Consider the following 56,731-nt stretch of genomic DNA (forward strand, 5'->3'; position numbering starts at 1 on the left):
CAAATCACCTTTAGTATAAGCATCATATGCTCGTTTATAAATATTAATTGAAAGTTCATTTGCTATTTGACAGTCCATGGCTATAACAGAACTAGAAATACATGTAATGAATCCAAGCATATATAATTTATATAAGAGCTGTTTTTTTAAAAAAATAGTATTCATTTTCACTCCAATAGATATTATTTTTCTTGACTATTAATTTAAGAAATAATTCTTAGGGCGGCGGCATTTCAGTTTGTTTGCCGTTAGTAGCATAACTACTCTGTGTCATAGTAGTTGTCTGTGAAGGTTTATATTGAAAATTTGATTTTGCAAAGATAGCGCAGATAATAATAACTGCACCAACAATCATCCCCACAATTCCAGGGGAGTAAGTAGCAAGTGTGGCTTTAGCGACTGTTGTTTCAGATGCATTCATCGTTCCGCTAAAATTTATTGCTTTCTCATAGGCGAAAAAGGAAATAGCGAGTCCTGTAAATGAAATTGCCGCTCCTATAAGTACTGCTAGCAAACGAATTAATATTGTGGTAACTAGTCCTATACCTGAAAAGGTAAATACCAAATCGTTGTCCTTGGTCTCGATAATATCGACTATTTGCACTAGCAGTACACCAACACCAGCTAACAGTGCCATAATTGTTAAAAGTAGTCCAAGTCCAACACCAAACCACATGACCTTTTGCCAACTAGATTTTGGCGTATCGGGAAAATCAGAATCTGCCATATTTACCCCCTATTTAGTGTGTCACCACTTGATTTAAAATACTGCAACAAACTGTTTTTTTATATGTTTATAGTCTATTAATAGGATTTTCTTCAGGATTTTCAAACCATTTAAAATATGCTTCTGTTCCCTTAATTCCTTCATTGATTAAAGCAAGCTTCTTCTCTTTTTTAAGTTTAAAGTCCGTTGTTTTTACATCTAATGTATTGATATATATAGTTCTCTGCCAATCATCACTGTGTAGATGCTGATTTTCTTGGGCATTCATTACTGCTGATATGAGAGCTCCAGCATAATCAAAAAAACTACTGATTTTGTTAGCTTCACCCTTTTCACCGTATCTGAATAACCCAATCTCCTTCTGAGTGTCTAATCTTATTCCTAAGGTCTGTTTATTGTATGTATATGGGCTTCTGTCTGGTTGATCGAGAAGAAAGCTGGCATTTTCGCGATTATAATAATCAACACTTCTAGCCGCCTCACTTTCTGAGGCCATATCAATATATTTTTCTCGATCAAATAATTTAACTGGATAGTTGAGTAACACCCCCCCATCAACATATACATTCTCTGGGGAACCATAATTAACGGCTGTGAAAAATAAAGGAATTGACATACTTATACGCAGAGCATCCACTAATGCCATATCTTCATGTCTTTCAACTGAAAATACTTCAAGATAACCTGTTGAAAGATTTGTTCCGATTACATGAAGTTCGGGTCTGCCCGCATTTTTTAAGTCTTTAAAGGTGGCCTTACGATTGCCAAGTTTTTTTCCGACTAGGTCTCCGATCCATGTTAAGAAATAATCACCTTTATTCCATCCATATTCACTCATTAATCTCTTGATATCACTAGTTATCAGGAATGAATTATCCATGAACTTTTCAAAGTCAGTCGATGATAAAATCTCTTTCTGTTCTTGATTGGTATATCCCAGTGCAAATAATAATGCATTGATCGCACCAGCACTTGTTCCGCCTACTCTTCTTATTTCTTTCAACAGTCCCCGTTGTTCCAAGATTTGCATCGCTCCAACATATGCAATTCCTTTAACTCCACCACCTTCAAAACATAAATTTCTGAATTGTACTGTCATGATTGATTACCTCCTGTAATCAAAATTCAAAATTATTTTAATTAATAAATACAAGATGTTGTGAAGAATAATTATCATCTTATAAAAAATAATAACTCATTTAGGCTTTTAGATACAAGAGTATCTTAGATACTTGACCACGCTATATCTAAAAATAGATTCAATTAATTTTAGTTGTAGTATCTGACTTCATCGAATAGGTTCGTAATTAGCGCGCATAAACCCTTCTAACCTCACAAATCTAAGTCTAATTGTTCATTTGGTTTTATCTTTTCTAGCTCCAAAAATTTCTTAGCAAACTTTGGAGCAAGTAAAGACTGGACAATTAATATTGATAAAATAAAAGCAGGAAGGAAATACAACAAGGTTCTTTCTATGAAAGTCACTTTAGGAATTGTATAACCCAATATTTCATTTACTTTAAAAATTTCTGCAATAAAGAAGGGACTCATGAGACCAATGTTCAAAGTGAAATATATGAAAAAAGCAGCACGCTCCATCCATTTAATCTTTGAGTCCGAGTAGCCAGCTTTTATTCTAAAGCTATCATTTTCCCTTGTTAAAAATGAACTTCCTCTCTTATATAGCCGGATCGCTCTCTCTTTTTCTTTACATGTCAAAATATAAGATAGAGCATCCAAGTTACTGTTCTTAAAGTTGAGAAACCTGCTTAGCTTTAATACATTAATATGGTGTTGAATCCCATCCTTATATTCACTAAGTGTTGAATCGTTAAGAAAAGCGGTTTTCTCTGCTAATTCTCTATCAAATTTATTTTTATGATGCTCTGAATAGTCTTTAATACTCGAAATAAACCCAGACTTTCCCGTAAAGTACAACCCTATAAATACGAGAATAAGAATGAGAACAGTCCATATAAAAAATATGCTTGTTCCATCTTCAATCAATTTTGCTATAAGACTATTAACATCAACATTCACAGCCATTATTTTTTACCTATAAATTTTATTGTCTGATTGATCAGCATCACTCTTATCATTTCCCTTATACCCCCCAAAAAAATATCGAACATAAACCGTATAGCCTTTAGGAGTTTCTTCTAAAAGAATTGAATGGCGAACAAGAAGTTCAATATAAGTTCGTTCCTACCTTTTCGTAGAATCCATTTTAATATTTAAGTTACTGATCAGATTCAGTTTTTTTATCTGCTTTGCTACTTGATAAGTCTTTTACAGATTTCAAAAACTCTGTATTAGCCTTGATATTTTCATGCATCAAGTTTTCACCACCAGTATAACTATCATGATGAATACTATTTCCAAAATATTTATATGCCAAATCGAATCTAATTTTATTCCGCATTTCTTCCGGCAAAGACTCAATATATCGAGGAAAACCAGATAATTCTTTTGCAGTTCTATATGATTCATCAGCTAAACGTCGATTCATAAAAGAGCGTTTTAACAAAAAAGCAGCCAGTGTTGTCGACAATATCAACACTGATATCTTTTGAATATAAAATGATATATCAGCAACATGTTTTTTATCAGAAAAACCAATAGAAAAAACTCCAAAATCTATATCTGAAATATAAACATTAAAGCCAAAAAAGTACAAAAACATAACAACAATCAAAGAATAAAACAAATACTCATATATATTAGATATTTTATTAAACCTATAATAATCTTCATCATACAAGTCTTTAATAGTCTTATTTCTTAAATCATCTAGCAAAACATTAGATTCTGAAAGATTCGCTTTGAATCTACTAAAATTAGGATACCATTCATTAGAAATCGCTATAGCTCTATCAAAATCTTCCATTGCAACTATATATTCTACAATTATTGCTAAGCTATTTTCTAAATCTTTTATTTTCAATTTAAAATTAGAATCTGAAACATTAGGCAATTCTTCAATTTTTCGCCCTGAATTATTTAACTCAGTATTAAGCCAGCTACTACTAATTTTATCTAAAACTTTTTTATTTTCAGCTAAAGTAGAAACTATGACGTCTAGACATAATGAAGACTCTTCAAAATCAGAATCAAAATCATGGCTATCAACTTGCAACGCAACTCTACGCTTATTGAAAAAATTCAATAAGTTCTGCGCCAAAATTAAATTCTTATAATGTGGATTCTTTTTTGAAAGCTCATCATTTTCTAAAGTAATATTGTCTTTTACATCATCTCTAGAAATTATTTCTTCCATTCCCCACCCCAAAAATTATTATAAAATCTTGACGCCATTATAGTATCTAAGCTACTCTTTTAAGTACAGAGTAAACTTTACTCTCACCACAGCAAAATCTGTGGCAGGCGTAGGAACCTGAAAATATCATTGAACTAAGACGCAAAAGTCCGTCATGGGCTATTTTTTTGCGTAAAATTCAGCTTTGCTGTTCTATGGCAGGCTGGACAGGGCAGCCTTTGGCTGGCCGCTTCTTAGTTCGCGGTATTTCCTACCCCTGTTCAGTCTGTCTCCATTACCGTAGGAAAGTATTGGATTCAGGTTTTAATAAACTTGAACTAGGAATTAGCAAATGAAACCATTCGCTTCTAAGCATTCTCATACTCAAAATAATCTCAAAGAACATACCCCTGTTTATGACATGGTGGCATTCCGTCGAAAATCCCGACAACTCAAACTCCGCAAACGCTTCAAAAGCCTTATTGAAGGTGGCCTTGTTTCACTCATTGTGGGCTTGACCATTACCCTATTGTTTTTAGGTCATTAATCTAAATTTTACTTATCTATTTATGCCAACTTTATAAACTTAATAGGTAAAAGCTAAGTTTATTCAGTACATAAATTAAAATTTATTACATCTAAAGTTTTGGAAATTATAGGGTTTATCGGAAATATAGAGCGTCATCGACTGTCGTCAGACTCTATATTTCTCACTCTAAATTGAAGACAATACGCCCATGATCAATAGACAGGGGGAGCAATGCACTCAACGTTAGACATAGACAGCCATAAGAAAATGTCGGCTGAAGAAATATTGGAACAGATTGAATTTCCATTGGAAAACTTAGAAAGCTTTTTATACGCAATGACAAAAATGAAAGTGGATGACCACCTAACAGAAAAGGAATTTTCGGCGATCATCAACACGATCCATCATCAAGTGTGCAACATATCCAGAGCCGTTCAGACTAAGTAATAAAAAACCCAGCTTATGCTGGGTTTCTTAAATTATTTATTTTCATTAGCAAATATTTCTCTCCATTTAATTAAACTAAAGTGAGAATTTTTATGAAACTTTAAACCAAATTTTTCAAAACTTTTATGATGAAAACTATTAAATATTTTTGTATTTTCTAAACTAGAAAGTAAAGTTGTTCGAAATGGTGCGATAAAAAATAAAACTACTTGTTCCGAAAGGTTCATTGAATTGCTAATAACTTTAAGAAAAAATTTTCGATCTTCCTTTTTCAAATTTGAACTCTTAATCAAAGTAAATAAGCTCACATAAATTTGAAAATAATCTAACAATGGATAAAAATTATCTCCCGAATTTAATTCTTTAGAAATTAAATGAAATTTTGCTCTAATCATAGGCGGATTTAAGTCTTCTAATTTGTCACCTTTCCATTCATTTCTTAATAATTTTACAAACTCCAAATGAAAGAGTCTAAAGACATCAATTCCCGTAAATTCTTTATCATTGTTTTTTATATATAATAATTTAAGCTTTTCATTCCTTAAATTTAATAAGGCATAAAATTGAGAAGTAAAAAAAGCTAGTTTTGTTTCATTAATTTGGGCATCATGAGTTTTTTTAGCTAAGCTTAATTGTTCTTCCATTGATTTTTTTGCTTGTAAAAGCTGTAAATTAGTTGACTCTTTCGCCTGTGCAACTTGTTCAGCAGTAGCGTCTCTAGCCTGTTTAAGCTGTTCTGACATCGCTTCTCTTGTATCTTTATTTGCTTGTCTCTGCAAATAGGTAGAATAAATAACAATGAGTAATGTTGCAGATGTAAAAAGTGTATTCAAACTTCCATAGATATCTCCCATGGAACCAAAATCTTCTAGATTATCTTTTGTTGAACCTATTCCGATCATTAACCATTTGAAAAATAATGGAAACAGTCCCCACCCTATCAATAAGATAATAAATACAACAATAGCTAAAACAACTTTTTGGGTATTAGTTAGTCCCATTTTTATTACTCAATTACATTTATTTTCAATTATTTAAACTGATTCGCATAAGTCTCAACAAGTGAAACTAAGCCCCCACGCATTTCTTCACGCGTCTGTCTGTATAGCTGCACCAGCTTCTGTTCTTGTTCTGACAGCTCACTTCCCTTCACTTCTGTTGTCCCCCACAGAATAAATGGAATATTAAAGCCACGCTCTTCAAGACGATCTAACTGGTTCATATCCAGCGGTGCACTATGCTTTTCATAACGCACCACAGAATTCTTTTTCACCTGCAATATTTCAGCAAATTTTATCTAAATTTTGAAGCGTAAATCCAATAATAAATATACAAATAATAAGCATTAAAAAACCCCAAGCCTTTAATACCAGCTTGGGGTCTTTGAATCTTGGTCCCGAGGGTCGGGATCGAAGAAGTATTTCAAAACAGTGTATTACAATCATTTTAGGCGGATGAAAGGCGGAAAAAGGTCGATTTATCGTGATTTATTTTTTTGGTGAAGTTTTTATTAGCGATCGACAAAAGTGACAGGAATTCAAAATTTCAAATGACAAAAAAAACAGGTAACAAAAGTAACAGATTCAGAAAATAACAATTAAGAATTTGATTTATAAGTATTATTAATAGATTTTAAAAGGTAACATTTAGGTAACTTCTAAGTAACAAATTACCTAGTTTTTAGGTAACAGGTAGTTACTAATATTATTTATATTTATCAATGATTTAATTAACTTATTACCTTTATTGTTCCCTAATGTTACCTTCCTTAGTAACAGTATTTACTCATTAATTTCAAGTGGTTATATAGTGTTTTTTACTACTGTTACCTTTTTTTGGTTTTCTGATTTTGCTTCTCATATCACCATTAATCATGCTTAAAAATACAGCTTCTTTTTTCTGTAGAATTTAACGGTAAACCTGCAGAAATTTGTTGATTGTTTTGGGCTTAGAATTTCTGTGATCATCACCAGTAGTGGCATAGCTGAGAGGTCAAGATCTGTGGTTCAAAAAATTGTAGAATTATCGACACATTTACTGCCCAGGTGAGGTGGGGGGTCAACCGCCCGGCTGGATTCAAGATCATCTATTTTCTGAATTTTGGCCAAAAAAATGCCCTCGTGATGAGGGCAATTGGATTTATCTGGCTATTGGGTCTCTTATGTCCCATTCTTTACCATTTTTTATGACTTTATTCCCACGTACGATCCTCAACTCAGTACCATCATAATCAAAGACCTTTACTACTCTGCCTTTGTCGTCGATCTCTGCTAATAAATCGCATTGATTGCTTAACATATTACGGTAAACACTTATAAGCTTGAGTGACATTGTATGTCCCTAGTTTGCTTCCTTACCTTTAATATAATTTACTTCAAAGTAATTTTTAAATCGAACAATTGAATCACCAGCCCATTCATTGATTACATTTGCAATGCGTACCTGTTCTGGAACAATTTCGTTATACCAATATGCTTCTCGTGCATCACTAATTGAACCAAACCCACCAGCATTGGATGGGATGATTCCAAGTAACTGTGGCGGTGTTCTGAATGATGCCAATATGTCATCCCGTGTAATGCCTTTGATATTATGGAATTCATCTTTAGCAGCAAGTTCACTGATTGGGATCAACTGAAGTCCATCTTTTTTCCCACCAGGTGCGTGTAGAAATAGATTTCTAAAGTTACCTGGTCCACGTGAATCTTTCATTGCCTGTTTCAATGAATCAACGTCATCGTCATCAATATTAGAATCAGTCATGTACAGAATGAAACCAGCATGAGAGCCATTGTTATAATATTTGCGACGGAACAATGTAGCTGATTCATTTAGCCAGGCAGATTGCAAAGCAGATAAGTACTCTGGGGTGCCATAGATCTCCTGGTCTACATCCAATGTTTTTATCTGACATACAGAACCTTTGGCAAACTCATGTTCTTTATATCCACTTACTAGCATTAAATGCTGGTCGGAGTCTTTCATTCTCCGCATATATTTACCCATCAAGCCACTATACTTGATTGGATCATTTAGCCGGTTATCAATTCGCTGTAGATACCCATTACCAAAGACCAGATTATCAATAACAATTCGTTCAAAATCAGCTGATTTAAATAATGGATGTGATCTAAAAGAAGAAACTAATTGATTCTTTTTAAAGATAATTGCAGTTGAAAGGTATGGTGTTGATCGAAATGATTTAGCCAAACCATTCATGCTGACTGGTGGTTCATAATAGCGACCATTTAACCAAGTCTCGTAATATTGAGAAAAGTCATGTTTATCGAGAACCGGTTCAGGATCTCCAAACGAAAAAGCCTGGACTTTACTGTCAGACATTAAGAAATCTCCATTGTGGATTTTTTGGTTTTACCGTCGTTATTGAGTGATAGAGGTTCATTAAAGAAGGCGTGGAAAAGAGCGAAAGCCAAATCTGCATGGCCAATGTTTTCGGCACGTGATGCCTGGAAAGTCATTTGTTTTTGTGAAGCTGTAAGTGTTTTTTGAATAGCCATTAATGAATGTGCAATTTCGGTATATCCAGCATCGAACTCGAACCGGCCCTTATTAATAACGTCCATCCCTTTCATAACCAGCTGGGTTTTAACATCGATGGAATAAGTAAAAGTTGTTAAGTTGGGGAAGAATTCTTGAACCAATTGCGCCACACCAGTCCCCATTCCAGACTTGTCCAATCCGATATAGGTGACTCGATATTTTTGGCAAATACGTTTGATGAATTCGGCTTGGCTTGCAAAATCCATTCCTTTGAATTGATGATGTTCTAATAATCTAAATTTGTTATATCCAGGTTCAGGTGGTGCAACGACAACTAAACCGGCACTGTCTCCACTCTCTGCTGGATCATAACCAACCCAAACCGGTTTATTTCCGAATGGCCGCAATGCTAGAGGTTTAAAATCATTAGCCCATAACTCCCATGAATCCACCATACATGGCTGAATCACTCGCAATGGGAAAACACTTTGGCCATCATCAACAAACTCACACATGTATAAGTTTGCAAATTCTTCAGTGCTGTTTTCAGCTATCAATTCATCAATATCGAATAAATCACAGCCTTGTCGTTCTGCATCAACAATATTGACGATGTGACGCCACATTTTGTCTGGACAAAGAACGCCATTTCTTAAATTGTCATGGCTTAAATCGATCTCGACTTTTTGGTCCTTCGTCCGACCTTTGTTATAAGCTTCGCCTGTCCAAAATTGATAACCTTCATGCGATTTACTAGACGGAGTTGAAAAATAGGTCCGTTTGTACTGCTTCTGGGAAGCCATTGCTGAAGCAACTTTCTTCAGCTTAGCGAAGCCATGTACCCAAAAAAATTCATCAAAATACAGATCACCATGATAACTTTGTGCTGTATTAGAATTCGTACTTAGGAAAATAAGCTGAACAGTTTCGTTTGTTGGTAATGTTAAAGTGATCGGATCCCCTTGCAGATCCAATCCGATTGACTTGAGAACAAAGTCTTTTATGTATGTTCTGAAACCATGTGCTTGTGCTTTAGATGCTGATAAGAAAATCTGATTTCGGCCAGTGGTTACAGCTTTAATTAATGCTTCTCGGGCAAAATAAAATGTCGCACCAATCTGACGTGATTTTAATAATGCTCTATTTCGTTGTTCACGTGCTCGATACCAAACTTTCTGATATTCGAATAATCCTTCGTCAAAATCTTCTAAAAGTTTATCGACCTGTTCTTCAGTCAGAACATTTTTTTGTGACGGCTTCCGTGGACCAGCATTTCTATTTTTTAGATTAGGATTTAGATCAGTTTCGTTGCCACCGTTATTATATTTATTGATCTTGGCCATACGTTCCAGTTGGCGCATAAGCAGATCAATTTCTTTAAAATCATGTGGGGTTTTTTTCTCTAAGATGATCAACTTTACAAGTTGAGCTTCTAAGGCTTGGGCCACCCTTCCTTCTGGTGCCTGTTCCTCCCACTTGTCTCGAGCTTTCCAGGCATGGACATTTTTATCATTTTCTTTTAAGTATTCTGCAATCGAGCTGACTCGCCACCCCATCCAGTATAAAAACTTTGCTAAGAGGCGGTTATCAAATGTAATTGGCGTGGTTTCAGATAATGTATTCATTGGCTCATTAAGCCAATGCTGAACCGCTAATTCATGCGATTGAACTTGTAAAACGGACTTTTACAAGTTCATTTGATTGATTGTTTTTCGCTTAATTCCGATTCTGCTTAGTACATAAATTTCTAAATTTTAATACTAGGCAGGATTCATCCCTAATGAGTAAGAAATCCAAATTTTTCCGTGTTGCTGTTGCAGGAGCAACAACAGATGGCCGAGTGATTGAACCAGAATGGATTCAACAAATGGCCAAAAATTATAATCTTTCGGTGTATACATCACAGGGTAATATTGAGCATATCCGTAGTGTGTTGCCGGATAGTCCATTCGGTAATTATGCAAAAATTTTAGCATTGAAAGCCCAAGAGGACATGATAGGCGACCAAAAGAAATGGGCGCTTTACGCTCAATGTGAAGCCTATGAAAACTTGCTTGAGCTGCACAAAAAGAACCAAAAGCTATATTGCTCAATTGAAGTAAATCCAAGTTTTGCTGACACCAATGAAGCGTATTTGATGGGCCTTGCCTTCACTGATACACCAGCTTCCTTGGGTACACAAGTTATGGAATTCGCTTCTAAAAATCCTGAAGCAAATCCATTCATTAATAAAAAACAGCAAAAGGACAATTTGTTCACAGCATCACAGGAAATTGATCTTCAATTTGAGGAAGAATCTTCTGTGGCCAATCTGTTTTCAACGGTTATGGACTGGCTAACTCCAAAACAACAAGAACAGGACAATAAAAATAATAGCCAGTTCAGTGAAGTTGCCAAGTCAGTTGAAAAAATTGCTGAAACCTTTGGAAGTACTTTGCAAGATCTTAACAATCTCAAAAACCAGCACACCAAACTTCAAAATGATTTCAATGAGTTGAAATCAAAATTAGGTGGTGAGCATCACTCCCAAACTCCACCAGCGCCAGAAAGTACTGGTAATTTTTCTGAAAAAATCGAGTGCTAATTACAATGAACGAAAATACACGTAAAAAATTCAATTTTACAATTAATAAAATTGCCGAGCTGAATGGCGTTTCAAATGCTTCATCAAAATTTGCAGTGTTGCCTTCTGTAGCTCAGAAAATGGCCGATTCTATCCAATTATCTTCAGATTTCTTGAAGAAGATTAACGTCCATCCTGTTGATGAATTGGAAGGTGAAGTAATTGGTTTAACGCAAGGTTCTACTATTGCAGGCCGTACTAATACCAAATCAGGTACAGCACGAAAAGCCGTGGATCCGACTGGTCTGGAGTCTAATACATACAAATGTGAAAAGACTGATTTTGATGTTGCTTTACGTTATGAAAAAATGGATGCTTGGGCAAAATTCCCTAACTTCTATGAAAAGTGGAAAGCTTTTGTGGACCATGCCATTGCATTAGATATGATCATGATCGGCTGGAATGGAAAATCAGTAGCAGCCACCACAGATCGAAATGCAAATCCTCTTTTACAAGACGTAAATATCGGCTGGTTAGAAAAAATCCGTACCAAAGCACCTGAACGTTATATGAAGGAAGTTGTTGCCGGTTCTGGGAAAATCGTTGTTGGTCCAGCTGGCGACTACAATAACTTGGATGCATTAGTTGTAGACGTAGTAAACAACCTCATTAGTGAAGTACATCAAGATGCAACGGATCTAGTGGTTATCGCTGGTCGTGAATTATTGAATGACAAAAATTTCGCAATTGTTAATGAATCAAAAGACAATACAGATGCGATTGCTGGCCAAGTGTTATTGAGTCAAAAACAAATTGGTGGTTTACCTGCTGCACGTGTTCCATTTTTCCCAGAAAATGCCTTATTGGTTACTTCCTTCGATAACCTATCAATCTATTTCCAGGAACAAGGAAAGCGTCGCAAAATCTATGATAATGCTTCATTAGATCAAGTTGAAGAATTCCAATCTTCTAATGATGCGTATGTCATTGAAGCCTATGAAAAAGTAGGATTCGTCGAAAATATCGAAATTAAAAAATAAGGTGATTTATGTCTAGTCCAGCACGACGACATCGCCTTCAGGTATTGGCCGCAAAAGGTGCGGCCAATACACAAGATGAATTCGGCGGTGTACGTGATGATGCCAGCGTGTATATGTTGCAGTTGGCAGAATTAAAAAATGACCAAAATCTTCTGCGAAATGTCAAATCTGAAATTGAACGTGGAGAACATAAGGCAACTTTAATCCCGAAATATATGCCTTATGTGAATGGTGTTTTATCTGTAGAAGATCGTGTTCCAAATCTTCAGGACCATGTTGTCACTACAATTATGCTTTGGTGTTTTGATGCCAAACAATTTGAAGATGGCCTTCGCATTGCTGAATATGCCTTAAAACATGGCCTTTCAATGCCCGATACCTTTAGCCGAGATACAGCTTCAATTGTTGCTGAAGAAATTGGGAATGCAGCCAAATCTGCTTTTGACAGTGGAGAAATCTTTGATCTATCCATTTTAGAAAAGGCAAATAACATCACTGCAACTTTCAGTATGCATGATCAGATCCGTGCAAAACTCTATGTTGCAATCGGCCGATCTTTCCTACAAATGGAACATGCTCAACCAGCTGTGGATTTCCTAAAACTTGCCATTAAACACAATGACAAATGTGGCGGTAAACAGGATCTTCAACGAGCAGAACGTCTCCTTAAAAAGCAATTAGAAGAAAACCCACCACAGCCATTATTCAATGCTGATGGTTCCCCTGTTGTCGATGATTATGGCAATCAGGTTTATGAGGGTGTTTCTTCTTAACGAGTGCCCAGCACCCACTGAGGGGCAGATCTGAACAAAAGCAAACTTATGTTTTAAGTTATTGTCCCAGATCTCCACCCCTCAACTAACTGAGAAAAATAATGTCAGGATTAATTGCGAACGGTAGCCCAACGAATCAAGATCAAATTATCAGTAGTGATAATTTTTTCCCTTCAGTATCGAGTAACAAGATCCGTGAAGTACTTCGATTAGATTCAAGCGTTACCAATCAACGTTTAATCCCAGCAATCGAAGCAGCGATTATTCATGTAAATGAACAATTAGACTCACTAATCAGCAAAGCCCCATCACTATCTGAAATCACAACAAAAACCGTAAACGGCAAGCCTACCAGCGTAGTTTTATATTTTCGAGCTATTGCAGCTGCAGCTGGGGCAGAACTTAATGAGAAATACCGTTCCTACGATACAACAAGTAATGGATCTCAAAAAGCTGAGGATCTCACGATCACTGTTGATGACTTCAAACGTGACTTACGTTTTGCAATTCGAGATCTTAAAAAAATTAAGCGGTTAAGTGTGGAGTTACTTTAAGTGAAGGAAATCTATGCCAATCAAAATGACACATTAGCTGCAATTTGCTGGCGTGAGTATGGCCGTAGTTCCGGTGTAGTTGAAATATTACTTAATGAAAATCCACATTTATCAGAATTTGGTCCTTTTATTCCAATGGGGACCAAAATATTAATACCGGACATACCAACACAACAAAATAAAGTCCAAAGCGTCCAGCTTTGGGATTGAGAGAATTTATGCCAGAACCAACAACCACAACATCAATGAGCGTCATTAGTTTAAGTGCAATGTCTATTCTGCCATTTATCAATGGCAATGCATTGCTAGGGGCTGTACTTGGTGCAGCGTTTATCGCAAGTACTGAAAAAGACATATCTGCTTTTAAGCGGTTTATGACGCTGATTCTTGCCACGGGTATTGGTTATATCTGTACCCCTTTCATCACTGAAAAAACATGGATCACTTCTGACGCTTTAGCTGGGCTTGTCGCATCTGTGTTTTGTCTTTTTATTCTTACAAAAGCTGTTGATTGGATTAAACAGGCCAATCTTTCAGACATTTTTAAACTCTTTAGAGGAGGAAAAACATGATCGAATTTGTTTTTCAAATTATTGCTCTTTTAGCGTATTTGTTCTGTGGATTCCGCATCGTTTGCTTCAACCACAACGGAAATTACAGACGTAAGTACGCAATATTAGCAACCGTACTGATTGCGTCATTTTTTGGTCAATCAATTCATATTCTTTTCTTTAAAGATCCCGTTGCTTTATGGGATGCCATTTTTGCAATTCTTCTGGCTGTGATTATTTATCGCAGTCAGGGAAATGTGGCCAAGTTATGGAGTAAAGCATGATTTTGAAATTTGGTTCAAAGGGTGATGCCGTTGCAACTTTGCAAAAACAATTGGTCAATCTAGGTTACAAAGGTAAAAATGGTAAACCCTTATCGATTGATGGAAATTTTGGTGGTAGCACAGAACATGCTGTTATCCAATTCCAGAAAGCACAAGGCTTGGTTGATGATGGCAAAGTGGGTGATAAAACACGTGCAGCTTTAGCTGGTGACGATACTTCTAAATTTTTAAAAGCTGAAGATTATAAAAAAGCTGCCCTTCGTCTGAAGGTACCAGAATTATATATTCGTGTGCTGGGTGCAGTTGAAAGTCACGGTGTAGGCTTTTTGAATAACGGTAAAGCAAAAATTCTTTATGAACGTCATCGAATGTATTTCTACTTATGCCAAGCTAAAAGTAAGACATTTGCAAATGACCAAATGAAGAAGGTTCCTAGTTTAGTCAATTTTATTGCAGGCGGTTACAAAGGCAAAGAAGCAGAATATACCCGTTTAAGCTTAGCTATGAATATTCATAAAGATTCAGCTCTTATGTCTACCAGTTGGGGCCAGTTCCAAATTATGGGCGAAAACTGGAAAGATTTAGGTTATAAATCAGTCCAAGAGTTTGTGGATCAACAACAAATTAGTGAATCTCATCAAATGGAAGCATTCCTTCGATTTATTGAATGGAAGCCTGGGCTGTTAGAAGCATTACGTAAAGCAGATTGGCCAACTGTCTTTACGCTTTATAACGGTTCTAATTATAAAAAATTAGGGTACCAAGCTAAATTCCAAAAAGAATGGGATCACTTGGAACCTATTTATGGTGAGAAAAACGCAGCATGAAAAAGCCCCAAGCTTTACGTGAATATATTCTGAATGCCCTTCCTGATCTTCCACAAGATCAGGATCGTTTATTAATATTTGCAAATGAAGGCAAGCTGAGAAGCACCCTTGCACCAGGCTTCAGTTTTGAAATGTCTTATACCCTGGATCTGATTATCACTGATTACTCCGGAGATCCTGAAATCTTCGGAATCGTTATTTTCTCCTGGCTTATGGATAATCAACCAGAATTATTGGCCAACATTAAAAATACTGAAGGGATCCATTTTGAAGCTGAGCTGATTGATAATGGTAAATATGATTTAAATTTCAAAATCCCATTGTCAGAACGTGTGATTGTTAAGAAAAATCAGGAAGGTAAATTCGAGCTTTCATACCCTGTTGAACCCACATACACCGAATTTGAAAAGCCGGTTGATTTTGAACTGATTGATAAAGATGGCAGTATTCTGGCGAAATGGAAGACTGCAGCATCCGATGGCAGATCACTTGATATGCCCTTCCCTGGTAAAAATCCATGAATAATGTTCAGGATCTTGCTGAATATTTCCAACCTTTGTTGGAAAGATTATCTACTGGCCAGCGTGCAAAACTGGCCAAAAATATTGGTAGAGATCTTCGTAAGAATCAACAAAAAAGGATAACAACACAACGTAATCCGGATGGATCTGCTTATGTACCTAGACGTATTCGGATCCGGGAACAGAAAGGCAAAATCAAAAGAAAAATGTTCTCTAAGATTAAGGCCAACGCCCATTTAAAATTGCTGAGTAACAGCGAAGCAATAGCCATTGGATTTATAGGCCGTGTCAATCGAATTGCTAATGTTCACCAGTATGGTCTAAAAGATCGTGCCACAAAAAATGCCCCAGAAACTGTTTATTCAAAACGTGAATTACTTGGCTTCAGCCATGAGGATATTAAACTTACCGAAGAATCATTTATTAAGCATTTGAAAGTTTAAGTGGCTAAGTCCTTCATCAAGTAAAAGTCAGTTTTACAAGTTTGTAGAACTGCAAATCTCAAATCATTACAGCAAAGTGTTGGCATGAATGCTGACATTAATCGTCGTCTTGAAAATATTGTTCGTTTCGGAACAATCAAGACCTTAAATCCGACTAAACCAATTCCACGTGTCACCGTCAATTTAGGCGATATTGAGACACCAGAAATCCGTTGTCTAAATATCCGTTCAGGAGACGATACAACCTGGGACATGCCATCCATAGATGAAGAATGTGTGGTGATTTCACCATGTGGCGATATTGGTCCCACTAGCTTCGTTCTATATGGTTTTTATAACGAAACCAATCCATCCCCTTCAGATAACTTAAACAAAAAAATCAGAATGTTTGCTGATGGTTGTGTCATTGCTTATGACATTTCAGCCCATCATCTTTCCGCAATTTTACCTTCAGGTGGTAAAGCAACGATTACAGCGGATGGTGGCGTGACAGTTAATGGCGACACAACAATAAATGGAAATCTACAAATAAACGGCAGCACGGCAATGACAGGTAATAACACTGTTGGCGGTAGCCAATTAGTGCAAGGAAGTAGCCATTCCACAGGCAGCTTCAGCACAGAAGTTGATGTAAAAGCTGGTGACATTAGCCTTAGAACACATAAAACAACCGGCGTTAAAGCTGGAGGTGATATTTCAGGAGATCCAACTCCATGATGTCTAGAGAAACCGGGAAAGCATTACAAACCGAGATAGATATTATTTATCAATCAGTTAAAGACATTTTAACTACCCCTATTGGGTCAAGAATAATGCGTGAAGAATACGGATCGCTAATTTTCCAATTAATTGATGGTCCATTAGACGAGATTCTTCAACTTCAACTATATGCGGCAACAGCGACAGCCATTATGCAATGGGAAAACCGCATTTTTTTAAGATCCATTTCACTAACCAGAAATGATGATGGCTCAACTTTCTTGGATTTAGATGCTTACCTACACAACATCAATAAAAACGCATCTCTCAAAATCCCATTATCTATAGGGTCCATATTATGAGTATTGATTTCGCTCAATTAAAAAAACCATCAATTATTGAAGAATTTAGTTTCGAGCAAATTTTATCTGAGCGTAAACAAGGCTTACTAAATTTATATGCTGATGATCTGGAAACACAATTAACAATTCATGCAACTTTACAGCGTGAAAGCGAACCTTTAACAAAGTTACTTGAAGAAAGTGCATATAGAGAAATGATTCTTCGGAGTCGTATTAATAATGCGGCATTGAGTGTTTTGCTCGCTTTTGCAGAAAAAACCGATTTGGATGCAGTAGTTGCAAATTATGGGGTAACTAGAAAACTAATCACTCCAGCTGATCAATTCAGCGATGCTGTATATGAGAGTGATGATGCCTTACGTTATAGAGCAAGCCTTGCATTTGATTCATTATCCGTTGCAGGGCCCACGTCTGCTTATGAGTTTCATGCGCTTACTGCAGATGGTCGTGTAGCTGATGCCAAAGCGTCAAGTCCAGCACCATCCGAAGCACTAGTTACGATTCTGCAACGTGACACGGTCAATGGTGAAGCGACTCAAGATCTACTTGCCTCTGTAAATCATTATTTGTCTGATGAAACTCGACGTCCCGTTGCTGATCGTTTAACAGTTCAATCCGTAGAAGCAATTGATTTCGAGTTGATTGCAACGATTTATACCAAGAACTTCCCTGAAGCTGATCCTTTAATTCTAGCTGCCCGAACTGCCGTACAAACTTATTTTGAAGAAAATCGACGAATTGGTCGAACGATTTACTTATCTAAAATTTTTAACTTGTTGCATGTAGCCGGTGTTGTGCATGTCGAGATTGATAACCCGATAAGTGATGTCATGATTTCTGATGTTCAAGTCGCTAACTGCACCCAAATTTTAATTAATTCAGGGGCAGCGTGATGAAGCAATTATTACCACCCAATAGCACAAAATTAGAATTAAACGTTTCAAAGGTGCTAGAAAACACAACCAATTTAACCATTGATATAAAAAAACTGATTAAGCCTTCAGATATCCCAAGCCAGTTTTTACCCCACCTTGCTTGGCAAAACAGTGTCGATCGTTGGAATAGAAACTGGCCAGAAGATTTTAAACGTAAACAGATCAAAATTGCTTTCGATCTACACAAATGCAAAGGCACGATTTCTGCGTTGCGATCAGTTGTAGAAAGCTTTGGATTCGAATTTGAAATATTGGAATGGTGGCAAAAGTCGCCTGAAGGCACACCAGGTACATTTGAATTTAGTGTTGAACTCAATGAAGCGAATTTTGACGAAACTGAATACAACACGTTTATCGACTTAATCAATGATAACAAGCCCTTAACGCGACATTTCACTGCGATTAATTTTAAAAAAAATATTCCAGTGCCTGTGCGGATTGGCTCAACTTTTTACGATGGCCAGCACACCACAATTTATCCCGAATTGCCTGAATTGATTGTCCCTCTTAATTCATTGGCAGCCCATTTCGATTATCAAATTACAGCCGTATTTCCACAGGTATAACCCATGAGTAGTTCAGAATTTTTTACAGTTGTCACCAATCAAGGCTTGGCTGAAATTGCCAAAGCGATCAATGAAGATCGAAAAGTAGGCTTCAAATTTATGTCGTTTGGTGATGGGAATGGGGCTACTCCTTTGCCATCACCAAGCAAAGAAGCTTTAGTAAATGAAGTTCAACGTGTTGAAGTCAATAGTGTTGAAATTCATCCTGAAAATGCAAATTGGGTTATCGTAGAAGCGATTTTACCCGCCCACATTGGCGGATTTTTAATTCGAGAATGTGGATTACATGATGAATCTGGAAAATTAATTGCATACGGTAATTATCCCACTACTCATAAACCTATTTCGAGTTCTGGTGCAGCTCGAATTCTAACAATCCACTTGATTTTACAAGTGAGTAATACCGATGCTGTTGAACTGATCGTAGACCCCAACATTATTCTAGCGACTCGAAAGTATGTAGATGATGCACTGGCCAAAGTTGATACGGTGACATTAAAGCATTTTGGTGCAGTTTTAGATGGTGTGACCAATGATGCTTTGCCCTTATACCAAGCACTTTCAAGCAATAATTTGATTGAAGTTAGGGCACCGCTATTTGCTCAAATTCAAGATCCAAATCATGCAAAAGTCATTTTAGAAAACTTACATAAACTTATTATTTACGTGCCTTCAGTAATCAAGCTGCCACCACATTTGATCGAATTTAATGCTGACTACATTACAAAATTAACCAGCAGTCATTCCTTATTACAAATACATGGCTTTGATCCAGCACCCGTAAAAATTACGAATGTGATTAGTGCTTCAGGTGGATATGGAGAATGGGATGTAGTCTATGAAATGGAAGATGCCAGTAATATTCAACCGAATAACTATATAAAAATCGACAACGTAATTGGTGGGAAAACTTGGTTCGAACGCGCCACAGATCGACTCAAACCTTATCCAGGTGAATTGGCTGTAGGTGTAAATAAACTTGGGATTGTCACATCATCGGGAATAACAGTTACATTCCCGAGTGCAAAGGAAAATATCAGCAAATACTTAGAAATTGGGATGCTATTAACAGTAAAGGGGCAAACTCGTATTATCAGTACGATTGACGATAATGCCAAAACATTGACTGTAAATACCGCATTTGAATCGAATGCAACTTCAGAAGAAGATAATGCTGGATTTGACAAGGATTTAACCAATTATCAATGGTGGTACTACACATATCAATCAAATGGCAGTATTTCAATTGCAGCAGATAGTATGTGTACTGGTATAGGAACAAACTTCACAGCTTATAATATTGGAGATTTGATCCTTTTTGATGGATGTGTTGCTGAGATTCTTACGATTAACAGTGATACTAGCATGCAATTAAGTTCTAGCATTGTTGTAAATAACGTCAAATTTACACGCTTAAAATGTCCAATGATCAAGCATGAAGGGACATGGCTTGTTACTGCTAAAAATGGCAATCAAATCACAGTAAAACAGCATTGTTGGCATGGATATAAAGCTGCAGTTTTAACAAATGGCGTTATTACGCAGCCTGAATTGCCGGGGATTGCTCCTCCCGTCCAAGGCTGGATCGGAGCTGAAGCGAAACTTTTAAAAACAGTCTTAAAACAGAATAAATTGACGGGGAATGGCTTAGAAAGTACACAAGGTGCATCAATCACAAAAATTGATAATCTCGTGATTAGTTCAATAGCAAATAACACAGGCACAGCAATTGATCTAAAAGGTTTAGGATCTGCTTATGATGCAATTCAAAGTCAAGTTGTACTAGGTTCAAACACAGCAGTCTCAAGATTCAACTATGCAGTGGATTGCTTTGCCGGGTCAGTACTGCATGCACCTGGTGCACATTTCAGTGGCCAAAGAGGATCAGCCGTTCAAAGTATCGATGGTGGACAAACCTATTTACGTGGATCTGTCATCTCAGGTCCAGGTGGCATTGGAGCAATGGTTTCAGGTGGCTACTCTCGTATGTCGACTGCACGTATTATCGGCGCAAAGCTTCAGGCAATTCGTACTGATGTTGGTGGCTTCGTTTATTCAGATTCTGGCTTTATTTTTGGTTGTGGAAGCCACGGTATTATGAATGTCAACTTGTCTGGTATGCAGTGGTGTGATGGATACTCAATCTGTAATCAATATGATGGAATTAACTTACAAAATGGAGCAAGTGGCCGTTACACCCGGACATTCTTAGCATGCAACGGCAATCGCAGTATGTCGATCACATCATCAAATGGTGAAGCTGGGCAAATTTGGTCAACAGGTTGTAAGGGTACAAATACAGGCGTAATCGTTAACAATAGCCGTTTTGCACTTACCAATGCCGCAATTACTGGAAATGGCGGTATCGGTATTTATGCTTTAAGTGCAGCAAATGTTTCAGCAAAAAATGTCTATATCAGCAAGAATAAAAACAATGGTATTCGGGCAGTGCAAAAGAGTGTTGTCGATATTATCGGAGGATTCTGTGCAAACAATGCTGCAGCAATCCAAATCAACTCAACCAACGCTAGTGTACTTGTCACGGGCAATGAGTCGATTATTGAAGGCACCCAAATTATCAGCTCTCAATATACCAATAACATCATTATGGGGCCAGGTTCGGTTTATAAAATCGATTATCAAAATACAGCAGCAACATACACATTTGGTTGTATTCATATCTATGGAACAACATTGCCGACAGCTCGTGGCATGGTCTATTTCCGCAAAGGCATCCAACCTGCTTCCAATAAAGAGTGGGGAAATGATGCACTAATTGTTGGTACAGGCGTAAAAACTGAAGCGGATGCGGTAGCCGATAAACTTATGGTTTCAGCAGCCGATGATGGATGTCTATATCTCGTTTGGGGTGGGACTGGAGCCATTCAATTCTCTTATAACTTATTAGGAAGACTCTAATGAATTGCAGCTTTGAACCAATCACCAGTAATCTCTTTAGAATTATTGGTGGTGAACATGATGGCCTAGAAATCTCGGTAAAAACAAATGAAACACCTGAAAGTGCTTATAATCTGCTTTCTGAAATGCCTGTTACCCATTTCCCTCAGTTACATGACTTTCAATTCAAAACCATGTTGAAAACAACAGGATTATACGATGTATTAATGTCGAATTTAGAAAAGATCAAAGATGTGGATATGACGTTTGGCTGTTTAGTAGAAACAGTTTTGACAATTTCATCATTAAAAAAATATATTTTTGAAGATACAACAAAATTTTTACAGCAGATCATTACAATCACACAAGATCCTGTTTTATTAGCTTTAGATGAAAACAAAATTCATGAATTATGGAATCAAGCTTTAGCGATTGTGGTCTAAACTTCTAAGGATTTTACTTGTAATCTCATCAAGTAAAATACCCTTTTACAAGTTCAGAAACTTAATATTTTCCTGAACTCATGCAAGCCTGTTTGTTGAATTAAAAACTCATTAAACAGGCTTTTTTTATGGCAGAAAATTATCACCACGGCATACGGGTTTTTGAATTGAGTGATGGGAACCGACCTATTCGGACCATTGCAACTGCAATTCAAGGATTCGTTGCTACTGCAGAAGATGCGGATCCATTGGTATTTCCGGAAAACGTACCAGTTTTATTAACCAATACCCAAACTGCAGTCGCTAAAGCAGGGACAAAAGGAACACTTCGCAAAGCCCTTCAAGCAATGGCAAACCAGGCTAATTCTGTTTGTGTGGTTGTACGTGTAGCTTCAGCTGTTGATGAAGCTACACAAACTGCCAACGTAATTGGAACAGTTACAGCTGAAGGAAAATATACCGGCTTAAAAGCCTTATTGATGGCTAAATCAAAGCTTGGTGTTCAACCACGTATCATTGGTGCACCAGGACTCGATACTCAAGAAGTAACAACTGAACTTGTTGTTATTGCACAAAAATTACGAGCATTTGCTTATGCATATTGTTGGGGATGCAAAACCAAAGAAGAAGCTGTGGCATATCGTGAAGCGTTTGGTGCACGTGAACTTATGCTTATTTGGCCGAACTTTGTGGCATTCAATACAACCACAGCTCAAACCGAAACAGTACCAGCTGTTGCAGTAGCAATGGGCCTACGTGCAAAGATTGATAACGATATTGGCTGGCACAAAACATTATCCAATGTTGCAGTAAATGGCGTGACTGGTATCGATGCTGATGTGACATGGGACCTTCAGGATCCAGCAACGGATGCCGGTTATCTCAACAGTAATGAAATTACCACGCTTATTCAGCATGAAGGATTTCGCTTCTGGGGATCACGCACGTGCTCAGGTAACCCATTATTCCCATTTGAAAACTATACCCGTACAGCTCAAGTACTTGCTGATACTGTTGCAGAATCTCACATTTGGGCCGTGGACCTTCCCCTTCATGGCTCTTTGGCCACAGATATTATCGAAGGCTTAAAGGCCAAAATTCGTGAACTGACGCGAAATAAATATTTGATTGGTGGTGATGCCTGGTTCGATCCTGAAGCCAATTCAAAAGACACCTTAAAAGCAGGGAAACTAGCCACAGATTATGACTACACCCCTGTCCCACCGTTAGAAGATCTAACTTTCCGCCAACGTATCACGGATCGTTATCTTGCTGACTTCGCTTCACAAGTAGGAGTTTAATGCATGGCTTTACCAAGCAAGCTAAAAAACATGAACTATTTCAATGAAGGGAATAGTTATTTAGGAAAAATTAAAACTGTCGTTCTCCCTAAATTGGGCCGTAAGACTGAAGATTACCGTGGTGGCGGTATGAACGGTACAGTTAAAACAGACTTAGGCATGTCAGATGATGGCCTAGTGCTTGAGTCGACCTTTGGCGGTTTAGATCTCATTACATTACGTCAATTTGGGATGGAGAAGATTGACGGTGTCTATATACGTTTTGCCGGTGCATATCAGCGCGACGACACTGGTGAAGTAGATGCTGTAGAAGTTGTTGTTCGTGGTCGTCATGAGGAAATTGATGGTGGAGATGCAGCACCAGGTGAAGATACTGAACACAAAGTCACTACCAATTGCGTTTACTACAAACTGACTATTAATGGCGTTGTTGAAGTCGAAATTGACCTACTTGGCTTCAAAGAAGTCATTGGTGGTGTGGATCGTCTCGAAAAACAACGTAATGCTATCGGCTTATAAGTTTCCTTCCCTTCTGTGGTCCAGTGCTGCAGAAGGTATTTTTATTTAATTTTTAGGATATATTCAAATGTCTCAACTTGAACAAGTAGTAAACCAAGACCTTATTAAAAACCCAAATGAAGAAGTGGTGACTTTAGAAGAACCAATTCGAATAGGTGAAAATCTTATTACCCAGGTGACGATTCGAAAGCCAGGTGTAAAAGCCTTATCGGGTACTTCATTAAAAGATATTTATAACCACGATGTGGATGCACTTTGCCGTGTACTTCCCCGTGTAACAACACCGGCATTAACACCACAACAAATTGTCATGATGGATCCAGTCGACTTTGCACAACTAGGAGGGCATTTAGTCACTTTTTTGTACCCAAAAGAAATGCAGAAGATGCTGAAAGAACAGACGATGTAAGTCTAGTGGACGATGTGGATGAGGCAATAGCAAATATTGCCGTCATCTTCCATTGGCCACCTAGTACCTATGATGACATGGATATTGCTGAATTAACGAAATGGCATCAACTGGCACTAAAACGTAATCAACCACCTAAATAAATAGAATCCACCTATTATGGCCAGACTAAAATTAGAAGTCCTTTTCAACGGTATTGATAAATTATCGGGACCCATCGCAAACATCGTAGGTGGATCCAAATCAATGGCTGCAATCTTAAAAAGAACGACTTCAGAATTAAAAGAACTCAATGCACAGCAAAGAAAAATTGAGAACTATCGATCACTTCAAGCTGCCATTGGCAAAACTTCCGCAGCATTAAAAAAATACCGTGATGAATACAAATTACTGAAGGATCAAAGTAAAACTGGAAGCCTTACAGAAGATCAAGTGAAGCGTATGAAATCACTTGAACAGGCAATCCGACGTACTTCGGCAACATTCAAACAACAGGGTGCAGAATTATCCAGTGTTACACGGGATCTAAACGTTGCTGGTATCAATGTAAATCGTCTGGCTGAAGATGAAACCAGGCTTCGGCAGCGTACCCATCAAGCCACAATGGAGCTGAACCAACAACAACAAGCATTACAACGTCTGAACCGAGCACAACAGCAATATCACCGCTATAGTTCAATTGCACGAAATGGAGCAGCTGCAGGTATGACCGCTGGTTTTGGCGGAGTTGGTTTACTTTACGCCATGCGCCAGCCCATTAATGAAAGCAAACGTGTAGACGTTGAAAGTAATCGTATTGCTGCACTTGGCATGGGTGAAGATGTAACACGCAAAGCGATTAAATACGCTGAAGCAATGGACACATTTGGGACTTCTATCCTGGATAACATGACATTGTTACGTGACGGACTCACTATTTTCTCAGACCTACATCATGCGGAAATGGTGGCGCCTACCCTGGCAAAAATGAAATTTTCAAATCAGGCAATGTTTGGCCATGAAAAAGGCGAAGAAAATGAACGTGCTTTCATGGACATGCTCAAAGTTATTGAACTCCGTGGTGGCTTAAAAAGTGAAAAAGCCTTTCAGGATCAGGCCAACAAGATTCAACAAGTCATCACCGCCACTGGTGGACGTGTACAGGGTAATGAATGGCTGAATGCGATCAAAACAGGTGGTATTGCGGTTAAAGGTCTTACAGATGAAGCCTTGTATTACAAAATGGAATCCATTGTCCAGGAATGGGGTGGAAACCGCTTTGGTACAGCTGCCATGTCTGCATATCAGAATATTTACCAGGGCCGAACCACAAAACGTGCAGCTAACAATATGCTTAAACTTGGATTGGTCGAAGATCCAAGTAAATTAAAACATGATAAAGCTGGACAAATTTCCTATCTGGATGTGGGAGCCATTAAAGGTGCCGATATTTTCAAAAAGGACCAATTCGCATGGATGGAGCAAATTCTTCTCCCTACGCTGGCCAAGAATGGGATCACAGAAAAAAGTGATGTATTAGATGCCATCGGCAGTATCTTCACCAATCGAACGGCATCAAATTTATTCGGTGATATGTACCTTCAGCGTGACATCATCAATAAAAGTGCAAAAATGAATGCCGGTGCCGATAACATCGACCAGTTATACGGCAAAGCGTCCAATACAACCGCTGGTAAAGAATACGAAGCCAAAGCCAAATTACATGACGCTTATTTAAAATTTGGCCGTACCATTCTCCCGATCTACACCAAAGCAATTGAAATGGCCACCAATGCAACTCAATCGTTTACTGCTTGGATGGATAAAAACCCAACTGCAGCAAAAGCCCTGGGGACTGGTCTGATTATTGTGGCCACTAGTTTAGTCGCCATAGGTGGTGCACTTCTTGTTTTATCACCTTTACTTCTTGGAATGGCAAGTCTGCGCCTAGTCATGACCTCTCTGACAATGGGCGGATCTGTTTTTGCTTCTGTATTCTCTAAAATTCCAGCTGTATTTGGTCTGCTTAAAATGGCCTTTATGGGTGTTGGCCAAGCTTTCTTATTTCTTGGCCGTTTAATGTTGGCCAATCCGATTGGCTTGGCTATTACTGCAATTGCCCTTGGTGCGTACCTTATTTATAAAAATTGGGAACCAATCAAAGGATTCTTTTCTGGACTGTGGGGACAAGTAAAAACTGCATTTAGTGGCGGTATATCAGGTGTTTCAGCCTTAATTATTAACTGGTCCCCTATCGGCCTTTTCTATTCCGCATTTGCAAAGGTAATGTCCTGGTTCGGCATCGATCTACCAGCAAAGTTTACCGGCTTTGGCAGCATGATTTTAACCGGCCTAAAAAATGGGATCTTATCCAAAGTAGGGGAAGTTAAAGATGCTCTCTCCGGAGCAGTAGAGGGGGTAATTAACAAGGCCAGAACAATCCTGGGCATCCACTCCCCTTCTCGTGTATTTATGGGCATTGGTGACTACACCATGCAAGGTATGGCGTTAGGCATTGCCCAAAACTATAACTTGCCAGTTAAGGCTACCCAGCAAGCAACACGTAACGTCATTACTACTGGCACCACAGCCAAAGTAACGCCCGTTACTCCAATTAGTGCAAATCGTGGGGGTGGCAGCTTTATCAGCAACGATACCATTCACATCACAATTAAAGCAGAACAGGGCCAGCCAGTCCGTGAAACTGCAAAAGCAATCAGAGAAGAAATGCAACGTATTCAACAAGAACAAGTTGATGCACGACGTCGCTTTCTAACAGATTCGGAGTAAACAAACATGATGATGGTTCTAGGTTTATTCGTGTTTTCATTACGAACTGCTTCTTATGAAGAATTACAACGTGTCACCAGCTGGCGACACCCAAGTAATAACCGGATTGGTAATACACCGGCTTATCAGTTTACTGGTAAAGGGGAAGATACAATTACCCTGAAGGGAACCACCTACCACGAACTGACGCACAGCCGTGTCACTTTGGACCAGATCAGAGCAATGGCAGATACAGGCAAGGCTTATACATTGATTGAAGGTACAGGCAAGATTTATGGTCTTGTCATTATCGAAAGCCTAGATGAAACCAAAACATATTTTTTCAAAGATGGTGCAGCCAGAAAAACTGATTTCACCATTACCTTAAAGGTAATTAAGGAATGGCAACCAACCTTAATGGGATCTCTTATCGGTATGGCAGCTGGTGCGCTGAATCGGGCAATTTAAATGTTTGAACAAGCAATTAAAACTTTTGAAGGCTATGCATCCGCATATCAATCTGAAACTGAATATCCATCATGTATTTATAAAATTGAAGTGGAAGGTAATGACATTACCTATCTGATTGCAGGACGCTTAATTTCGCTGACGCTCAAGGATAACCGTGGCCTTGTGGTCGACTCACTTGAAATTGAATTAGACGATACAGATAGCCAGTTAGAAATTCCACCTGAAGGAGCGATTATTCAAGCCTGGATCGGCTGGTCAAACACTGGCTTAGTGCATAAAGGAAAATTCAAAGTTGAGTCTACAAGTCACCGTGGTGCACCAGATGTTTTAACAATTTCAGCCTTCAGTAATGATATTTCTGAAGGTCTGAAACAGAAGCGTGAACGTAGCTTCAGCAAGAAAACAATTAAGGAGATTTTTGAAACCATTGGTGCCGAATATGAATTAAAAACCATTGTTCATGATTCATTGGCCAATCAGGTAATTTCGTACATTGCGCAGAATGAAAGTGATGCCAATTTGATAACACGAATTGCCGACGAACATGATGCTATTGCTACGGTAAAGAACAGCCATTTAATTTTATTGCCCCGTGGTACCAGTCAAACCGTATCAGGTTTACCCCTCCCCACTGTTTATATTATCCGTGCTGAAGGTGATGGTCATAATTACACAACTGGCACCGGCACGGACCGGATCACTGGCGTGAAGGCATATTATTATGATGCTTCCAAATCCAAAAAGCTTTATGTCGTTGCTGGTGATAATGAGGACAATTTAAAAGAGATCCGTTATATCCACCGTGACAAGAAAACGGCAGAGCTGGCAGCCCAGGCAGAATACAACCGGTGCAAACGATCTGCACAAAAGCTGAGTTACACCCTGGCGTATGGTCGTCCGGAGATTATCCCGGAACAGGAATTTATCTTCTCCGGTTTAAAGCCACAAATTGAAGATATTGTCTGGTTAGGGACCAACATCACACATACGATCAATGACAATGGTTTTACAACAGCTGTTGAACTCGAAGTCCAACTTCCAAGTGCAGATGATATTTCTACCTTATTTGAAGCAAGAGATCCGGAACAAGATAAACCAGCCAAGAAGAAAAAAACGGGTAGAAATTATGCCGAATATACCGGTGTAATCGTCTATTACCATGATAAAGGTAAAACCAATACCTTAACTTCAGGTGATCAAACTAATCCGCTGAAGTTGACGCATTTATATGTGAGTAAAGGGACTGCAACAGTCGCATTAAAACGAGAACAGGCCAGAATTGACCGAGCCAGAAAAGGCAAATAAAAAAAATCCTTGCTGGGGTAAGCAAGGACACAAAAGGAAATGGTTTTTCAACACAAAAAGAATAATAATCACCATTTAACGTTATTACTGTATTACAATTGTAAAACTTAGTACGATAAATGGTGATTATTATATGTCAGGAAAAAGACAACTAACGTGTCCTCACTGTGGTTCTGCTTTTTCTATCCGTTCAAGTGAAGCTGAAAGTCCGGTTTTACGTCGCTATAAAGGGCAATGTCAAAATCTGGATTGTGGTTTTACTGCTATCGGATTTATGGAATTAAAATTCCAGCTTTCCCCTCCTTCAGTTCCAAATCCAGAAATACAGCTACCAGTTTCGGCACATTTAGGCCAGGGGAAATCTTCATGTCAGACAAAATAGATCTAGCACAAGAATTACAACTTAAACAGGTTCAGATTCAACCAAAAGACTTCAGTCGTCCATCACTCACGGAATGTGAAGAATGTGGTAATGACATTCCAGTAGAGCGTCAACGTTACGGTTCAGTAACGCTTTGTTTGGAATGTAAAAATACTCAAGAAAAACTTGCAAAAAGGTACTTTTAAATGACAAATTTCATGATTTTTTTGATTGTTCTTTTTGTATTATCTCTCATTATTCTATGGCTGATTCTTGATTATCATTTCATTCGGTTAAGTAAACTTTTAACTCCTACTCCGCTAGTGATTACTGGTGAATTAACTGAGGAAGAAAAAGAAATGTTATTAAAAGCAATCAACGAACATAACGCTAAAATTCAATTGGTGGATCCATGTGGCTTTACCCAACCCTTCTCGGAATCATGATAGGTATAATTATTTGTATTGCTTTATTCCTATATTACTTTGCATAAAACAAAGCCCCTATTTAGGGGCCTTATTTTTGGGATTATATTCTTTAAAATTTATCTTAATATTTTATATCGACAAACAAAATGGCCACATCTAGCATTTTGAATGACGATACCCTCATCTAAAACCAATTCCTTATATTTCAGACCCTCTGAAATATGTTCATAAAGTTCACCACCAGTTTTACTTCCTAACAAAGCTTGAGTTATTTTCTGGCCATCTTTAAAAGTAGCAGTCGATTTATCAATATTTTCACTATCGAAATGCCATGTCACTTCAATAAATTCTTGACTTAAATCTATTTGTAAATAGTTCGATAAATCTTTGCTAAACCAGTATGTTTTGCTTGGTTCACCCTTGTTTTTTGTTGAATCTTCTTGATCAACAATGGGTTTTCCTACTGCTTTTAAAATTTCTGAATCATTATTGATATTAACTTTAGGAACTGACTGACTATAATTAACTTTTGGCCAATCAAAATTAGGTTTATCTGAATCCGCAAGCTCTTGTTGTTGCTTTAATATTTCTTTTTTATATTGTTCTGCTTCTTTATCAATTTTTTCTTGTGATTTTATAGACTGATTTTCATTATCTGGACTTGAACAAGCAGCAAACCCAAAAGAACATATTAAAATAATAAGTAATAACTTCATTTCTAAATCCAACTAAATCAATCTTGCGTATCGTTATTAAAAATTTCTAGTCGATGCATTAGCTTTTCGTAATCATGCTGAGTACAAACTAATTCATGCATGGTCACACCTGTGTATTTATCTTGCATGAACTTTGCCCAATATCTTGATGTATACCAATGCTTTGTTTCCCAGCAATAAACATCCCATCTATCTTGCTTCATTTGGGCTTCGTGGATCCTCTCGACTCCACCAAAGTTTTCAATGGTTTTTTTCAAATCTAAAATTGAAGTCATTTTCATTACCTAGAAAAAAGCCTGTCTTTAAACTCAATATTTAATCACAAATCTTTTTTTTTACTGTTCATAATCATCAAAATAATAATCTCTTGACGCCTTAATAGTAACTAAGTTACGCTAATTAAACTACAGCAAAATCTGTGGTCAGGCGTGAGAACCTGAATTTCAAACAGGCGCAAAAAGTCCGCTAAGGACTCTTTTTTTGTGTAAAATTCGGCTGTGCCTTTATGGTGGGCTGGATAGGTATTATCGCATAAGCGATTTTGCCATCTTCTGTTTGGGATGGTTTCTCACCCCTATTCAGCCCGCCACCATTACCGTGAGAAGTGATGGTGTCAGGGTAAACTTGACAAACAGGAATAGTAAAAATGAAATCATTCACTTCAAAACACAATCACACCCAAAATATTCTCAAAGAACACTCCCCTATTTACGACATGGAAGCATATCGTCGTAAGGCAAGACGTCTCCGGATCCAAAAGGTGTTCAAGAACACCTACGAAGGTGGTGTATTCTCCCTAGTCGTTGTTTTAACATTCTCAATATTGTTTCTTGGGTATTGATACTCAGGATATTTTTTTCATTCAGTAAATTTAACTAACTGGATAAATTAAACTTTATGTGAAGTGCAGAACGTCAAAAGGTGTCGCGCCCCCTCTGTATTTCACATAAGAAATTTAAGACAATACGCCCACGATCATAGACAGGGGGAGAAATGCACTCTACGTTAGACATTAGCAGCCATAAAAAAATGTCGGCTGAAGAAATATTGGATGAAATTGAATTTCCATTGGAAAATTTAGAAAGCTTTTTATACGCAATGACGAAAATGAAAGTTGATGACCATCTAACAGAAAAGGATTTTTCGGCCATCATCAATACGATTCATCACCAAGTAAGTAATATATCCAGAGCGGTCCACACCAGATAAATAAAAACCCAGCTAAGGCTGGGTTTTAAGTATTTGATAGATTATGACTTAAAATTATTTGCGTATGTCTCTATTAAAGAAATTAGTCCTGGGCGCATATCTTCCTTAGTTTGTCGAAACAACTGAATTAACTTTGTTTCATCTTCCGTAAACTCACTTTTTGCTAATTGATCCACTCCCCAAAGAATATACGGAATATTAAAACCATGATCTTCCAACAGATCCAGTTGATCAGTATCTAAAGCAGCATTGTGCTTCTCATAGCGAACAACTGAGTTTTTTTTAACCTTTAAAATATCCGCAAGATCTTCTTGATTATTAAACCCCAAGCGTCTCCGCTCGTCTCTTAGTCGGCTGCCACGAGACGACAAATCATCATTTTTCATACTTTTTCCCGAAAAAGCACTTGATTATCACCATTATTCGTACTAAATTATGGTTACTGAGTTACTAAGTAACGATTTATGGTGATTTTCGCATGAACAAGTCAAATGATCAAACTAAACAGCACCACACAGAAAGCACGATGGTTCGCTGGACTGAAAAACAAATGGCTGCACTTGAAGCAGCTGCCTTCAATCAGAAAAAACGGCCTGCTGTTTTCATCCGTGAATTTATGTTGGAAAACTGCCCTGCATTTAAGCCAACCGAAACGGATGAGCGATTGTAATCAAAGTCATATTTGTCTGCATGAAAAGCTACAAACGCAAACAAAATATTCACAATCTCAAACAGTTACACAAATTTAAGTGGTTTTATTAAATGTCAGTAATACAAAAACGCATTGACGACAGACTCAATCAATTATTCAACTTCAAGAAAGTTGGGGAATGGTACCGTGAAGGGTTATGTCCTAATTGCGGTAAAAAGGAACTTTTTACACATGCTGAATCACCACGGATTGTTAAATGTGGACGTTTAAACAAATGTGGATATGAAGAACATGTAAAAGAGATCTGTGACGATCTTTTTAAAGACTGGTCAAAAGAATTCCCACGTACCAAAGAACACCCACATGCTGCAGCAGATGCGTATCTCATCAATGCACGTGGCTTTGATATTGCCAAGTTAAAAGGTACATACACCCAAGAAACCTTCGCCAATGAAAAAAAATATCCTGGTCTTTATACCAGCACTGTTCGTTTCAAAATTGCAGATGATGTGCATTGGGAACGTTTTATCGACCGTCCTGAGCGTTTTGGCCGTCAAAAAGCCAACTTCATTGGTGAATATAAGGGTTTATCCTGGACACTTCACGAGCTTGATGATCTTTGCAAAGCTCAAACGATTTGGTTCACCGAAGGCATATTCAATGCGATTGCACTTTCATTTGCTGGTCAGCCTTCAGCTGCCACCATGTCCACCGAAAACTATCCTTCCAAGCTTCTTGAACAGATTGCTTTACGTTGTATTGAATTAAAGCAACAGAAACCACGTATCCGCTGGGCATTCGATCCGGATCCAGCTGGTAAGAAAGCAACACGTAAATTTCATATCAAAGCTAAACAAGATGGATGGGATTCAACTGCAGCCCAGCCACCAGCTGGTGGAATGGACTGGAATGATCTTTATATGCGTGATCAGCTGCAGAGTGATAACCGGAAGGTATATCAGCACTATGGCGAATTACTCATTGCTGAAACACCAGAACAAGCTGGTTTATTAATTTACAACTTCAATGAAGGCCGTCGCAGAACCTTCTATTTTCATCATAACTTCCGTTTGTATTGGTTCAATTTAGACATGGACAAATACAGCAAGGAATTAGAACGCATTGAATCAGATCCGGAGAGAGATTTTTTACTCGATAACGAAAAGCGTGAACTTGCACTTCAGCAATGTGCAGCTGTGGCCGAGATCTGCAACCGCCAATTAAATCCGTTGTACTTCCAGCGCAACGAAATTACAGATGAATCCTGGTACTACTTCCAGATCCAAACACCCGATGACGAAATGAAAGCCACATTTACTGCAGACCATATTTCTGCACCAGGTAAATTCGGCCCACGTTTATTGTCAGTTCAAGTGGGTGCGTGGTGGACCGGAAATAATCATCAACTTTTAACGTTTATGAAGCAAAACACCGAGAGGTTACGAGAAGTGAAAACAATCGATTTCATGGGGTACACCAAAGAATATGGAGCGTACATATTCGAAAAACATGCTGTTTATAAAGGAAATGTTATCCACATTAATGATCACGATTTCTACAAACTAGGACGTTTAGAATTGAAAACTTTAGCTGGAAGTCCATCCATAAAATTGAACCCTAAAAAGGAATTCAAGCCGACCTGGTGGAAGGATTTTTATCGAGTACGTGGAGCTAAAGGATTAATCGCTTTAGCTTGGTGGACCGGATCTTTTTTCGCTGAACAGATCCGTGCCATGCACAGTTCTTATCCATTCATTGAAATCGTAGGTGAAGCTGGTGCCGGTAAATCTCGTTTAATCGAGTTCATGTGGAAACTGTCCGGCCGTGCTGACTATGAAGGCTTTGATGCGAATAAATCTACCAATGTGGCGATCTATCGTAATTTTGCACAAATCTCTAACTTGCCTGTGGTCCTCATCGAGGGCGACCGTAATGACCAGAATGGCAATGCTGTGGCCAAAGCCAAGTTTAGTTGGGACGAATTAAAAGATGCATACAACGGCCGAGCAATCCGCTCAAAGGGTCTAAAAACTGCTGGTAATGAAACGTATGAACCACCCTTCCGTGGTGCCATCATGATTTCACAGAACACGCAAATTCAAGCTTCTGAAGCAATTCTGACACGTACCTTACATATTTACTTCGACCGCAAAGGCCAGTCACTCGAAACCAAGCGAATTGTTGACGAATTGGACCGAATGGATATTGAAGATACATGCATATATATGACGCATTGTCTGAAGCTAGAAACAGAGATCCTAGAAACATATTCCAAGAAGGTCGAGGAGTTAGAAGCAGAGTTTCATAACAACGGTATTACTCATACACGTATTGCACTTTGCCATGCCCAAGTTTCGGCCCTTATCGATGCTTTGGCCAAGCATGTTTTACATGATGCAATCGACATAGAAGAAGTTGTGGCAGCCAAAGAATTGCTAATGACGATGGCCGAGGACCGTGTCAATCAACTCAATGGCGACCATCCGCTTGTAGAACAGTTCTGGGATGCATACGAATATCTAAATAGCAGTCGCAGTGCTGCATTCACTCTGAATCATTACGATGTTGATGCACAACAAGTGGCCATTAATTTGAATGAAGTCTACAAAGTGGCTGCACGTAATTTTCAGAACCTTCCAGACATAAAAGAAATGAAGAATTTATTGCGTACCAGCCGACGCTATAAATTTATTGATATGAACAAAGCAGTTCGCTCAAACAAATACCCAGCAGATGAAGCCAAAAACCTTACTGGTGAGGATGACATTTCTGTCGACCGTTCTCACACAGTGAAATGCTGGATCTTTACCAACCCAAGCTACGGAGCATCGCAAGTATGAAATCTGATATTTGGAATCAATTAGATCCTAATGAACTGCCCTTTATTGATTGTGAAATGGCACAGGAGGAATTTAACCGCCAATTTACGTGCACTTGGGATTATGGCCTAAATTCAGTAGGAATTTCAGTCAGTGAACAACAGAACATTGAAGAAGCAATTACTCAGGTTCAAAGCTGTATCTGTGCCCTCAACAACCAGGAAACACGTTCTGCACGTCGGGAAGCAAAGGAAGTACTTCAGATCATTCGTAAAAACCTGAATTGGGAAAAGTACGAAGAACTGAAGAACAAAGTAAACATGTTGCAAAGCCTACTTTATAAAGCCGTGTGACGCTATTTTCACAAATACGAGGATATTTAGATGGACGATAAAACCACTATTGAAGTCAAGGTAATACTTCAAGCAATTAAGGGAAAAATTGAAATTTTTAACGAGATGGAAGCCGAAGAAAAAACAAAAGAGAGTGTTAATCATCACTACTTGCTCGGGGCTTCTCAACAAACACTCAGAGTCATTGAAGGTATTGTAGATAAAGAACTTTCTAAGATCGAAAGCAGCAATTAAATCAGCACACATACAAAAGCGGCCACTTTTGCATGTGTCACACAACTACCGGAGAGCAATTATGCAAAACGATTCTAACGTAGAAAACAAACAAGCGGAAATTCCAGTCCATCTACAGTGTGCACCACGTACATATAAAGTCGCCTATGACAAATGGAGCGATGTCTGTGATTTAGAGTTCACGGTTGTTATTAAATGCACTGATGAAATGCTTCATGAGCACAATAACTTCTGGTCTGGCTACAAAGACAGACTAAATGAAAATAATGGAGACATTGTTGCAGTCATACTGAAAATGATTGGAAAAGCAGTATTTTTTGCCTGTTTTGAGGGGAAAGAGAGAGTAGGAATCCCCCCTTTTAAATGGGGTGTAAATACTATTTTTCAGGAAGAAGGCTGGTATAGCGACTGTTTTGAAATTACAAAACTTTATTTTGACAGTCATGTAAGTGGAGATGATTTCGAAATCAATCCAGTAACGGTGGAGGGATAAATCATGTCTAAAAAAACATCACCTGAAATACATTCAAAATTCGAATCTGTAATGAAGCATGATCTTGAAAATTTCGATTGGAATGAAGACTTAGAGCTTTATGAAAATGAAACCACTCAAATTTGCTGGCTAACATTTTTGCTTACCAATGAATCTCAAACTCTAAATAATGACTGCATGATTGACCAAACTTGGTTTATGAAAGGTTCACCAGTGGCGAATCTTATTAAACATGCTGAAGGAGTTTATAAAGCTGAAGCAATTGCCCAAAACTCTAAAATCCAATTTGGAACAGATGATAATAAAACTTGGTGGGCACACGAGATTCCATTTTTTGGCACAGTGCAACTTGATCAAATAGAAGAACACGGTCTTATCGAGTGGGATATTTATTTTAATGAATGTTGGCAAGGCCCATTCTCATCAAAATCTAAGGCTATTCAACATTTAGAGGAATGCATAGCAGAAAAACGCCAAGAAGCTCAGGAGCAAAAACCATGCGTGGAGTAAACAAAGCAATTTTAGTGGGTACTTTGGGTGCAGATCCAATCTCCAAAACATTCCCAAATGGCGGATCTTATACTCAATTTTCCATTGCCACTTCTGAAAAATGGCAAGATAAGCGTACTGGCGACTGGATGGAACACACCGAATGGCACCGCATAGTGGCACATAATAAAACCGGTGAAATCGCCATGAAATTCCTGAAAAAAGGATCGAAGGTTTACATTGAAGGATCTATTCACACACGTCAGTGGACCGACCAGAGCCGTAATCACCAATATATAACGGAAGTTAGAGCCAATCATTTACAAGTGCTCGATGGGCTTTCTGCAGCTAGTCCAGTTTAAGGAACAAAAATGACAGTAAATATTGATTCTATTATTGAAAAAACGCTTCTTAAAATCATGAAGCAAATTGATTCTAAACCGATTATCCCGATTGAATGCCAAGTATGGGATGAACATGATATTGCAAATTATTTTAAATATACGGTGGATTACACCAAACGAAATATCATGAGTAATAAATATTTTCCACCAGGTAGAGAGCTACCAACAGATCCAAAAGGTGAACGCATGTCACTCCGCTGGAAGGCTACAGATATTATTAAATACGCTATGGCCTTCGATAAATCCAACGTGAACTACAGTTAAGCATAAGCCACCGAAAGGTGGCTTTTTATTTATTGACTTAATCTAATTTTCCATACAATATTTTTTTAAAAGTTTTTTGAGCAACATTCAAACTATGGAAATCAAAGACATTACTGGGCTAGGCGAACTTTCCCCAATTTTTTTAGAATTGTATAAAGATATGGCTCAACCAGCTGCCAGAAATGTAGGGCTTGGTTTAGCTGCAATTACGAGTATTGGACTATTTCTCCATTTGTTAACTTCATGGGGGACAGAAAAGTTAAATATTTGCTTAAAAAATAATTTAGAAAAGTACAGTGACCGTATTAAAGACACACCAGTTGAAGATATATCAGAAGTTCCACCAGAGATTGGTATTCCAATTATTGAGAAACTTAGTTATGTCACTAATGAGGAACTAAGAAACTTATATGTTGAGCTTTTAGCAAAAGCAACAATTAAAAAAGAAAATGATAAAGCACACCCAAGCTTTATAAATATAATTAACTCTTTATCGCCAGATGAGGCGCTATTACTTGATTTTTTCAAAAAAAATCAATCCATTACACCTAAACATTATTTTAGATACAGTCTTAGAAAATCTGAAGCATTTCAAATGTATTTGTTGGAAATGCATAATAATTTTATAAAACTACAGTTTCCAAATAATCTCGCGGGTTATTTGGAAAACTTTGAAGGGCTTGGAATAATTTATATTACTGATTCCAATACTACTCAAATTGAAATGTTTAAAGATCTTGAAAGTAACATCGAAAGAAATTTACACAGAGCTGGCGCAAATTTTCAACGCGTTTCATTATTATCACATTCAAAACTCAATTCACAACGTCAATCTTTATATGTCACTAATTATGGAAAATTATTTCTAGATGCTGTAATTGAATCTCCTTCAAAGCAAAAAAGAGAAGATTAATTTCTAACATCTATTTTTATCCATTAAGCCAATAACCGGCTTAAACCAGCCGACATATTTAATTCTTCTAGGATCTCATCATTAGTCGGATTGTAGTAAGTAAGGGCCTGTTTTGGATCCTTCCATCCAAAAATCTTACACAGTGTAAGAGCGTTTTTAATCCGTCTGGCCATGAGTGATGCAGCTTCATGTCTGGAATCGTGAAAAGTCAGATCTGCATTCTCTAAACCAGCCTGTTTTCGTGCTTTACGGAACAGCGCATCTCGTGAAGAATCAGAAATTGTAAATACTTTAGGACTCCCCTTCCGGTCAATTTTCAAGGCCAGCGTCCACAGCTGAAGCGCAAAATCATCTAATGGGACCTTTCTGGCCGTTCCGTTTTTAGTATCATCCAATTGAACATAACGTTTATCTAAATGTACATCCTTAGGCAATCGATTCACGATTTCTCCGGATCTCATACCCGTGGCCATAGCAATGAGCCACGCCAAACCCACTTCTTGTGTTTTCGTTTCTGGTACCGTTCCTGGCTTATATTTTAAAGCAGTGAGCATTTTCACCAGTTCATCTTCTTCGACACGTCTTTCACGGTTATTTGGTTTTTTTGGCTTCCGGATGTCTTGAACAGGATTAAAATCAATCCAGTGTTTATCTAACCGGCACCAATTAAAGAAAGCTGATAGTAATGAATAATCACGCAACACACTTGAAGCCTTCAGCGGTCGGATAGATCGCTTCATGACTGAATCTTCCCATTGCTTAATGAATTCACTTTTATATGCAATCAGTGGCCAATCAACGTTGGGAAGGTTTTCTTTGAAATATTCCACCCGATTTCGTTCTTTTTTGGCCGTCTTTTTATGAATAGAAACCTCATCACTATATTTCTGCAGTGCTTCACGCACGGTGAGCACCGTTTTTTTCTTTAATGCTTCAGCTGTAGATGCATTGAGCAATAAATCACGTTCCTCTGCTCTACCCCAGTTCGTTGCATCAATTTTATTTTTACAAGTTTTTGTCTTGCGGACTCCATTCACCAGGACGTCTGCTTTCCATTTTTTGTTAGGACGCTGATAAACCGATACGCTCATAAAATAAGTAATTCCTTCATTGTGTGTGGTCGGGTGGAAAACGGGTGGAGATATATACCAAATAATCCCGAAAAATACCGTAAAAAAACATAACAGCCAGAAACGACAAAGCCCCAAGCCTTTGATATATAAGGCTTGGGGCTTTAAATAATCTGTGTAAGCTTTCGCTTGGTCCCGAGGGTCGGACTCGAACCGACACGTCATCTCTGACAGCGGATTTTGAGTCCGCCGCGTCTACCAATTTCACCACCTCGGGAAGAGTGCGATGCTTTGTGTTGCGTATAATAACCTGTTTGATTTTATTGTCAAACACTAACTCACGCTTATTGCTCACTTTTAAATCACTCAGATATTTTTCTCTCAATAAACACGCGAACTCAGCGAGAAAACGCAAAAAAGACTATACTACGCCCAATTTTTGCAATGTTTTAGATGTATGCAACTCTCCGACTTTTCGTTTGATCTCCCCGATGAACTTATTGCTCGCTATCCGTTAGACAGCCGTAGCGCATCTCGCCTGCTGCATATCGATGCGCAAGGTCAATATCACGACCACGCCTTTACCGATATTATTGACCTGCTCGAAGACGGCGATCTGCTGGTACTGAATGACACCAAAGTCATGAAAGCACGCTTAAAAGGTAAACGTGCTACAGGTGGTGCAATCGAAGTTCTGGTTGAGCGCATGTTGGATACCCACACGGCACATTGCCATATTAAATCAAGTAACTCCCCCAAAGCAGGCGCAGAACTGTATATCGGTGAAGATGCTGTGCCTGTCACCGTACAGGGTCGCCATGAAAATCTGTTTGTGGTGAAATTTTCACAACCGATTCTATCGGTACTAGATCAATACGGCCAACTCCCGATTCCACCTTATTTCAACCGTGAAGCCGAAGAGATTGATACTGAACGTTATCAAACCGTGTTCCACGACCCTGAAAAAATTGCCAGTGTTGCTGCACCAACAGCGAGTCTGCATTTCGACCAAGGCTTATTAGAAAAACTAGAAGCCAAAGGCGTGCAAAAAACCTTTGTCACGTTACATGTCGGTGCAGGAACGTTTATGCCTGTGCGTACCACAGACATTACCAATCACATTATGCACAGTGAATGGTGTGATGTACCACAAGCGACCATTGACCTGATTTTGGCAACCAAAGCGCGTGGTAATAAAGTGATTGCAGTGGGAACCACGGCGACCCGTGCCTTAGAAAGTGCAGCACAAGCCAATCAAGGCAAAATTGCAGCGTGGACTGGTGATACCCAGATCTTTATCTATCCAGGTTATCAGTTCTGTATCGTGGATCGTTTGATTACCAACTTCCATTTGCCTGAATCAACCTTATTGATGTTGGTTTCAGCACTTTCCAATCGAGACAATATCTTGGCTGCTTATACCCATGCAGTGGAGCAACGCTATCGCTTTTTTAGTTATGGCGATGCGATGTTGGTGGATAAGTTCGACGCTTAATATTGATCAATCGACTAAATTACGGTTTAGTCGATTTTTACTATAAAAATGCTTTGGTAAAAGTCATTCATTCAAAATAATAAAACTCAACTAGATTCAGATTATAGACTTCTTAGTTTCTGAAATTTAAAGCATAATTCAAACAAGACCAACCTATTATAATGAAACGATTATTTCCATGCCGATCGACACTGTACAACAAGCGCTGCATATCAGACGTAAAAAAAATGCGCAGGTTTTTCGCAATATTGCACGATTGTGGGATGTTGGACAGAAAGCGCATAGTGATCAGGCTCTATTAGATGCCTTGCACCCATGGCGTGACGATCACAGCCTGCGTTTTTTTAATGTCCTACCCTATTTATTAGCACTGATCAGTGTTGGCACCTTGGTGTTTGGTTATTTCTTACATCCGCATATTCAATATATCTGGAGTCTACTCGGGGCATTTTTAACCGGTTTTCTGGCCTATCTGCTTTATGAACCACAAGAGCCATTAACGCGCGTCATCAATTATCTAGAAGAACGTATGACCGTATTACGCTATGGTTTGCAGTTCCAGCAATTGCCTGCTTATTTACCGATTCAAGCACAGCCACTTTTGGTGATCAGTAAGTTAAAACAACATTTCCCCCTATTTAATCGCGGCAATGAAGCCAACGAGATTACCCAATACGCGTCGACCACATGGCATGATGGCAATACAGAACATCAGGTTCTACTGTTTCAATATCACTATGTTAGTGAAATGCCGATCCTTCAGGATCAAAGCAGCGATAAGAAAATCGTTAAAGAAATCCATAAAGATTTGTGGGGCGCGTTTATTTTTCAAATGCCAGCCTTAGGAATTGCCGTCAGCAATCAACGTTCTCGTTTTTTTGAACCTTATACCAGCTCATGGCAAAGCAGCGATATTTTGATTAACCAAGAATTGAATATTTTTGGCTTAGATCAACACCGACTCGCAAAAGAGGTGAGCCCTAGTCTGACCTTAAAGTTACATGATTTTTTTCAACATTTTACAGGTGATTTAATTTATCATCATGAGGAACAAATCATGTGTTACGTCGGCGAACAAAATCTTTTCCAAACAGCCAGTAAACGCAGTGACATTCAGGATATTCCAGCATTACGTGGACATTTAAGAACCATGACCATGCCGCAATATCATAAGTTTCAACAATTGATGCTGAATTTAATTCGCTAATGATTGAGCAATAACAATAAGGGGAATGGCGATGACAGGTTTACTAATCTTCTTGGGAATTTTTGTCGCACTGATCGTGTGGGGCATTTCTATCCGCAACAATATCGTACGCTATTTTAATGCCACCAAACGGGCATGGTCAGAAGTAGCCAACTTCGAACGTCAAAAAGTAAAGACTTTAGAAGCCTTGGAAGCAACGCTGGATCAATACACTCAATTTGAAAAATCCACCTTGGAAAAAGTCACCGAGTTACGTCAACAGATTCTTAACCTGAATGTGAATGATACGGATATTTCGCAATTACAACAGATTGAGAAAATGAGTAAGGAACTGATTCGTAGCTTGAATGTGGTGGTCGAAAATTATCCTGAACTGAAAGCGGATGCACTGTATAGCAAGATGATGGATGATATTCAGGAGCAAAACGAAAATGTTGGTGCGGCCATCACTATTTTTAACCGCAACGTAGAATTATTTAATAACCAGATCGAAGTGTTCCCGAATAATCTGATCAATACGCTGACTTTATCCAAGAAAGCCATTCGCCCGTTTAAGGATAATCTGGCGACTGAAAACTTTGATTATAAGCCGAATTTTTAGTGCGGTAGTTATACATATTAGCGTCTTTTAGTTATCTCACTAATTTCAGCAAAAACCTTCGGTTGGAGTTACTTTTGTTTTGGCAAAAGTAACCAAAACCATTTGTTAGACTGACGGTACATCCCTGCTACCGCAGTCTAACGCGGCGGCATCCATGCCGCCATCTCGATAGCAAATTTCCTCACAAATTTCGCACTACAAAATGCAAAAACCTTATTAACGTAAATAAGAATTTACTTCTCAACATTCAAACAAATATCATTCAAAATTTATTAAATTAAATCTATTTTATCTATCGCTACATTTAGTAGTAGAACTACACGCCATAATCGGGGAAAATAGCCGCTTTCGATCAGCGAACTGTTTTTTCGCCTTCTTGCGCTGCAATCAAAGTAGCACTTCGATCTTGCTCAGGTTATTACATGAAATTTGAAAAATTAGGCCAGTCGGGGCGCGCCCGTCGTGGTCGACTTACTTTAGAACATGGTGTGGTTGAAACCCCTGTGTTTATGCCAGTGGGTACTTATGGTACGGTTAAAGGCATGCTCCCGCGTGACATTGAAGAAATTCAAGCACAGATTATCTTAGGAAATACCTTCCACTTGTACTTACGTCCAGGTTTGGAAGTGATTAAAGAACATGGTGGTCTGCATGAGTTTATCCAATGGGATAAACCAATTTTGACTGACTCAGGCGGTTTCCAAGTGTTTAGCTTGGGCGCAATGCGTAAAATCAAAGAAGAAGGTGTGACCTTCCGCTCTCCGATTGATGGTTCAAAGGTGTTCTTGTCTCCAGAAATTTCAATGGAGATCCAACATGTATTGAACTCAGATATCGTGATGATTTTTGATGAATGTACCCCTTACCCTGCCACGCATGAAGAAGCGCAAAAATCATTGCAGCTTTCTTTACGCTGGGCGAAACGTTGTAAAACTCACCACCATGATGCGCTTAACAATAAAAATGCCTTATTCGGCATTATTCAAGGTGGGATGTACGAAGACCTGCGTGACGAGTCACTCAAAGGCTTGTTAGAAGTTGGTTTTGATGGTTATGCGATTGGCGGTCTTTCGGTCGGCGAACCGAAAGAAGAAATGATCAAGGTGCTTGATTATTTACCTAACAAAATGCCGCAAGACAAACCGCGTTACTTAATGGGTGTAGGTAAACCAGAGGATATCGTGGAAGCGGTTCGCCGTGGTGTCGATATGTTTGACTGTGTGATGCCAACCCGTAATGCCCGTAATGGTCATTATTTTGTTACCGATGGCCTAGTCAGAATCCGTAATAGTAAATATCGCCATGATAAAGGGCCTTTAGACCCACATTGTGATTGCTACACTTGTAAAAACTTTACTCGTGCCTATTTATATCATTTAGAGAAGTGTGGTGAGATGCTGGCATCAATGCTTGGCACCATCCACAACTTGCGTTACTACCAACGCCTGACGCAAGGTATGCGTGATGCATTGGATAATGGCACATTTGATGAGTACGTTCAGGACTTTTATGCCCGTCGTGGATTAGAAGTTCCAGCATGTCCAGAAGACTAAGCGGAACGATTTGCATCAAGATTTGCGCCTGATCGCAAGACAAGGTACATTGCAAAACGAATTGGGATTTATTGTTAATTTTTTGCCTTTTAATTTTAGGAAATCGAAATGAGTTTTTTCATCTCTACTGCTCACGCTGCACCTGCTGCGGCACAAGGTCCAAGCCTTATGGCAAACTTATTGATGATCGCGGTATTCATCGCAATCTTCTATTTCTTGATCTGGAGACCTCAAGCAAAACGTGCTAAAGAACACCGTTCTTTAATCGAAAGCTTGGGTGTAGGCAGCGAGATCGTGTTTGCTGGTGGTTTAATGGGGAGAATTACCAAACTTGAAGGTGACTTTGCAGTTGTTGAACTCACTCGAGGTGTTGAGGTAAAAATTCAACGTGCGAGTGTCATTTCAGTATTACCTGAAGGCACATTAAATAACCTTTAATCATAAAATAGTCGTGCCTCAGCACGACTTTTTCATTTAAGAAGAAAGCGAATGCGTTACCCTGCATGGAAATATTTACTGATCCTTGTGGTACTTGTGATCAGTACGTTATATGCACTTCCAAGTCTGTATCCAGATGAACCTGCTGTCCAAATTTCGGGGGCAAAAGCAGGCACCAAAATTGATCAGACGATCGTGCAAAAAGCTGAGCAGATTTTAAAAACTGCCAACATTAGCAGTCACGACAATAGCTTTACCAATAACGCGGCATTATTACGTTTAAGCTCTTCTGAAGCGCAGTTAAAAGCCAAAGAAGTGTTACGCCGTGATTTAGGTGATGACTATGTAGTTGCACTCAACCTTGCACCGACCACACCTGAGTGGTTGCAAAAGATTGGGGCGAAACCGATGAAACTCGGTTTGGACTTACGTGGCGGTGTACACTTCTTGCTCGAAGTCGACATGGATAAAGCAATTAGTCAGCGTATGGAAACATCAGCGACTGATTTGCGTCGTCAATTCCGTGATAACAAAATCAAATTTAACAACCTTGCGTTAAGTAACAACACCATTACCGTCCAGTTTGCCAGCAATGCAGACCGTGATGCAGCGGCTGATTTTTTACGTCGCAATGGTAATGAATTTACTCAACAAGCGGTTGCAACCTCATCTGGTGCAACTTTAAGACTGAATTATACCGACACTCGTCGTCAGGAAATTCAATCTTATGCAGTGAATCAAAACTTAACCACTTTACGTAACCGTATTAACGAACTCGGTGTGGCTGAAGCACTGGTACAAACCCAAGGTAGCAACCGTATTGTGGTTGAATTACCGGGTGTACAAGATACCGCAGAAGCAAAACGTGTCTTGGGTCGTACGGCGAATCTCGAGTTCCGTTTAGTCGCGGATAGTAATGATCAATATATTGACCCATATACAGGGAAATATAATGGTCAGCCGCTTCCTCCTGGTACTGAAGTCTTTGCTTATCAGTCTTTAGACAGTGGTCGTCAATTGCTGTTACAGCGTAACCGTATTTTGACCGGTGAACGTGTTCAAAATGCAAGTTCTGGCTTTAGCCAAGACTCTGGTGGTGCTGAAGTAAACATCACCCTAGACTCTTCTGGCGGTAAGTTGATGGCTGATGCGACACGTGGTGCTGTCGGCAAACGTATGGCCGTTTTGTTTATCGAGAATAAACAAAAGATCTCTTATGTTGCTGATCCAAACACAGGTGTTCAAACTGAAGTTCGCACCCCATATACCGAATCTGTAGTGATCAACGCTGCGACGATCCAAGCGGTATTGGGTTCACAATTCCGTATTACTGGTCTAGATTCACCACAAGAAGCGGCTGAGCTTGCCTTGATGCTTCGTGCAGGTGCTTTGGCTGCGCCGATGTACTTCGTTGAAGAACGTGTCGTGGGTCCAAGCCTTGGTCAAGAGAACATTGATAAGGGCGTATTATCAACCCAAATCGGTTTCTTGCTGGTTGCGATCTGGATGATCGTGTTCTTCCGTCTATTCGGTTTAATCGCGAACTTTGCCTTGGTCTTTAACCTTGCCATGATCTTAACGGTAATGTCTTGGATTGGAGCTTCCCTCACCTTGCCGGGTATTGCAGGTATCGTAATTACCATTGGTATGGCGGTTGATGCCAACGTCCTGATCTGTGAACGAATACGAGAGGAAATGCTCTGGGGCGCCTCGCCCAAACAGGCGATTGTGGCCGGTTATGATCGGGCCTATAACACCATTCTTGACTCGAACTTAACCACGTTCATTGTTGCGTTTATTTTATTCGCGATTGGTACAGGTCCGATCAAAGGCTTCGCAGTCACCTTGATGATTGGTATTATTTGTTCGATGTTTACTGCAATTACAGTAACCCGTGCAATCGTACAGCTCATTTATGGCAAACGCCGTAATTTGAACAAGTTGAGTATTTAAGGAGATTCACATGACTGATCTGACTCAACAAGACTCAAAGCAATACGGTCGCCCAGATGATCTAAAAATCATCCCATTCATGAAGATTGCCACACCTGCGGCCATCTTCTCGATCCTGATTACCATTGCCAGTATCTTCTTTATCGTAACGAAAGGTCTTAATCTTGGTTTGGACTTTACCGGTGGTATTTCGGCTGAATTAAACTACAAGCAAGGGGTTCAACCTGCGCAAGTGGTGCAAGCACTCGATCGTGCAGGTTTTAAAGATGCTGTGGTACAAACATTAGGCAGTAGTACTGATCTCATCGTACGTATGCCAGTACAAGAAGACCTGAATGTTGAAGACCTGAGCAATAGCATCACTAAAGCGGTTCAATTGCCGAATAACACCGTAGAAGTTCACAAAGTGGACTCTGTCGGTGGTGCAGTGGGTAATGAGCTGTATGTACGTTCTGCGGGTGCAGTTGCGCTGGCATTGATCTTAATGTTGATCTATGTCACCGTTCGCTTTGAGTTTAAAATGGCAGTCGGCGCTGTAATGTCATTATTCCATGACATTATCATCATTTTTGGTGCCTTTGCGCTGTTCCAGTGGCCATTCGACTTAACCGTACTTGCGGCTGTACTTGCGGTAATCGGTTTCTCGCTCAACGATAACATCGTTGTATCGGACCGTATCCGTGAAAACTTCCGTAAGATTCGCGGTGCTACACCTCGTGAAATCGTAGATATCGCCTTAACAGAAACTTTACGTCGTACCATCCATACCTCGATGACCCTATTACTCGTGGTCCTTGCCATGATGTTCTTAGGCGGTGATGGCTTACACTGGTTCTCTATGGCAATGTTTGTCGGTATCTTTGTTGGTACTTACTCATCGATCTATATCGGTACAGCATACGCTTTATGGCGCGGTCTGAATCGTCAGGACTTTATTGTTCAAGTTAAACCTGAATTTGAAGAAGATCAGATTCCTTAAATCTGTTCTTCTTGAAACTAAAAATGCCAGCGAAATGCTGGCATTTTTGTATGGGTATCAAAGCAAATCAGAACTTAAACAGACGTTTATCATCCATGTTTTCACATACAGTTGCACTGAATTATCCTTTCATTAATGGATAATCATAATCTCCCCACTTGCTGGTTTGAATGCCTAAACCATGCAAGCTTTCAATCAGTTTTACCGCAGCCCGAACCCCATCAATAATCGGAATACCAAGCTCTAGACTGACCTGATCAGCCATCTCGGCCATGCCACCACAGCCCAATACAATTGCACCAATCCCATCATGCATTTTAGCTTGCTGACAGCTTGCCAATAATTTTTCATAGGCAATTTGCTTATCATGTTCCAATGCCAATACCGGTAGATCTATGCATCGAATCTGTGCACATTTTCGCTCAAACCCATATTGCTGCAATAAATGTTCAGCAATAATTTTGGTTCGGGCTAAGGTGGTCACAATCGAAAATTTTGTTGCCACCAAACTGGCCATGTGAAATGCAGCTTCAGCAATACCAATCACTGGCGCTTGAGCCAATTCTCTGGCCGCATGCAAGGCGGGATCGCCGAAACAGGCGATGATATGCCCATCGACCTGCTGTGCTTTCCCTTGTTGAATCAGCTCCAGTACACCCACGGCCGAAATTGCCTCATCATAATGCCCTTCAATCGATAACAGCCCTTTCTCAGGAGACTGGACTATAATTTCGGTATCTGCCGCGGCCACCCGACGTGCAGCCTCAGCAATCGATGCGGTCATTTCGACACAGGTATTTGGATTAATGATCTGAATTCGAGTCGCGTTTCTCATTTCTGCACATTTTTAATTCAAAAAATAAGATTGATCATATTTCAATCCAACTGGTCTGAACAGTTAAAATCTAAAATTAAATATTTAAACAAATATAATCAATTAATTAATAATAAATTTAAACCAATAAAAAGAAGTTGGCTTAATTTCTGCATCACTGGTCTGAACAGTTGTTTATCTTGAAGACCCGTCATGAGCGATAACCCGAACTATAGTCCTAAACTCTCCAATGCAGATCTCATCCCTGCGCAACAAAATTGGACTTGGTACAACATCTTTTCCTTTTGGATGTCCGATGTGCATAGTATGGGCGGCTATGTGGTCGCAGCGAGCTTATTTTCACTCGGTCTTGCCAGCTGGCAAGTTCTGCTTGCCTTACTCATTGGCATCGTGATTGTTCAAGTTGCGGCGAACTTGGTCGCAAAACCCAGTCAAATTTCAGGGGTTCCCTATGCCGTCATCTCTCGCCAAGCCTTCGGGATTTATGGGGCCTATATTCCTGCCTTAATTCGCGGCCTGATTGCAGTTTCATGGTACGGCATTCAAACCTGGTTGGCATCCAATGCCCTGATGATGATTCTACTTAAGTTCTATCCAGCCTTACACCCGCTTACACTGACAGAGTTTGCAGGTCTAAGTACGATTGGCTGGATCTGTTTTGGTTTTATTTGGGCGATACAAGCATTGGTTTTCTGGAAAGGCATGGACACCATCAAGGTCTTCATCGATTGGGCAGGTCCAATGGTCTATGTGGTGATGTTAGCGCTGGCATTATGGTTGGTGTGGAAAGCAGGTTGGCATAATATTTCCCTTAATCTCAGTGATAAACAGCTCAGCGCCAATCAGCAGATCATGCAAACCATTGTGGCCATTGCATTGGTGGTGTCTTATTTCTCAGGTCCCTTACTCAACTTTGGTGATTTCTCCCGTTATGGCAAAGATATGCAACAAGTCAAAAAAGGGAACTTTTGGGGACTGCCGTTTAACTTTATTTTCTTTGCCATCATTGTGGTGATGATTGTTTCAGGTACCTTTAGTGTTTTTGGAAAAATGGTACATGATCCACTCGAAACGGTTGCCATGATCGATAACGGATTGGTGGTGGTGCTCGGTTTATTGACGGTATTAACCGCGACTATTGGCATTAATATTGTGGCGAATTTTGTTTCGGCAGGTTTTGATTTTTCTAATCTCGCGCCTCGTTTTCTTAATTTTCGCAGAGCAGGCATGATTGCAGCGATCGGTTCCATCTTTATCACCCCATGGAATTTATTTAACTCCCCAGAACTGATTCACTATACCCTTGATACTTTAGCGGCTTTTATCGGTCCACTGTTTGGTATTCTACTTGCTGACTTTTATCTGATTAACAAACAGAAAGTTCGGGTCGATGACTTATTTAGCGATCAACCCACAGCAGCCTATTACTATCAAAAAGGCATCAATAAAAAAGCGGTGATGAGTTTAGTGGCAGCAGTCAGTATCGGCCTGCTGTTGGTTCTTATTCCGAGTTTTCAGTTCTTGGCACCCTTCAACTGGTTTATTGGCGTTATGCTTGGCAGCAGTTTTTACTATCGCCTCTCTCGGGAAAGTGTCGTTTTAAAAGCAAAGAGTATCCATCATCAGCAAAGCTTAAATCTTCCTCAAAACCATCAATGACTGCATTGATGGTGGTTGTTCTCTAATGCTGAATGATCTGAATTTTTGGAAACTGAAAACCTCGGCAAGACTGCTCTGCCCGCCATGCAATGGTGACCACGATTTTCTGGTTCAGGATAAAGTTCTGGTAAGCAAAAGTGCCAATCAATGGATGCGAACACATGCCGCCCTGATCAGAGGGATGCACCTGCGTATTCAAACTATTCAGGTCTAAACGAATACCAAGACCTGACGCTTTCAAGACCGCCTCTTTGGTGGTCCAGACCCGCAGCCAATATTCTGGGTCCTGATCTTGCTGCAGCCAAGTTTGGTATTCTTCGGCATGAAAGGCATGTTGTGCCAAGGCATCAAAACGTACTTTCCGATCGAGTTCCTCGACATCAATCCCAAGATCTTTGACCCGTTCACTCATGGCCAAGGCATAATATTGCTGGCTATGGGTATGGTTAAAATGCAGTGCATGCGAACTTAAAAAGGGCTTACCATGTTCATGTTTGGAAAAACTGAGCGCCGCAACATCACTTTGCAGTCGTTGCGCCAACAGATGATTACGGTAGTCCCTGATTTGCTGTTTTTTATAATGGTTAAAGCTGCTTAAATCAGCAAAATCAGTTTTAGGCTTTTCAAGCAGTTGTGCCAATGCCTGAACATGGATTTCAATTTCACGTAGCGTCATTGGCTCAACCTGATCCAATCACTTAAAACTTCACAATATCGCCTTTCAGTGCAACGCTCGCCACTGCCATACCTTTATAGCATTGATAAGTGGTCGAATTTTGTGATTCATTCTTTTTAAAATAACTCACGATATTGGTCACTGCATTGGCACCACGCGCTTTTGCTGCTTTGTCTAACTGGATTAATGCCGAACGAAGCACCCAATCACATGACTTTTCAGCTGACTTACCAAAACCATTGGTTTTCTGATTGGTGACGATATCTTGTTCTAATACTTTTCCACCTGATTTGGTACCTTTAAGATAAAACTTGACCGTTCCATCGAGGGTTCCATCAGCAACTGCACGGTCTACCGCCGCTTTAAAATCCAGATTATGCACGGTATCTGCAGCTTGAACAGATGCAGCAAAACCAGCTGTTAATACAGTTGCTAAGAATAATTGTTTGATTGACATTATGATGCCCCTTGCTTGTTATGTTGTTCGTTTAAAAATAAGTGAGGTATTAATCCCACCAAAAGCGAAGTTATTACTCATCATGATATTGATCTCACTCGCCCTCACTTGCTGAGTAATATAATCTAAATCACCACATTGTGGATCAATTTCATCCAGATTCAAGGTTGGAATCAATTCCCCACGCTGCATCATTTCTATACCCAACCAAGCTTCAATTGCCCCACACGCCCCCAAGGTATGCCCAAAATAACTCTTTAATGAGCTGATGGGTTTACGCCCTAAAATCCTTGCCGTAGCTTGGCTTTCAGCAATGTCACCTTGATCGGTTGAAGTACCATGCGCATTGACGTAGTCAATCTGGCTGGCATCCAGTTGGGCATCTTTCAATGCCATTTGCATGCATTGCCCCATCCGCTCACTATCAGGCTTGGTCACATGCTGCCCATCGGTATTGCTCGCATAGCCAATGATCTCCGCGTAAATGGTGGCGCCGCGCTGCTTGGCATGTTCATATTCTTCAAGAATCAAACAACCAGCGCCCTCGCCAATCACCAAGCCGTCTCGTCGTGTATCAAACGGTCGTGGTGATTTTTCAGGATGATCATTCATCCCACTGGTCGCCAATAAAACATCAAAAACGGCGGCACCTGCGGCACTCAGCTCTTCCGCCCCACCGGCCAACATCAAGGTTTGTTTACCGTACTTAATCGCTTCATAGGCCTGACCAATCGCCATTGAACCTGAGGTACATGCACTCGAGGTTGGCAAGGTAAGCCCTTTCAAGCCGAAATAAACGGTCATGTTCACAGCACTGGTATGCGACATCATGCGGATATAGGTGGTGGCATTGATCTTACTCATGTCTTGATCAATCAGCATATTGCCAAACTCGCGCACCGCATCCACACTGCCTGCAGATGAGCCAAAGGCCACGCCAGCCTCACCGCTGCTCAATATCTCATGACCGATTAAGCCTGCATCTTGCAAGGCATTCTCAGCACTGATGACCGACATTAACGCAACACGTCCCATGCCTCGTGTCACCTTACGGTTAAAATGCTTGGCGACTTGAAAATCTGTCACTGGGCCTGCAAGCTTGGTTCTTAAATCTGGATATTGCTCCCACTCGGACATATAGCAAATACCGCTTTTACCCGCATGAAATTGGGCAAAGATGTCATCCGCATTTTCACCCAGCGAGGTAATTCCTGCCATGCCTGTAACCACAACACGCTTCATCAAATCAGTCCTCCATTGACCGAAATCACCTGACGGGTAATATAAGAGGCTTCATCAGAACAGAGAAATTTCACCACAGCCGCCACTTCATCCACCTGCCCCATGCGCTGCATTGGAATCATTTTTAATGCATGCTCTTTGACTTCATCAGTGACCATTTCCGTTTCAATCAGGCCAGGTGCCACACAGTTCACCGTGATTTTGCGCTTGGCCAACTCCAAAGCCAATGCCTTGGTTGCCCCAATCAAGCCTGCTTTTGCTGCACTATAATTCACCTGTCCACGATTACCCATAATGCCTGAGACCGAAGAAAGCGTCACGATTCGCCCACCTTTGCGTAGGTGAATCATCGGCATGATCAAGGGTTTAAGCACATTATAAAAACCGTCTAAAGAGGTCGAAATGACCTCATCCCAATCCTGATCTGTCAATGCAGGGAAAGCACCGTCATGGGTGAGACCTGCATTCAGTACCACGCCATAGAAAGCGCCATGCTGTTCAACATCTTGTTCTAATAAGCTTTTGACATGCTCACGTTCATTCACATCAAATAATAAATAATGGCTGTTTTGCCCAAGCTTGTGAATCTGCTCAACCACCTGAGCTGCCTCAGCCTCACGTGAACGGGCGTGAATGGTCACGTCAAAACCCGCCTGAGCCAATTGTAATGCGATTGCTTTACCAATGCCACGGCTTGAACCCGTGACCAATATTCTTCTACTCATTGTTGTTCCTAAAACTATAATGCCAATGTCGATTGATCAGTCGGTTCATAAACACTGAGTAAGGCACTGATCACCTGCTCAGCACCATCAATCTCGCAAGAAAACTGCCCCAGGCCTTCATGCAGATATTGCTGCTCGACCCGAATTCTTAAGGTCTGTCCAAGCGCAAAATACGCAAAGGGTAACTGCAGCTTGCGTGTTCCCAACAAAAACCCCACTTTTGGTGCTTGCTGTAATTGTTGCCCCATCCAACCTGAATAGGCACTAATGGTTTGCGCCATAATTTCAATACTTGTCCATGTCGGTAAACCCGCCGCCTCACAGAACATTAATTCAGGACGAATGGTCAATTCGGCAATCGCATAACCGTCTTTGACTTCGAGCAAATGATCAATAAAGACCATAGGTTGTTGATGTGGAATATATTCAATCGCATCTAATTTCATTTAGTGCTGCACCCCAAATAACAAGCTGATATTGCTGCCGCCAAAGGCAAAAGAATTACTCAACACATAACGAATATTCTCGGTCTGCCGAGCATCTGTGACATAGTTTTGATCCGCCAACTTAGGATCAATCTCAACCTGTTGATGCAAAGGCAAGCCGCTTTGATCTTTTAACAGTTGAGTACAGATAAAAGCTTCTATCGCACCCGCCGCTCCCAAACAATGTCCAGTTTTATGCTTGGTGCTACTTAAGGACACATTCAAGCCTTGAAAGACTTGTCGAACAGCTTTGATTTCCATCGCATCATTTTGCGGTGTGGCAGTTCCATGCAAATTGATATATCCCACCTCTTGCGCTGTTATCGCTGCACTGTCCAACGCGCGCTGCATCGCGGTCGCTGCACCTAGACCTTCAGGATGCGGCGCAGAAATATGCCATGCATCCATCGATTCACCCACACCATATAACATGATCGGTGCGGAGGCTTTGGTCAGTAAAAATAAAGCCGCGGCTTCGCCAATATTAATACCATCACGATTGATACCGCAGGGTTGGCAAATATCTGCCGATAAACTTTCCAAACTGTTAAAACCATTTAAGGTCAGTTGGCATAAGGTATCCACCCCACCGACCAATACGGCATCAGCTAAGTCCGCCTGAATTAAACGTTGCCCTGCGGCAAAGGCTTTGGCGCTGGAAGAACAGGCTGTCGAAATGGTATAAGCAGCGCCCTGCCAGTCTAGATAATGTTGCAGAGCTTTTGCCAGACAACCCATTTCTTGCGGTTGATGCATAATTTCAATGGCAGCATTCCCATCAAAATACTGTTTCAGTAACAGCTCACTGTCGGATATTCCCGAAGTCGAGGTACCCATTACAATACTTAAACGAGTTGGATCAATGCTGGCAATCTGCTGTTGAAGTTCTGTCTCAATTTTTTGCAGCGCAGTCAAAGCAAAGCGCAGATTCCGCGAGTCAAATCGACTTAGCGATTCAGGCACAGTCTCAATCAATGCCTCTGCATAGCGTCCAACCCAAACAGCGCGATCCGCTAAAAAACCTGCTTCCCGTGTCAGGGTATTGTCAGTAGTCGTTAAACCTTCACGGATGTGCTGAATATCCTGACCTAATGCAGACAGCCCGACACTGATGGGAATACCGACTGCTTGCAACTGAGATAAAGATTGACTCATGGCTGCGCTCCTTGCTCAGATTGATCACCATTCAAGGTATTTTCAATCGGGCTCAAGGTCATGCGGTACGGTACCTGCAGATTATCAAGCTCAATGCTATTACCTTGAGTTTGAATCGCTAATACTGCCTTTCCAGCAATAAAAACTTGCTGTTGCGTTGCAGATTGTTGTACCTGAACAGACTGCTGTCCTAACTGAGCAAACTGAGGATAGGTTGCGAATAACAGATCTCGAACCACAAACTCAAAAGGCAGTAAACGCATCTGGTCAATGCGTTGCTGTACCTTGACCTGCTGTCCATCAAATTGCAATTGAAACAAAGGCTGTCCAGTTAAACCCAAAGCAAGCAGACTGAGTTGCTGACCTTGCTGCTGTTGATACAGTAAGAAGCTAAAGCTTTTATCCTTCCACTGCACTTCAACTTGGTCTTGTCGTTGATATTGCTGTGCTGGCCAATGACTGCTTTTCAGTCCTTGTGCATGTGGCGTCAGTTGACAGCCGCTCAACAGCAGCAAGCTACAGCACAATAAGTTGATCCAGATCCGTTGCATACTAAACCTCTAAGGCTTTCTCTTGCGCGACACCTTCACGGCAGTACTCAGCCAAGGTGCTTAAACGGCGTTTGGCATTTTTATGAATCGGATTTTGATCATCCCACGCATAACCTGCCAATAACGATGAAACCATCCGACGAATGTTGTCATTTTGATTGCTTGCGAATACCACATCCTGAAACTCGCCTTCGTACCAAGACTCGACATAAGCACGAAACACTTTAATCCCTTTACGCAGCGGTAATTCGTACTCCTGCATCCAATCCACCTGTTCACCTTGCAACACCCGATCAACTAAAGGAATTGCCAGACTGGAAGATTTTAATGCAATGGTCACACCCGATGAAAATACAGGATCGAGAAACTCGCCTGCATTGCCTAACAAGGCATAATTCCGACCTGCCAAATGTTTAACATTTGCCGAATAACCAACCAAGGTACGTACAGGCGTATCAAATTTCGCCTGTGCTAAGACCTGAGATAATGCAGGATCATCGGCTAGAATCCGTTTCAATAACAAATCTGGTTCATTCTGAGCAGCATCTTCAACCTGATAATGATCAAAGAAATCCTGCTCTGCCACCACACCAAAGGAAGCACGGCCATCAGCAAAAGGAATCAGCCAATACCAAGCACGGCGGTCTTTTTCATGCATGGTAATTAAAATTTTGTCACGGTCAAAATCAGCACGATCACCAATCCCATCTTCAATATGGGTAAACAAGGCACGACGCACTGGGAAATTGGATGGGCTTTCTAAATCTAAAAATTTCGGTAAGATACGACCAAAACCACTGGCATCCAATAAAAACTTGGCTTGAATCTGATAACGCTGCTGTGCCTCATCTAGCACGGTTAAAACTGGGTGTTCCACCTCAACATCGATCGCAACAACTTCATGTCCAAAACGAATATCTGCGCCGTATTGCTGCGCTTGTTGAGCCAGTAAGTGATCGAAATCAGCTCGGCGAACTTGCCAAGTGGTGCCAGGCCCTTCGCTAAATTTTTCAGTGAAATCATAATGGCTACGTTTTTCACCACACAAAAATGCCGCACCATTTTTAAACTGGAATGCGCGGGATTGAACATGTTCCCGTACAGTTTCTAATAAGCCTGCTTCTTCTAGAAACACCATGCACTGTGGCAACAAAGACTCACCAATCGAAAAGCGCGGAAAATATTGTTTTTCAATCACCGTGACCGCATAACCTTTTTGACGAAGCAAGGCTGCGGCTGAACTGCCAGAAGGTCCAGCACCAATAATCACCACATCGGCTGTTTGTATCATCATTGCCCCCAAAAAATTAAAATTTTTAATGCTCTTCTAAATTCACAATATGGTGCTGATCAGCTGGTGTAAGCAAAGTTGCATAAACAAATGAAAAGATCACACCCAATAAAACGGTTAGACCAAAGCAATGAATCGCATAAGTATGACTCAATGATAAGAGCCCAAAGCCCAATAAGGTCGACATCATACACAAAAACAGCGCCATGCCAACCACCTGTGGATGGTCATGTCCATGCCGATAGAAAATTGCATAATCCACACCAATCCCAATGATCAAGAAGGTTCCCATAATACTGAACAAGTTAATTTCCACACCCAACCATGCCTGTACCGCAAAGGTACTGATCAG

Annotated in this window: 69 protein-coding genes and 1 tRNA gene (2 of these 70 running past the window's edge); 46 read left to right on the plus strand and 24 right to left on the minus strand. The window is 39.8% G+C overall.

The window, feature by feature from the left end; translation table 11 throughout:
- From F902_RS19800 to F902_RS19820, 5 genes are all read right to left on the minus strand, one after another.
- Positions 1-165 carry the 5' portion of a hypothetical protein gene (locus tag F902_RS19800; protein WP_005206220.1) on the minus strand. 429 nt of this gene lie to the left of the window's left edge, so only the first 165 of its 594 coding nucleotides appear in the window; the start codon lies at positions 163-165; its stop codon lies beyond the left edge, outside the window.
- A 52-nt stretch (positions 166-217) separates the two neighbouring features.
- On the minus strand, positions 218-727 hold the full coding sequence (locus F902_RS19805; RefSeq protein WP_005206222.1) for a hypothetical protein: 510 nt from the start codon (positions 725-727) through the stop codon (positions 218-220).
- A gap of 67 nt (positions 728-794) precedes the next feature.
- Positions 795-1,826, minus strand: coding sequence for a patatin-like phospholipase family protein (locus F902_RS19810; RefSeq protein ID WP_005206225.1), 1,032 nt, complete (start codon positions 1,824-1,826; stop codon positions 795-797).
- Between the two features lie 233 nt (positions 1,827-2,059).
- Positions 2,060-2,773 (minus strand): hypothetical protein, encoded by a 714-nt coding sequence (locus tag F902_RS19815; RefSeq protein ID WP_005206227.1) that lies wholly within the window; start codon positions 2,771-2,773, stop codon positions 2,060-2,062.
- A gap of 193 nt (positions 2,774-2,966) precedes the next feature.
- The gene (locus F902_RS19820) at positions 2,967-4,004 is read right to left on the minus strand and encodes a hypothetical protein (RefSeq protein ID WP_005206230.1); all 1,038 of its coding nucleotides are present in this window, start codon (positions 4,002-4,004) and stop codon (positions 2,967-2,969) included.
- Between the two features lie 331 nt (positions 4,005-4,335).
- On the opposite strand from F902_RS19820, the gene F902_RS19825 reads away from it, so the two are divergent.
- Both F902_RS19825 and F902_RS22935 read left to right on the plus strand, forming a co-directional pair.
- Positions 4,336-4,530 carry a hypothetical protein gene (locus tag F902_RS19825; RefSeq protein ID WP_005206232.1) on the plus strand — a complete coding sequence of 65 codons (195 nt, stop codon included), beginning with the start codon at positions 4,336-4,338 and terminating at the stop codon, positions 4,528-4,530.
- Positions 4,531-4,743: 213 nt separating this feature from the next.
- Positions 4,744-4,959 carry a hypothetical protein gene (locus F902_RS22935; RefSeq protein ID WP_005206234.1) on the plus strand — a complete coding sequence of 72 codons (216 nt, stop codon included), beginning with the start codon at positions 4,744-4,746 and terminating at the stop codon, positions 4,957-4,959.
- A gap of 32 nt (positions 4,960-4,991) precedes the next feature.
- Here F902_RS22935 and F902_RS19835 read toward each other — a convergent pair whose 3' ends face one another.
- The 4 genes from F902_RS19835 to F902_RS19855 all read right to left on the minus strand — a co-directional run bounded on the left by F902_RS19835 (position 4,992) and on the right by F902_RS19855 (position 10,085).
- Positions 4,992-5,960 carry a hypothetical protein gene (locus F902_RS19835; protein ID WP_005206236.1) on the minus strand — a complete coding sequence of 323 codons (969 nt, stop codon included), beginning with the start codon at positions 5,958-5,960 and terminating at the stop codon, positions 4,992-4,994.
- A gap of 29 nt (positions 5,961-5,989) precedes the next feature.
- Positions 5,990-6,232 carry a hypothetical protein gene (locus tag F902_RS19840; protein WP_005206238.1) on the minus strand — a complete coding sequence of 81 codons (243 nt, stop codon included), beginning with the start codon at positions 6,230-6,232 and terminating at the stop codon, positions 5,990-5,992.
- A 1,067-nt stretch (positions 6,233-7,299) separates the two neighbouring features.
- Entirely contained in the window at positions 7,300-8,301 is a 1,002-nt protein-coding gene (locus F902_RS19850; RefSeq protein WP_005206241.1) for a phage portal protein, read from the minus strand.
- Complete coding sequence (locus F902_RS19855) at positions 8,301-10,085, minus strand: terminase large subunit domain-containing protein (RefSeq protein ID WP_005206243.1); 1,785 nt, start codon at positions 10,083-10,085, stop codon at positions 8,301-8,303. Before F902_RS19855 ends, F902_RS19850 begins: the two co-directional genes overlap by 1 nt.
- 155 nt (positions 10,086-10,240) lie before the next feature.
- On the opposite strand from F902_RS19855, the gene F902_RS19860 reads away from it, so the two are divergent.
- The 26 genes from F902_RS19860 (at position 10,241) to F902_RS19980 (ending at position 29,479) form a co-directional block, all read left to right on the plus strand.
- A complete protein-coding gene (locus F902_RS19860; protein ID WP_005206245.1) occupies positions 10,241-11,044 on the plus strand; it encodes a GPO family capsid scaffolding protein in 804 nt (267 codons plus the stop codon).
- Positions 11,045-11,049: 5 nt separating this feature from the next.
- The gene (locus F902_RS19865) at positions 11,050-12,063 is read left to right on the plus strand and encodes a phage major capsid protein, P2 family (RefSeq protein WP_005206247.1); all 1,014 of its coding nucleotides are present in this window, start codon (positions 11,050-11,052) and stop codon (positions 12,061-12,063) included.
- 8 nt (positions 12,064-12,071) lie between these two features.
- Positions 12,072-12,836, plus strand: coding sequence for a phage terminase small subunit (gene gpM, locus F902_RS19870; RefSeq protein WP_005206249.1), 765 nt, complete (start codon positions 12,072-12,074; stop codon positions 12,834-12,836).
- A gap of 101 nt (positions 12,837-12,937) precedes the next feature.
- On the plus strand, positions 12,938-13,390 hold the full coding sequence (locus F902_RS19875; RefSeq protein ID WP_005206251.1) for a head completion/stabilization protein: 453 nt from the start codon (positions 12,938-12,940) through the stop codon (positions 13,388-13,390).
- Positions 13,391-13,600, plus strand: a complete 210-nt coding sequence (locus F902_RS19880) for a tail protein X (protein WP_005206254.1) — start codon at positions 13,391-13,393, stop codon at positions 13,598-13,600. It abuts the gene before it with no gap.
- A gap of 8 nt (positions 13,601-13,608) precedes the next feature.
- Positions 13,609-13,962, plus strand: a complete 354-nt coding sequence (locus F902_RS19885) for a putative holin (RefSeq protein ID WP_005206256.1) — start codon at positions 13,609-13,611, stop codon at positions 13,960-13,962.
- Positions 13,959-14,225 (plus strand): phage holin family protein, encoded by a 267-nt coding sequence (locus F902_RS19890; protein ID WP_005206258.1) that lies wholly within the window; start codon positions 13,959-13,961, stop codon positions 14,223-14,225. The genes F902_RS19885 and F902_RS19890 overlap by 4 nt, the downstream gene beginning before the upstream one ends.
- Positions 14,222-15,052: an N-acetylmuramidase domain-containing protein gene (locus F902_RS19895; protein WP_005206260.1), complete on the plus strand. Its 831-nt coding sequence runs from the start codon at positions 14,222-14,224 to the stop codon at positions 15,050-15,052. Before F902_RS19890 ends, F902_RS19895 begins: the two co-directional genes overlap by 4 nt.
- On the plus strand, positions 15,049-15,573 hold the full coding sequence (locus F902_RS19900; RefSeq protein ID WP_005206262.1) for a phage tail protein: 525 nt from the start codon (positions 15,049-15,051) through the stop codon (positions 15,571-15,573). Before F902_RS19895 ends, F902_RS19900 begins: the two co-directional genes overlap by 4 nt.
- Positions 15,570-16,016: a phage virion morphogenesis protein gene (locus F902_RS19905; RefSeq protein ID WP_005206264.1), complete on the plus strand. Its 447-nt coding sequence runs from the start codon at positions 15,570-15,572 to the stop codon at positions 16,014-16,016. The genes F902_RS19900 and F902_RS19905 overlap by 4 nt, the downstream gene beginning before the upstream one ends.
- A gap of 84 nt (positions 16,017-16,100) precedes the next feature.
- The gene (locus F902_RS19910) at positions 16,101-16,733 is read left to right on the plus strand and encodes a phage baseplate assembly protein V (protein ID WP_005206265.1); all 633 of its coding nucleotides are present in this window, start codon (positions 16,101-16,103) and stop codon (positions 16,731-16,733) included.
- Positions 16,730-17,077 (plus strand): GPW/gp25 family protein, encoded by a 348-nt coding sequence (locus F902_RS19915; RefSeq protein WP_005206266.1) that lies wholly within the window; start codon positions 16,730-16,732, stop codon positions 17,075-17,077. Before F902_RS19910 ends, F902_RS19915 begins: the two co-directional genes overlap by 4 nt.
- The gene (locus F902_RS19920) at positions 17,074-17,970 is read left to right on the plus strand and encodes a baseplate assembly protein (protein WP_005206267.1); all 897 of its coding nucleotides are present in this window, start codon (positions 17,074-17,076) and stop codon (positions 17,968-17,970) included. The genes F902_RS19915 and F902_RS19920 overlap by 4 nt, the downstream gene beginning before the upstream one ends.
- Positions 17,970-18,578 carry a phage tail protein I gene (locus F902_RS19925; protein ID WP_005206268.1) on the plus strand — a complete coding sequence of 203 codons (609 nt, stop codon included), beginning with the start codon at positions 17,970-17,972 and terminating at the stop codon, positions 18,576-18,578. Before F902_RS19920 ends, F902_RS19925 begins: the two co-directional genes overlap by 1 nt.
- Before the next feature lie 3 nt (positions 18,579-18,581).
- Positions 18,582-21,497, plus strand: a complete 2,916-nt coding sequence (locus tag F902_RS19930) for a phage tail protein (RefSeq protein WP_005206269.1) — start codon at positions 18,582-18,584, stop codon at positions 21,495-21,497.
- Positions 21,497-21,919, plus strand: coding sequence for a hypothetical protein (locus F902_RS19935; protein WP_005206270.1), 423 nt, complete (start codon positions 21,497-21,499; stop codon positions 21,917-21,919). The genes F902_RS19930 and F902_RS19935 overlap by 1 nt, the downstream gene beginning before the upstream one ends.
- A gap of 128 nt (positions 21,920-22,047) precedes the next feature.
- A complete protein-coding gene (locus tag F902_RS19940; RefSeq protein WP_005206271.1) occupies positions 22,048-23,220 on the plus strand; it encodes a phage tail sheath protein in 1,173 nt (390 codons plus the stop codon).
- A gap of 3 nt (positions 23,221-23,223) precedes the next feature.
- Positions 23,224-23,739, plus strand: coding sequence for a phage major tail tube protein (locus tag F902_RS19945; RefSeq protein WP_005206272.1), 516 nt, complete (start codon positions 23,224-23,226; stop codon positions 23,737-23,739).
- A 67-nt stretch (positions 23,740-23,806) separates the two neighbouring features.
- On the plus strand, positions 23,807-24,148 hold the full coding sequence (locus F902_RS19950) for a phage tail assembly protein (RefSeq protein ID WP_005206273.1): 342 nt from the start codon (positions 23,807-23,809) through the stop codon (positions 24,146-24,148).
- 14 nt (positions 24,149-24,162) lie between these two features.
- A complete protein-coding gene (locus tag F902_RS19955; RefSeq protein ID WP_228129750.1) occupies positions 24,163-24,291 on the plus strand; it encodes a GpE family phage tail protein in 129 nt (42 codons plus the stop codon).
- A gap of 103 nt (positions 24,292-24,394) precedes the next feature.
- The gene (locus tag F902_RS19960) at positions 24,395-26,917 is read left to right on the plus strand and encodes a phage tail tape measure protein (RefSeq protein ID WP_005206274.1); all 2,523 of its coding nucleotides are present in this window, start codon (positions 24,395-24,397) and stop codon (positions 26,915-26,917) included.
- Between the two features lie 6 nt (positions 26,918-26,923).
- Positions 26,924-27,364, plus strand: coding sequence for a phage tail protein (locus tag F902_RS19965; protein ID WP_005206275.1), 441 nt, complete (start codon positions 26,924-26,926; stop codon positions 27,362-27,364).
- Entirely contained in the window at positions 27,365-28,672 is a 1,308-nt protein-coding gene (locus tag F902_RS19970; protein ID WP_005206277.1) for a contractile injection system protein, VgrG/Pvc8 family, read from the plus strand.
- A gap of 133 nt (positions 28,673-28,805) precedes the next feature.
- Positions 28,806-29,054: an ogr/Delta-like zinc finger family protein gene (locus F902_RS22235; protein ID WP_005206278.1), complete on the plus strand. Its 249-nt coding sequence runs from the start codon at positions 28,806-28,808 to the stop codon at positions 29,052-29,054.
- Positions 29,039-29,239, plus strand: a complete 201-nt coding sequence (locus tag F902_RS19975) for a TraR/DksA C4-type zinc finger protein (RefSeq protein WP_005206279.1) — start codon at positions 29,039-29,041, stop codon at positions 29,237-29,239. Before F902_RS22235 ends, F902_RS19975 begins: the two co-directional genes overlap by 16 nt.
- Positions 29,240-29,479 (plus strand): hypothetical protein, encoded by a 240-nt coding sequence (locus F902_RS19980; RefSeq protein WP_005206280.1) that lies wholly within the window; start codon positions 29,240-29,242, stop codon positions 29,477-29,479. It abuts the gene before it with no gap.
- 98 nt (positions 29,480-29,577) lie between these two features.
- Here F902_RS19980 and F902_RS19985 read toward each other — a convergent pair whose 3' ends face one another.
- A complete protein-coding gene (locus tag F902_RS19985) occupies positions 29,578-30,177 on the minus strand; it encodes a putative periplasmic lipoprotein (protein WP_005206281.1) in 600 nt (199 codons plus the stop codon).
- 17 nt (positions 30,178-30,194) lie between these two features.
- The gene (locus tag F902_RS19990; RefSeq protein WP_005206282.1) at positions 30,195-30,452 is read right to left on the minus strand and encodes a hypothetical protein; all 258 of its coding nucleotides are present in this window, start codon (positions 30,450-30,452) and stop codon (positions 30,195-30,197) included.
- Between the two features lie 718 nt (positions 30,453-31,170).
- Between F902_RS19990 and F902_RS22815 the strand changes: the two genes are divergently transcribed.
- Positions 31,171-31,386, plus strand: coding sequence for a hypothetical protein (locus F902_RS22815; RefSeq protein WP_005206284.1), 216 nt, complete (start codon positions 31,171-31,173; stop codon positions 31,384-31,386).
- Positions 31,387-31,427: 41 nt separating this feature from the next.
- On the opposite strand, the gene F902_RS20005 is transcribed toward F902_RS22815, so the two are convergent.
- Positions 31,428-31,772 carry a helix-turn-helix domain-containing protein gene (locus tag F902_RS20005; RefSeq protein ID WP_005206286.1) on the minus strand — a complete coding sequence of 115 codons (345 nt, stop codon included), beginning with the start codon at positions 31,770-31,772 and terminating at the stop codon, positions 31,428-31,430.
- 92 nt (positions 31,773-31,864) lie between these two features.
- Between F902_RS20005 and F902_RS20010 the strand changes: the two genes are divergently transcribed.
- The 9 genes from F902_RS20010 (at position 31,865) to F902_RS20050 (ending at position 38,007) form a co-directional block, all read left to right on the plus strand.
- Positions 31,865-32,056: a hypothetical protein gene (locus F902_RS20010; RefSeq protein WP_005206288.1), complete on the plus strand. Its 192-nt coding sequence runs from the start codon at positions 31,865-31,867 to the stop codon at positions 32,054-32,056.
- A 92-nt stretch (positions 32,057-32,148) separates the two neighbouring features.
- Positions 32,149-34,878 carry a toprim domain-containing protein gene (locus F902_RS20015; RefSeq protein ID WP_005206289.1) on the plus strand — a complete coding sequence of 910 codons (2,730 nt, stop codon included), beginning with the start codon at positions 32,149-32,151 and terminating at the stop codon, positions 34,876-34,878.
- Complete coding sequence (locus tag F902_RS20020; RefSeq protein WP_005206290.1) at positions 34,875-35,210, plus strand: hypothetical protein; 336 nt, start codon at positions 34,875-34,877, stop codon at positions 35,208-35,210. The genes F902_RS20015 and F902_RS20020 overlap by 4 nt, the downstream gene beginning before the upstream one ends.
- A gap of 30 nt (positions 35,211-35,240) precedes the next feature.
- Positions 35,241-35,444 (plus strand): hypothetical protein, encoded by a 204-nt coding sequence (locus F902_RS20025; RefSeq protein ID WP_005206292.1) that lies wholly within the window; start codon positions 35,241-35,243, stop codon positions 35,442-35,444.
- Between the two features lie 61 nt (positions 35,445-35,505).
- Complete coding sequence (locus F902_RS20030) at positions 35,506-35,937, plus strand: DUF2528 family protein (RefSeq protein WP_005206294.1); 432 nt, start codon at positions 35,506-35,508, stop codon at positions 35,935-35,937.
- Positions 35,938-35,940: 3 nt separating this feature from the next.
- Positions 35,941-36,447, plus strand: a complete 507-nt coding sequence (locus F902_RS20035) for a hypothetical protein (protein WP_005206296.1) — start codon at positions 35,941-35,943, stop codon at positions 36,445-36,447.
- Entirely contained in the window at positions 36,435-36,788 is a 354-nt protein-coding gene (locus F902_RS20040; protein ID WP_005206297.1) for a single-stranded DNA-binding protein, read from the plus strand. Before F902_RS20035 ends, F902_RS20040 begins: the two co-directional genes overlap by 13 nt.
- Positions 36,789-36,797: 9 nt before the next feature.
- Positions 36,798-37,094 (plus strand): hypothetical protein, encoded by a 297-nt coding sequence (locus F902_RS20045; protein WP_005206298.1) that lies wholly within the window; start codon positions 36,798-36,800, stop codon positions 37,092-37,094.
- Between the two features lie 94 nt (positions 37,095-37,188).
- Entirely contained in the window at positions 37,189-38,007 is an 819-nt protein-coding gene (locus F902_RS20050) for a DUF4393 domain-containing protein (RefSeq protein ID WP_005206299.1), read from the plus strand.
- A 23-nt stretch (positions 38,008-38,030) separates the two neighbouring features.
- Here the strand turns inward: F902_RS20050 and F902_RS20055 are convergent, their stop codons facing one another.
- Together F902_RS20055 and F902_RS20060 are read right to left on the minus strand one after the other, a co-directional pair.
- Positions 38,031-39,098, minus strand: a complete 1,068-nt coding sequence (locus tag F902_RS20055; protein WP_005206300.1) for a tyrosine-type recombinase/integrase — start codon at positions 39,096-39,098, stop codon at positions 38,031-38,033.
- A 169-nt stretch (positions 39,099-39,267) separates the two neighbouring features.
- Positions 39,268-39,354: transfer RNA gene (locus tag F902_RS20060), tRNA-Leu, on the minus strand.
- A gap of 180 nt (positions 39,355-39,534) precedes the next feature.
- On the opposite strand from F902_RS20060, the gene queA reads away from it, so the two are divergent.
- The 7 genes from queA to secF all read left to right on the plus strand — a co-directional run bounded on the left by queA (position 39,535) and on the right by secF (position 47,303).
- A complete protein-coding gene (gene queA / locus F902_RS20065; RefSeq protein WP_005206301.1) occupies positions 39,535-40,572 on the plus strand; it encodes a tRNA preQ1(34) S-adenosylmethionine ribosyltransferase-isomerase QueA in 1,038 nt (345 codons plus the stop codon).
- Between the two features lie 178 nt (positions 40,573-40,750).
- Positions 40,751-41,779, plus strand: coding sequence for a hypothetical protein (locus tag F902_RS20070; protein WP_005206302.1), 1,029 nt, complete (start codon positions 40,751-40,753; stop codon positions 41,777-41,779).
- Positions 41,780-41,810: 31 nt separating this feature from the next.
- Positions 41,811-42,380, plus strand: a complete 570-nt coding sequence (locus F902_RS20075; protein ID WP_004802705.1) for a LemA family protein — start codon at positions 41,811-41,813, stop codon at positions 42,378-42,380.
- A 422-nt stretch (positions 42,381-42,802) separates the two neighbouring features.
- Positions 42,803-43,933 (plus strand): tRNA guanosine(34) transglycosylase Tgt, encoded by a 1,131-nt coding sequence (gene tgt / locus F902_RS20080; RefSeq protein WP_005206304.1) that lies wholly within the window; start codon positions 42,803-42,805, stop codon positions 43,931-43,933.
- A 108-nt stretch (positions 43,934-44,041) separates the two neighbouring features.
- The gene (gene yajC, locus F902_RS20085) at positions 44,042-44,371 is read left to right on the plus strand and encodes a preprotein translocase subunit YajC (protein WP_005206306.1); all 330 of its coding nucleotides are present in this window, start codon (positions 44,042-44,044) and stop codon (positions 44,369-44,371) included.
- A gap of 51 nt (positions 44,372-44,422) precedes the next feature.
- Complete coding sequence (secD, locus tag F902_RS20090) at positions 44,423-46,324, plus strand: protein translocase subunit SecD (protein WP_005206308.1); 1,902 nt, start codon at positions 44,423-44,425, stop codon at positions 46,322-46,324.
- Between the two features lie 10 nt (positions 46,325-46,334).
- The gene (secF, locus tag F902_RS20095; RefSeq protein ID WP_005206310.1) at positions 46,335-47,303 is read left to right on the plus strand and encodes a protein translocase subunit SecF; all 969 of its coding nucleotides are present in this window, start codon (positions 46,335-46,337) and stop codon (positions 47,301-47,303) included.
- A 121-nt stretch (positions 47,304-47,424) separates the two neighbouring features.
- Here the strand turns inward: secF and F902_RS20100 are convergent, their stop codons facing one another.
- Positions 47,425-48,138, minus strand: coding sequence for an aspartate/glutamate racemase family protein (locus tag F902_RS20100; protein ID WP_005206312.1), 714 nt, complete (start codon positions 48,136-48,138; stop codon positions 47,425-47,427).
- Positions 48,139-48,330: 192 nt separating this feature from the next.
- Here F902_RS20100 and F902_RS20105 point away from each other — a divergent pair, with 192 nt between their 5' ends.
- Positions 48,331-49,797, plus strand: coding sequence for an NCS1 family nucleobase:cation symporter-1 (locus F902_RS20105; protein WP_005206314.1), 1,467 nt, complete (start codon positions 48,331-48,333; stop codon positions 49,795-49,797).
- 22 nt (positions 49,798-49,819) lie between these two features.
- On the opposite strand, the gene F902_RS20110 is transcribed toward F902_RS20105, so the two are convergent.
- The 9 genes in view from F902_RS20110 to F902_RS20150 are tightly spaced (at most 25 nt apart) and all read right to left on the minus strand, a layout consistent with a single transcriptional unit that may run on beyond the window.
- Positions 49,820-50,473, minus strand: a complete 654-nt coding sequence (locus F902_RS20110; RefSeq protein ID WP_005206316.1) for a 4'-phosphopantetheinyl transferase family protein — start codon at positions 50,471-50,473, stop codon at positions 49,820-49,822.
- A gap of 22 nt (positions 50,474-50,495) precedes the next feature.
- Entirely contained in the window at positions 50,496-50,930 is a 435-nt protein-coding gene (locus F902_RS20115) for a hypothetical protein (RefSeq protein ID WP_004802690.1), read from the minus strand.
- 18 nt (positions 50,931-50,948) lie between these two features.
- Positions 50,949-52,172: a beta-ketoacyl-ACP synthase gene (locus F902_RS20120; protein WP_005206318.1), complete on the minus strand. Its 1,224-nt coding sequence runs from the start codon at positions 52,170-52,172 to the stop codon at positions 50,949-50,951.
- A complete protein-coding gene (locus F902_RS20125) occupies positions 52,172-52,897 on the minus strand; it encodes a 3-ketoacyl-ACP reductase FabG2 (protein WP_005206321.1) in 726 nt (241 codons plus the stop codon). The genes F902_RS20120 and F902_RS20125 overlap by 1 nt, the downstream gene beginning before the upstream one ends.
- A 14-nt stretch (positions 52,898-52,911) precedes the next feature.
- Positions 52,912-53,343 (minus strand): hotdog family protein, encoded by a 432-nt coding sequence (locus tag F902_RS20130; protein ID WP_005206323.1) that lies wholly within the window; start codon positions 53,341-53,343, stop codon positions 52,912-52,914.
- Positions 53,344-54,537, minus strand: coding sequence for a beta-ketoacyl-[acyl-carrier-protein] synthase family protein (locus F902_RS20135; protein WP_005206325.1), 1,194 nt, complete (start codon positions 54,535-54,537; stop codon positions 53,344-53,346).
- On the minus strand, positions 54,534-55,088 hold the full coding sequence (locus F902_RS20140) for a DUF3261 domain-containing protein (protein ID WP_005206327.1): 555 nt from the start codon (positions 55,086-55,088) through the stop codon (positions 54,534-54,536). The genes F902_RS20135 and F902_RS20140 overlap by 4 nt, the downstream gene beginning before the upstream one ends.
- Before the next feature lies 1 nt (position 55,089).
- A complete protein-coding gene (locus tag F902_RS20145) occupies positions 55,090-56,379 on the minus strand; it encodes an NAD(P)/FAD-dependent oxidoreductase (protein WP_005206329.1) in 1,290 nt (429 codons plus the stop codon).
- Positions 56,380-56,404: 25 nt separating this feature from the next.
- A protein-coding gene (locus F902_RS20150) for an MMPL family transporter (protein ID WP_005206331.1) crosses the window boundary here: on the minus strand, positions 56,405-56,731 show its 3' portion. Its footprint extends 1,986 nt past the window's final position; 327 of the gene's 2,313 nt are visible here — the last part of the coding sequence; its start codon lies off the right edge, out of view; the stop codon is at positions 56,405-56,407.

This window comes from Acinetobacter higginsii, from assembly GCF_000369525.1.
In the GTDB taxonomy this organism is placed as follows: Bacteria; Pseudomonadota; Gammaproteobacteria; order Pseudomonadales; family Moraxellaceae; genus Acinetobacter; species Acinetobacter higginsii.

Bases quoted from the DNA above. Each gene is read 5' to 3' on its own strand.
- F902_RS19975 (WP_005206279.1), top strand. From the start codon at position 29,039: ATGTCAGACAAAATAGATCTAGCACAAGAATTACAACTTAAACAGGTT.
- F902_RS20045 (WP_005206298.1), top strand. From the start codon at position 36,798: ATGACAGTAAATATTGATTCTATTATTGAAAAAACGCTTCTTAAAATC.
- F902_RS20035 (WP_005206296.1), top strand. From the start codon at position 35,941: ATGTCTAAAAAAACATCACCTGAAATACATTCAAAATTCGAATCTGTA.
- F902_RS19980 (WP_005206280.1), top strand. From the start codon at position 29,240: ATGACAAATTTCATGATTTTTTTGATTGTTCTTTTTGTATTATCTCTC.
- F902_RS20110 (WP_005206316.1), bottom strand. From the start codon at position 50,473: ATGACGCTACGTGAAATTGAAATCCATGTTCAGGCATTGGCACAACTG.
- F902_RS19865 (WP_005206247.1), top strand. From the start codon at position 11,050: ATGAACGAAAATACACGTAAAAAATTCAATTTTACAATTAATAAAATT.
- F902_RS19910 (WP_005206265.1), top strand. From the start codon at position 16,101: ATGAATGCTGACATTAATCGTCGTCTTGAAAATATTGTTCGTTTCGGA.
- F902_RS19925 (WP_005206268.1), top strand. From the start codon at position 17,970: ATGAAGCAATTATTACCACCCAATAGCACAAAATTAGAATTAAACGTT.
- F902_RS19940 (WP_005206271.1), top strand. From the start codon at position 22,048: ATGGCAGAAAATTATCACCACGGCATACGGGTTTTTGAATTGAGTGAT.
- F902_RS20130 (WP_005206323.1), bottom strand. From the start codon at position 53,343: ATGAAATTAGATGCGATTGAATATATTCCACATCAACAACCTATGGTC.
- F902_RS19835 (WP_005206236.1), bottom strand. From the start codon at position 5,960: ATGGGACTAACTAATACCCAAAAAGTTGTTTTAGCTATTGTTGTATTT.
- F902_RS19855 (WP_005206243.1), bottom strand. From the start codon at position 10,085: ATGAATACATTATCTGAAACCACGCCAATTACATTTGATAACCGCCTC.
- tgt (WP_005206304.1), top strand. From the start codon at position 42,803: ATGAAATTTGAAAAATTAGGCCAGTCGGGGCGCGCCCGTCGTGGTCGA.
- F902_RS20140 (WP_005206327.1), bottom strand. From the start codon at position 55,088: ATGCAACGGATCTGGATCAACTTATTGTGCTGTAGCTTGCTGCTGTTG.
- F902_RS19935 (WP_005206270.1), top strand. From the start codon at position 21,497: ATGAATTGCAGCTTTGAACCAATCACCAGTAATCTCTTTAGAATTATT.
- F902_RS22815 (WP_005206284.1), top strand. From the start codon at position 31,171: ATGCACTCTACGTTAGACATTAGCAGCCATAAAAAAATGTCGGCTGAA.
- F902_RS20010 (WP_005206288.1), top strand. From the start codon at position 31,865: ATGAACAAGTCAAATGATCAAACTAAACAGCACCACACAGAAAGCACG.
- F902_RS19915 (WP_005206266.1), top strand. From the start codon at position 16,730: ATGATGTCTAGAGAAACCGGGAAAGCATTACAAACCGAGATAGATATT.
- secF (WP_005206310.1), top strand. From the start codon at position 46,335: ATGACTGATCTGACTCAACAAGACTCAAAGCAATACGGTCGCCCAGAT.
- F902_RS20075 (WP_004802705.1), top strand. From the start codon at position 41,811: ATGACAGGTTTACTAATCTTCTTGGGAATTTTTGTCGCACTGATCGTG.
- F902_RS19950 (WP_005206273.1), top strand. From the start codon at position 23,807: ATGTCTCAACTTGAACAAGTAGTAAACCAAGACCTTATTAAAAACCCA.
- F902_RS19820 (WP_005206230.1), bottom strand. From the start codon at position 4,004: ATGGAAGAAATAATTTCTAGAGATGATGTAAAAGACAATATTACTTTA.
- F902_RS20005 (WP_005206286.1), bottom strand. From the start codon at position 31,772: ATGAAAAATGATGATTTGTCGTCTCGTGGCAGCCGACTAAGAGACGAG.
- F902_RS19805 (WP_005206222.1), bottom strand. From the start codon at position 727: ATGGCAGATTCTGATTTTCCCGATACGCCAAAATCTAGTTGGCAAAAG.
- F902_RS19985 (WP_005206281.1), bottom strand. From the start codon at position 30,177: ATGAAGTTATTACTTATTATTTTAATATGTTCTTTTGGGTTTGCTGCT.
- F902_RS20055 (WP_005206300.1), bottom strand. From the start codon at position 39,098: ATGAGCGTATCGGTTTATCAGCGTCCTAACAAAAAATGGAAAGCAGAC.
- F902_RS20015 (WP_005206289.1), top strand. From the start codon at position 32,149: ATGTCAGTAATACAAAAACGCATTGACGACAGACTCAATCAATTATTC.
- F902_RS19965 (WP_005206275.1), top strand. From the start codon at position 26,924: ATGATGATGGTTCTAGGTTTATTCGTGTTTTCATTACGAACTGCTTCT.
- F902_RS20105 (WP_005206314.1), top strand. From the start codon at position 48,331: ATGAGCGATAACCCGAACTATAGTCCTAAACTCTCCAATGCAGATCTC.
- gpM (WP_005206249.1), top strand. From the start codon at position 12,072: ATGTCTAGTCCAGCACGACGACATCGCCTTCAGGTATTGGCCGCAAAA.
- F902_RS20100 (WP_005206312.1), bottom strand. From the start codon at position 48,138: ATGAGAAACGCGACTCGAATTCAGATCATTAATCCAAATACCTGTGTC.
- F902_RS19920 (WP_005206267.1), top strand. From the start codon at position 17,074: ATGAGTATTGATTTCGCTCAATTAAAAAAACCATCAATTATTGAAGAA.
- F902_RS20135 (WP_005206325.1), bottom strand. From the start codon at position 54,537: ATGAGTCAATCTTTATCTCAGTTGCAAGCAGTCGGTATTCCCATCAGT.
- F902_RS19890 (WP_005206258.1), top strand. From the start codon at position 13,959: ATGATCGAATTTGTTTTTCAAATTATTGCTCTTTTAGCGTATTTGTTC.
- F902_RS20145 (WP_005206329.1), bottom strand. From the start codon at position 56,379: ATGATACAAACAGCCGATGTGGTGATTATTGGTGCTGGACCTTCTGGC.
- F902_RS19990 (WP_005206282.1), bottom strand. From the start codon at position 30,452: ATGACTTCAATTTTAGATTTGAAAAAAACCATTGAAAACTTTGGTGGA.
- queA (WP_005206301.1), top strand. From the start codon at position 39,535: ATGCAACTCTCCGACTTTTCGTTTGATCTCCCCGATGAACTTATTGCT.
- F902_RS19825 (WP_005206232.1), top strand. From the start codon at position 4,336: ATGAAACCATTCGCTTCTAAGCATTCTCATACTCAAAATAATCTCAAA.
- F902_RS20025 (WP_005206292.1), top strand. From the start codon at position 35,241: ATGGACGATAAAACCACTATTGAAGTCAAGGTAATACTTCAAGCAATT.
- F902_RS19860 (WP_005206245.1), top strand. From the start codon at position 10,241: ATGAGTAAGAAATCCAAATTTTTCCGTGTTGCTGTTGCAGGAGCAACA.
- F902_RS20030 (WP_005206294.1), top strand. From the start codon at position 35,506: ATGCAAAACGATTCTAACGTAGAAAACAAACAAGCGGAAATTCCAGTC.
- F902_RS20040 (WP_005206297.1), top strand. From the start codon at position 36,435: ATGCGTGGAGTAAACAAAGCAATTTTAGTGGGTACTTTGGGTGCAGAT.
- F902_RS20125 (WP_005206321.1), bottom strand. From the start codon at position 52,897: ATGAGTAGAAGAATATTGGTCACGGGTTCAAGCCGTGGCATTGGTAAA.
- F902_RS20070 (WP_005206302.1), top strand. From the start codon at position 40,751: ATGCCGATCGACACTGTACAACAAGCGCTGCATATCAGACGTAAAAAA.
- yajC (WP_005206306.1), top strand. From the start codon at position 44,042: ATGAGTTTTTTCATCTCTACTGCTCACGCTGCACCTGCTGCGGCACAA.
- F902_RS19900 (WP_005206262.1), top strand. From the start codon at position 15,049: ATGAAAAAGCCCCAAGCTTTACGTGAATATATTCTGAATGCCCTTCCT.
- F902_RS20020 (WP_005206290.1), top strand. From the start codon at position 34,875: ATGAAATCTGATATTTGGAATCAATTAGATCCTAATGAACTGCCCTTT.
- F902_RS22935 (WP_005206234.1), top strand. From the start codon at position 4,744: ATGCACTCAACGTTAGACATAGACAGCCATAAGAAAATGTCGGCTGAA.
- F902_RS19885 (WP_005206256.1), top strand. From the start codon at position 13,609: ATGCCAGAACCAACAACCACAACATCAATGAGCGTCATTAGTTTAAGT.
- F902_RS19960 (WP_005206274.1), top strand. From the start codon at position 24,395: ATGGCTGCAATCTTAAAAAGAACGACTTCAGAATTAAAAGAACTCAAT.
- F902_RS19895 (WP_005206260.1), top strand. From the start codon at position 14,222: ATGATTTTGAAATTTGGTTCAAAGGGTGATGCCGTTGCAACTTTGCAA.
- F902_RS19905 (WP_005206264.1), top strand. From the start codon at position 15,570: ATGAATAATGTTCAGGATCTTGCTGAATATTTCCAACCTTTGTTGGAA.
- F902_RS19815 (WP_005206227.1), bottom strand. From the start codon at position 2,773: ATGGCTGTGAATGTTGATGTTAATAGTCTTATAGCAAAATTGATTGAA.
- secD (WP_005206308.1), top strand. From the start codon at position 44,423: ATGCGTTACCCTGCATGGAAATATTTACTGATCCTTGTGGTACTTGTG.
- F902_RS22235 (WP_005206278.1), top strand. From the start codon at position 28,806: ATGTCAGGAAAAAGACAACTAACGTGTCCTCACTGTGGTTCTGCTTTT.
- F902_RS20120 (WP_005206318.1), bottom strand. From the start codon at position 52,172: ATGAAGCGTGTTGTGGTTACAGGCATGGCAGGAATTACCTCGCTGGGT.
- F902_RS19875 (WP_005206251.1), top strand. From the start codon at position 12,938: ATGTCAGGATTAATTGCGAACGGTAGCCCAACGAATCAAGATCAAATT.
- F902_RS19810 (WP_005206225.1), bottom strand. From the start codon at position 1,826: ATGACAGTACAATTCAGAAATTTATGTTTTGAAGGTGGTGGAGTTAAA.
- F902_RS20115 (WP_004802690.1), bottom strand. From the start codon at position 50,930: ATGTCAATCAAACAATTATTCTTAGCAACTGTATTAACAGCTGGTTTT.
- F902_RS19930 (WP_005206269.1), top strand. From the start codon at position 18,582: ATGAGTAGTTCAGAATTTTTTACAGTTGTCACCAATCAAGGCTTGGCT.
- F902_RS19945 (WP_005206272.1), top strand. From the start codon at position 23,224: ATGGCTTTACCAAGCAAGCTAAAAAACATGAACTATTTCAATGAAGGG.
- F902_RS19850 (WP_005206241.1), bottom strand. From the start codon at position 8,301: ATGTCTGACAGTAAAGTCCAGGCTTTTTCGTTTGGAGATCCTGAACCG.
- F902_RS19970 (WP_005206277.1), top strand. From the start codon at position 27,365: ATGTTTGAACAAGCAATTAAAACTTTTGAAGGCTATGCATCCGCATAT.
- F902_RS20050 (WP_005206299.1), top strand. From the start codon at position 37,189: ATGGAAATCAAAGACATTACTGGGCTAGGCGAACTTTCCCCAATTTTT.